Here is a 42,214-nt window from a genome sequence, read left to right on the forward strand (position 1 = left end):
AAGGCAAAATCACTTGATTCATGGTATAATGTTTAAACATAAGAGCACCTCCGGTGAGTAATGGTTTGGTCACTTTTATCTTACCAGAAGGTGCTCTTTTTGTTTACTAATTATTAGCAAAATAATCAATTATTTTAAATCTAAAGCAAAAAAGGAATCCAGTATACTGAATTCCTTTTTTGCTTTTTAGCTGAGTTTTGTCCCAGCCCCTTTTTAAGTATATTTTCACTATTACTGAAGTAATTGTAGAACGCCTTGTGGCATTTGGTTTGCTTGAGCTAACATGGCTTGTGATGCTTGCGTAAGAATATTATTCTTCGTAAAGTTCATCATTTCTTTAGCCATATCCACGTCTCTTATGCGTGATTCTGCAGCTGTAAGGTTTTCAGAAGATGCACCTAAATTGTTGATAGTATGCTCTAATCGGTTTTGGTTTGCACCTAGTTTTGCACGTTCTGCAGATACGTCATCAATTGCGGATTGAATTGCTGTAATTGCCTCATCAGCACCTTCTTGAGTTTCGATATCCAATTCATTAACACCTAACTCTTCAGTACCCATATTACCAAATTCAACAGTAATATTTTGTGTTGCATTCGCCCCAATATGAAAGGTAAATGACCCTTCTTCTCCACCTGTACCATCAAGCAACTTTTGAGTATTAAATTCAGTATCAGTAGAAATGCGATCGATTTCTGTTACTAATTCATCCAATTCCTTTTGAAGTTCACCACGGTCAGCGTCAGTATTTGTATCACTCGATGCTTGAACAGCTAATTCACGCATTCTTTGAAGAATATCATGTGTTTCATTCAAAGCACCTTCTGCAGTCTGAATCATAGAAATACCATCTTGTGCGTTCTTCGCTGCCATATCAAGTCCACGAATCTGTCCACGCATTTTTTCAGAGATTGCAAGACCTGCTGCGTCATCTCCTGCACGGTTGATTTGTAGACCTGAAGAAAGTTTCTCTAAAGATCCTTGTACTGCGTTGTTGTTTGCACCTAATTGACGATGTGTGTTAAGTGCTGAAATATTGTGATTAATAATCATAATTAATCAACCTCCATGTTTTTTTATTCGGGTCACGTCCTTGTGGCCCTATTTTTGAACGTCTTGTAACGTTCTATTATCTATATCGGTAGATTGTAGAAATAGTTTAATGTTTTTTATAATCTTTTTTATTTAATTGTTGATTGAAAATCACTCTTATTAATAAGCTAAAAAATCATAAAGCGCCAATTCTAAACAAGAATTGACGCTTTAGTAAATTAGTGATTCCGATTGGGCTCGAACCAACGACCTCTACCCTGTCAAGGTAGCGCTCTCCCAGCTGAGCTACGGAATCGTTTATGAAATTAACGACACTATATATAATATATAATTTCTATCAGTCTGTCAACACATTTTGCTATTTTTATTTTCCTTACCCTTCAAAGACCTTTAATACAGCATTATTTCCCTCATTCACGAATTACTTCAATCCCCGAAATAAATTCATGGTAATTAATTAACAAACCCTTTATAATAGAATGAAAATTGTTTTTATTAAGGAGCAAAAGCACGGGGCGCCCGTTTAGCAACGTACGGACTGGACTGAGCCGTAGGAGATAAAGGAAACACGGTGAACGTAGTGAGCCGATGTTGACTTATCGTACGGAGGTGAAGGAAGTCTCACTAGTTGCTGGGCCCCACGCGCTGGATGTGGCCAATCTCAGTATTTCCAAACAATTAATAAAGATTTACTCTCAACCAACGAAATGCTTTCTAACACTATTTTCAAACCATCACTTAAAAACATTGGGGGATTCAAATTTGAAAGAAGTTTTTTCTTTTTTAAAACCATATAAACTACCGATCATCATCGCTTATCTCTTAACCTTTATCGAACTCGGGGTAGAGCTCGCCCTTCCCTTCTTCCTAGGTAAGATGATTAACGTTGGGGTCGTTAATCAAGATATCAACAATATCATCATGTGGGGAAGCATTATGATTGGACTTGCATTTCTATCTTTTATTGCTGGTATCATTAATTCATTTTACGCCTCACATGTGACGTATGCGTTTGGATACGATTTGCGGGAAAAGTTATTTGATAAGATTCAGGAATTTACTTTTAAGAACTTAAATAAATTCCCGGTTTCCGGACTTGTGACTCGCTTTACGAATGACGTCAGACAGGTTCAAAACACTATCTTTATGGCGCTTCGTATTATGGCGAAAGCACCGTTACTTGTTTTAGGTGGCGTTATCATGGCATTTGTAGTCAATGCAAAGCTTGCGTTGATTTTCTTAGTCACCGTGCCGCTCCTGATTGGCTTTATTTTATGGGTGCTTAAAATTTCAACGATTCAATTCGATAGATTGCAACGCCGAGTGGATCACGTCAACCGGGTCATGCAGGAAAACCTCGCTGGGATGCGTTTGATTAAAGCATTCGTCCGCCGCAATTATGAGAAAGAACGTTTCACAGAGGCAAATACAGATTTAGCTGTCACGACCAGAAAAGCTTTCCGTTTTGTGGAAGCATCGATGCCGATTCTTTTATTCGTTATGAATTTAAGTATCATCTTTATTATTTGGTTCGGGAATGCTCAATCCATCGCTGGGGAAACGTCTGTCGGTGATGTGGTTGCTGTGGTGAATTATGCGATGCGTGTAGCCATGGCTATTTCGATGTTTACTTTCATCATACTGGCCTTTTCCCGAGCAAGAGCGTCCGCTATTCGTATTAAAAATGTTTTAGTTGTTAAAGAAGACCCTTATGAACGATATGAAGATGACCAGAACACGGTGACGGAAGGTTCTATCCAATTTAAAGATGTTTCCTTCGCGTACCCGGCTAAAAATGAAAAAGTTCTCGATGATATCTCATTCGAACTCAAGGGACAAGAAAAACTGGCGATTATTGGTGCGACTGGCGCCGGTAAAACATCATTATTCCAGCTACTCCCTGAATTGTATCGACCAACTGAAGGAACCATTTATCTTGATGAAAAACCTATGAGTGATTATCCGTTAAAAACGATTCGTGACAGCATTGGCTACGTCCCTCAGAGTCCATTGCTCTTTACTGGTACAGTCACTGACAATATCGCCTGGGGAAAACAAGACGCATCGAAAGAGGAGATTATCAAAGCAGCAAAAGATGCACAAATACATGAAACAATTATGGGCCTTTCTGAACAATATGAAACTCGTGTCGGGCAAAAAGGTGTGAATTTATCAGGAGGACAAAAACAACGTATCTCCATCGCACGGGCGCTGCTTCGCAAGCCGAAAATATTAATGCTCGACGATAGTACAAGTGCGCTTGATTTAGCAACTGAATCAAGACTCCTTGACGCTATTCAAGACTATCACTGCACGACATTAATCATCACCCAGAAAATATCTACCGCAATAAGTGCAGATCGTATTTTACTATTAGATGAAGGACGTGTGCTTGCGTTCGGTACACATGATGAATTGCTAGAGCAGTCTGATTTATATGGTCGGATTGTCGAATCACAATTTGGAAAGGGGTATAAACGTGCCAGATAGTCAATTAAAACAACCATTTCAATATAAAAAAATATCCCTTGATTCAGTCAGTGCCGAGGATAGGAAGCGTGCACAAAATATGACCGGAACCGTCAAGCGGATTTGGTCATATCTCGCTCAAGAAAAAGGAAAGCTCTCTCTCGTTATATTAATGGTGCTGATTAGCTCCGCGATGGCACTATTAGGACCGTTTATGGTCGGGATGGCTATCGATGACTTTATCGTTACGAAGCAAGCTTCTGGGCTTGGGCTGCTTTTAATTTGGCTCGTCATTATTTATATCGCACATTCCGTTTCAATCTTTATGCAAAATTACTGGATGATTGGCATCGCGCAAAATACAGTTTTTGATTTGCGCCGTGATTTATTCCATCAATTCCATGAGCTGCCCATTTCTTATTTTGATAAACGACAGCATGGTGAACTGATGAGCCGAATTACTAATGATATTGATAATGTAAATAACACCTTAAACCAATCGGTGATCCAAGTGTTTGCGAGTGTGATTACACTTGTTGGGACGATTGCTGTGATGCTTTATCTCAGTCCCCTGCTGACCGTTGTTACCATGTCCATTATTCCCTTTATGTTTATGGGGATCAGGTGGATTACAAACCGAACCGGACCGTTATATAAACTCCGCCAAAGAGAACTTGGTGATTTAAATGGTTACGTTGAAGAAATCGTTTCCGGTCAACATGTCGTCAAAACTTTTTCTCAGGAAAAACGTGTGATCGATGAATTTGCTGTAAAAAATAAGGATTTACAAAACACAGCCTTTTGGTCCCTAACATTGTCTGGTTTCATTCCTAAAATAATGAACATGTTGAACTTTTTAAGCTTTGGATTGATTGCACTCGTTGGTGGAATACTCGCAATTAATGGTTATATATCCGTTGGTGTAATTGTTATCTTCACCGAATATGCTAGACAATTTACGCGTCCGTTAAATGAATTATCGAACCAGTTTAACGTGTTATTATCTGCCATTGCCGGAGCGGAAAGAGTTTTCAATGTGATTGATGAAGAACCTGAAGAATTAGATGAAGAAAAAGCGGTTGACTTGCCAACGACTCAAGGACATTTCATCTTTGACAACATGTCATTTGGCTATGAAGATGAATTGATTTTAAAAAATATTGATTTAGAAGCGAAACCCGGTGAAACCATTGCTTTTGTCGGTCATACAGGAGCCGGAAAAACGACCATCATCAACTTGATCGCCCGCTTCTATAATTATAATTCAGGTTCGATTACACTCGATGGCATTGAATTAAACACAATCAAGCGGTCAAGTTTAAGACAGCATATGGCGTTTGTTTTGCAGGATTCCTTTTTATTCGAAGGAACGGTTAAAGATAATATCCGATACGGACGATTGGATGCAACGGATCAAGAAGTTGTTCGAGCAGCTAAAGACGCGAATGCACACGACTTTATCGTCAAACTTCCACGAGGTTATAACACTGTTCTTGATCAAGACGGTAGCGGCATTAGCCAAGGACAGAAACAGTTACTGACCATTGCAAGAGCATTACTTGCCGAACCAACCATCCTTGTACTCGATGAAGCAACCAGTAACATCGACACGATCACCGAGCTCAAGATCCAAGAAGCACTCAAACGACTCATGCACGGCCGAACAAGTTTCGTCATCGCGCACCGACTAAACACAATCCAAGAAGCCGACCACATCATCATGCTAGAACACGGCAAAATCATCGAACAAGGCAGCCACGAAGAGCTCCTTAAATTAAAAGGATCTTATTACGAGCTCAATCAGAATCAATTAAAAGAATTGACAGGTTAAAAAACGGATTGATGTGCTAAGTACTGACGGAAAAACAAATCCCCTTCTATATTTCGTATTTAGCAGTCATTATAGCGAAGGAAATACACGGAGACTCCAGCAGGAGAAGTAGCCTAGATGAGACCCCGCAGAGCGTAGCTCGAGGAGGCTCAGCAGCGCCTGCGGAAAGCGAAGTGTATTTCCGTAGCGATGGTGTAGAACCCATATAGTTCCTCAATAGCTGCCTAAGTTATTAGTTTAAGTTCCTTTGCTTTTACTCTTTTCAGCCTATAGAATTTTCCCTCTATTAATGCTAAGATAAAAGAAATGCAGGGGATAAAATTTCATGTATAGCAATATGGAAATACAAATACTAGCGAATGGAATATGCGAGACTCCAGCGGGAGGTAAGGCCTAGATGAGACCCCGAAATGCGAAGCATTCGGAGGCTCATTAGCGACGAAGAATGAACTGCAATTCTTCTTTGCCCACGGAAAGCGAGTATATTCCATGAGCGGTGTTTTTCATTCCCCAAATACGTAAAACAACTAGAGACAGAGGTGTAGTCATTGGGAAGAAAAGGAAAAATGATAGATAAAGAAATAGAAAGTTCCTATTTAAACGAGACAATAGTCTTAAGAATTTACCAGCCAGAATCATTTTCACCATTATATAAATACCATGTATGCATTATGCAAGACGGAAACGATTATTACCAATTAGGCCGCGTTGCCACACAAAGCGACCGACTTCATAGCGCTGAAGAAATTGACAATACCGTTTTCATCGGCATCCAATATCAAGACAGATATGACCGCTGGAAAAAGTACCATCCGGACGGTGACCAAAACGAAGCCTATACTAAATTTTTAGTCCGTGAAGTAGTCCCTTTCTTAGACGAGTTCCTTCCAACTTACAATATGGGACAATCTCGAACGCTAATGGGCGATTCATTAGCAGGTACATTAGCCTTAATGACGGCATTCAAATATCCCAATACATTTGGAAAAGTCATTATGCAGTCACCTTACGTGAATGATACAGTTTTAGAAACAGTTAAAAACGCAGACTCCGTTCAAACAATTGATATTTACCACACCATTGGCACAGACGAGACTGACGTTGGCTTAACAAACGGCAACAATGAAGATTTTGTAAAACCGAACAAAGAACTCAAAGAAATCCTTGATAGCAAAGGTGTCACCTACCATTATCACGAACTAGAAGGCGGCGAACACACCTGGAAATACTGGCAAAAAGATTTACCAAATGCTTTGAAGACGATGTTTATTTAAGCTTTGACTTCAAGCCATATATTAATGCTATCTCTTCACAGATTCATGACAACTAGCGCACTAATTGGACATGGACTGGAGTTTTTTATAGTTTCATGTCTAATTAAACACTCCTATCGGACATGAAGCAAAACTTTTCGCTGTTTCGTGCCCAATAAGATCAAAAACCGGTCCAATAAACATTACTATATCAAATCTTTTGACATTAAGAATATCAATAAATAACCGTCATAAAGACTCTATTTTTTAAAATTTCATTTATAATTGTTATACTAGAAGAAATCACTTTTTCAAAAATAACCAATTACAACAACAAGAATCAACCTACTGCTTAACATAGCATTTTGATGCATGAAAATTTATTAGGAGGTTTTTTTATGTTGAGGTATGGTATCGCTATGTTTCCATCGAAGGAAATCCAGGATGAAGCAAACTCGTTTAGGAAACGATATGATCCACATTATTCTCTGATTCCACCGCATTTGACGCTGAAAGAAGCTTTTGAAGCAGATGATGATTATATCGAGAAACTGATTGAGGAACTTAGAAAAATTGCTAAAAAAACAAAACCCGTTGATATTGCGATTAAAAAGGTGAGCTCATTTTCTCCAGTCACCAACACTATCTATTTAAAAGTTGAACCAAATGAGGAATTAAATCAGCTCGTCGATCAAATGTATTCCGGTGAATTTCCAGAAGAAATGGAACATCCTTTTGTACCACATATAACCATTGCACAAGATCTTGTGCAAGATGAATTTTCAGATGTGTTAGGCAGCCTTAGAATGAAGACATTTGATTTTAAAGACACCATCGACCGTTTCCACCTCTTTTATCAACTAGAGAACGGTGCTTGGTCAGTCCATGAAAGCTTTGTGTTAGGAGAAGATGACGTGTGAATGTTAAAATTGCAAAAGAAAATAACGAGCAAGGAGATGCCTTTCGTATTCGCGAAACAGTCTTTGTACAAGAACAGAAAGTTCCACCAGAAGAAGAATTAGATCAATTCGATAAAACAGCAACCCATTTTGTCGGTTATGAAGATGGAATCCCCATCGCTGCCAGCCGCTTAAGATTCATCGATGACTCTGGAAAACTGGAAAGAATTTGCGTCTTAAAACCTCATCGTCTTAAATCTTACGGCAAGCAAATAATTAAAGCAATGGAGGAAGAAATCTTAAATAATGATTATTCCCAGGCAAAGCTCAATGCCCAAACACATGCCACAACTTTCTATGAGCAATTAGGGTATGAAATAATATCCGAAGAATTCATAGACGCCGGCATCCCGCACGTTACTATGGTGAAGAACTTAAAAGACCGGAACATTAATTTATAGGATAAAGCAAAAGGCGAATAGACGAATAATGATAATGAGTCAAAATTAACTATCATTGTTCGTCTTTTTTCATTTCAATCTTAGCGGAGAAAAGCATGAAGACTACAGAAAGAATAATAGCCTAGGTGAGACCCCGCAGACCGAAATTCGAGGAGGCTGAACAGCGGATGCGGAAAGCGGAATGTTTTCCGTAGCGATGTTGTAGAAGTATACATCGTTCGTCTTTATCTTCCCCATCTTAATACGTATATCCAAACCATTCTTATCTGAATGACAATTCCCTTTCTGGTTATTCTAAGATTGGAAGGGAGATTAAGTCAAAATGGACAGTTATTTTCATATATTTACCGATACCATCTTTGGTTTCTTTGCTTTATTCTTATTAACAAAACTCCTTGGTAAAACACAAATTTCCCAATTAACAGCGTTTGATTTTATATCAGCAGTTATTCTGGGTGAACTCGTTGGAAACGCCCTATTTGATAAAGACACAGGTATTGCAAAAATGGCATTTGTCATCGCATTATGGGGCGTGTTACTCTATTCTGTAGAAATGGTCGTGCAAAAGTTTAAAGGCTCGAGATTTATATTAGAGGGAAAACCTTCACTCGTTATTCATAAAGGGGCCATCATCCGTGAAGAGATGAAGAAAAACAAAATTGATGTAAGTGAATTACAACATCTACTTAGGGCTAAAGATGTGTTTTCCATTCAAGAAGTGGAATACGCCATTTTAGAAACGAATGGACACGTCTCAGTGATGAAAAAACCAGAATATCAAACTCCGAATAAGAAAGATTTAAACGTCTATCCTGAAGAGGCATTCCTTCCGTTCACTTTAATCAGTGACGGAGAAATTATTGAAGATAACGTAAAAGAAGCTGGTTTATCAAAAGACTGGCTGCATAAAGAAATTAAAAAACAAAACTACAATAATGTGGAAGACGTTTTTTACGCAGAATATACTGAAGGAAAAAAGTTATTCCTTTCGCCATTTAGAAATAAACCGGAAAGAGTAAAAGATTGATCAGCATTAACGACTGATCAATCTTTTTTGTTGTTTGACATTAACCTATCCTGCTTGGCGAGGTCGACCGTACGTTGCTAAACGGGCGCTTCAACTTTTGTTCATCCAGCTTCAGCCGCCCAGCAACTACCAAACTTCAGACTCATTCCTACGATAAGTCGACCTTGAATCGCTACGCTCTTTAGATCTCCTTTATCTCGTCAGGAGTCCTCCAGTTTGTACGTTGCTAAACGGGCGCTTCAGCTTTTGTTCTAAATATACTGATTAAATAAGTGTCCCTTACCTGTTAAATCAGCTTTCGTCTTCATAGCTTTTGGGTTTCGAGATAGAATCTCTGTATGTTCTTTAGTTAACATGGTGTGGTTAGAGACTGGATGATCTTTGACCTCTTGGTACTGATCTTCCAAGACAGATTTAAATGGTTTATTTATAAAGTATTGGTTTTTCTTCTCTTCTGTTATACGTTGATGGTAATCGAAATATTGAAAATTTTGTACCGGTAAAATATATCCCATTTCTCCAACCCCTTTCTCACTTAATATACTATTCGAATATTTTTATAAGTTTATGTCTGTTATCTTTATTCCCTAATATGTTCTTTTTAAACCTAATTTTTTAATATTAATTAAAATTAGATGGAATCACCATAAATTTAAAAAATATAAACGCCTGCCCACACCAACATATGCCATATACATACTCTATTAGAGACAGTAGGTCAATACGAAATTGAAAGGAGAATTCATTCATGGGTTGTAAATGTGGAAAAGATTTTGATACGGGCAGCTGTGTATGTGATGTTCTTAGGGAGATAGCTGATGCGCAAAGTGACGTTGTTGAGAATTGCTGTGACACCAGTTGTGAACAATCAATTAATGATTTATTAGGTGAGAAGGATTCCGGAAGCGGATTAGATACAGTTCCTGTTATTTTATATTGTCAAGACGGCTGTAAACCTTTCAAAGGCTTTGGTGCTGGCCATATGCCTGACGGAACTCCAGGTCCAATCGAAGCAAGCTTTATTTTTAGAGTAAAAAGTGTTGATGAAGACTGCTGTGCGGTACTTGAGTTAGTTAGAAATGCTGAAGAGCCTTGCACACACAGCCACTTGAAAGATCCGGCAGACCAAGGTACTGACAATTTATATGCAACTGGTATCTGCATTACAGTAGATCTTAAGTGCTTCTGCCATGTAACGTGCTTGCCTGCAGTATCACTTTTTCAGTAATTACCGATAATTATTGATTAAAATGAATAAGACGTCTTAGTTATAAAAGTAACACCCTAGAATAGCTATCTAGGGTGTTATTTATATTCATCAACCTATTAAAAACCAAGCATCCTAATACGCTGAATCTCTTCAAATGGTACTTTTCTCAAGTGTACTCGATTTCCTACGCGCATAAATACAGTCTCCCCGTCAAAATCCATAATTTTTCCTCGGTAAGACTTATCCGCTGTTTTAATTTCACATTTAATCCTAGGTATATGATTTGGTTCGTCAGCGAAATATTTTACTTTTTCAAGCAGGGTCATGTCTTTAAATTTTTTAGTATCAGATTGATTGTTTTGGTTTTCTTCCTTTGAATCAATGCTTTCATCAAATTCACTTGTTGTTATTTCAGCTCTTGTTTCGTCTCGTAGTGGCTTTCCACCATGCCTGCGTTGTGGTCTTGCTTTAGCTATCTTTTCTGCCTCACGTTTGCTTGACGACGAAAGCTGATCATTACTTTTAGTTGATTGATAATTAGATTGCATAGAAGCTCTAGGAGTTCCTACATTAGGTTGATGGATATAGAGCAACGGATTCTTGGCATAACGTTTATTTTTCTTCATGGTTCTATCATCCCTCCATATACGATATCATCATATTATATGAAGGTTAATTCATGTTTGTGCGATTGTCTGATTTATAGTAAATAACTTAAAAATGCTGTTGCAATTCCAAAATAAATGGAAATGGAAATCAAGTCATTAATCGTTGTAATAAATGGTCCTGATGCGACAGCTGGATCAATTTTAAATTTATCCATAATGAGTGGAATAATAGCACCTGATAACGTTGCAATGGTTAACGTGGCTAGAAGGGAAATACCTACTAGAAACCCTAAAAATAATTCACCTTTCCATAGATAAATAACAACCATAATCGTAATGCCGCATACAGAACCGATAATGAGTCCAGTCGACGTTTCTTTGACCATCAATTTCAACTTACCGCGATTTGCAAATTCTCCTGTTGCAAGCCCTCTAACGGCTACGGCTAATGACTGTGTTCCTGTATTTCCTGCCATACCTGCTATAAGGGGCATGAAGATGGCTAATATAGCCACCTGTTCGAGCGTATCTTCAAATTGGCCAATCAAGCTTGCTGTAAATAAACCTAAAAATAATAAAGTAATTAACCATGGCAATCTTTTTTTCGCTGCAGCAAATGGACTATCCTCAATACGGTGCACGTCAGAAACGGCAGCTAACTTAGAATAATCTTCACTCGCTTCCTCATCAACAACATCTAAAATATCATCAACAGTAATAATTCCGAGTAGATGATTTTGAAAATCAATAACGGGAACAGCCAAGAAATCATAATCCATAATCATTTGAGCAACATCTTCCTGATCCATTCCAACTGAGACTGAAACGACATTCTCATTCATTCGTTCACCGACAATTGCATCTTCATCTGAGATAATTAAGTCCCGTAAAGATATGACCCCCGCTAAATGCTTTTCCTCATCAATAACATATAAATAGTAAATGGTCTCTGCATCAGGAGCCTCGACCTTTAATTGTTTCATCGTTTCCCTAACGGTTAGTGACTTATTAATGGCCACAAATTCCGTGGTCATAATACTACCGGCTGTTTTTTCTTCATAATGGAGGAGCGCTTTTATTTCATCAGCTTCCTCTTCATCCATTATCGTTAAAAAACTGGCGACTTTTTCTTTTTCCATTTCATTTAAAATATCGACGGCATCATCTGTTGGAAGTTCTCCAAGTACCATCGAAGCAAATCTTGGATCCATTTCAGTAATAAACGGTTCGACATTTTCCAATTCAATATGTTCCATCAAATCGGCTACTTCTTCAGGTGATAAAAAAGAATATATAGTCATACGCTCATCATGATTTTGATTCACGAAAAATGTCGCTTGATCGTAAGGATGAATATCGTTAAATTTAAGACGAAATGTTTCTATATCATCGTTTTTCAAGGCTTTGTGCAGTTCTTTTAAATTAAGTTGCATCACATCTTCTTCCACTTTTACTCATCCTCTCTAGCTAGATTCCTTATATAGCATTCCCAAAAATACATATGTACACAAATACTTGTGTTCACTTCTTTTTTTAAAATTGATGCTTATAAAATTGATAATCGTGTAAAATAACCTATGAGGTGATTCATATGATGATGTATGATGTCATAGGAGATATTCATGGCTGTTTTGATGAATTACAACAGCTTATTTCAGAACTTGGCTACAGTCAAATAAATAATAAATTAGTTCATCCGGATCATCGCACTCTAGTTTTTTTAGGTGATTTGACCGATCGAGGACCAGCATCCATCGACGTTATTAATTTTGTTTACGATCTGGTTGTCAATCAGGAATCAGCTAAGTATGTCCCAGGTAACCACTGTAATAAGCTATATCGATTTTTCCTCGGTAACAATGTTCAGTTAAAGCACGGAATTGAAACAACCGCTGAGGAATATGCCCAATTATCTAAAACTAAACAATCACAAGTTCGAAATCAATTTATATCGTTGTACGAGCAGGCCCTCTTTATTTAGAATTAACTGATGTCCAAGCTATTATAGCTCACGCTGGCATAAAGGAATCTTTTATTGGGCGTCACGATAAAGAAGTGAAAACCTTTGTTTTATACGGCGATATTACCGGTGGGACCGATGAAGCTGGAAAGCCTGTCCGAAAAGACTGGGCGAAACATTATACAGGTTCGAAGTGGATTGTTTATGGTCATACACCCGTCCTTGAACCACGTCAAATCAATAACACGATTAATATAGATACAGGTTGCGTTTTCGGTAACAAGTTATCTGCTTTTAGACTTCCTGAGAAGACAACAGTATCCATTCCATCTAACCAACCCTTTGTTTCGGAAAAATTTACTACATTTTAAGTCTTACTTTACTCAAGTAATTTTTTCATATCGTCAGGAAGCGAAGAATAAAATTCCATCGTTTTATTTGTAATAGGGTGTGAAAATTTTAAGTGACAGCAATGTAAAGCTTGCCGCCTTATCGCTCCCTTCTTTCCACCATATAATTCATCCCCTACAAGCGGGTGGCCTAGCGCTGAAAAATGAACACGGATCTGATGGGTGCGTCCTGTTTTCAACTCAATATTCACTAATGTATTCGAGAGTGAGTGTTTCACTGTTTCATATAGAGTGATAGCTGGCCTCCCGTCCTCCCTAACAGTCCTCTCAATAATTGATCCATCTTTTCTACCAATATTCTTATTTATTATTCCCTTTTTTTCAGATATTAAGCCTGTCACCACAGCCTGATAATGTCGCTCAATCCCCTCTTTTTGTTGTAAAGCACCTAAAAGAGAATGACTGTAACGATTTTTGGCAATTAGAATGAGTCCGGATGTACCTCGGTCCAACCTTGTCACGATATGAACAGTGTAGGGTATATTATTTTTCTTATAATAAAATAAAATAGCGTTTGCTAATGTACCTGACGGATGATGGATAGATGGAATCGTCGCCATATGAGCTGGCTTATCCACGACGAGAATAAAATCATCTTCAAAAACAATCTCTAGATTGATATTCTCTGGTTTCATCCACGGCCCTTTTTCTTCTTCAGGAAGTTCCACTGTTAAAACATCACCTAAAGATAGAACCTCATTCATTCTCACCGGCTCATTATTCAAAAACATGGCACCATCATTTATCACCGACTTTAAAATCCGCCTTGAAAAAGATTGATCTTTTTTTAAAAAGTCACGAATAGACTGCCTGTGATATTTTTCACTTATTTGCCATATCATTGGTTGCATTTACTTATACCTTCATATCTTCTTCTGAGACAAATGAATCTCTCACTCTATTCCAGAAAGGGAATGGACGATAACGAGCAAATCTTATCTTTTCTTCAGCGACACGGCATTGAATCGATTTTACATTCGTATAATTTTGCGTAAAGTGATCAATCGCAATTAAAAAGCTGCCATTCACTTTTGGATTTAATAAACATGTATGGTGTTTTGGTAAAATAAGGGGTGAGCCAATCGTTCTAAATACACGATTGTTGATCGAAGCCATTTCTGTTAATTGGATAGCTTCTAGTGATGGATGAATAATACCGCCGCCAAGTGCTTTATTATATGCCGTACTTCCTGAAGGCGTTGATACACACAAGCCATCTCCTCGAAATGTCTCAAAATGTTCTCCTTTGATTTCAACATCAAAAACAACCGACCCTTCAGCCGTTTTAATGGCAGTTTCATTTAAAGCGAGAAATCGGTCTTCCCCTGTTCCAGATTCTGGTCGGATAATTACTTCGAGTAATGGATATTCGACAACCTGAAATGGCGTTTTCGCAATATCGATAACGAGTTTCTCAACTTCATCAGGCACCCAGTCGGCGTAAAATCCTAAATGTCCTGTATGTACTCCAATAAAAGCCGTGCAGTCGAGTCGATGCACGTATCGGTGAAACGCTTCTAGAAATGTCCCATCACCACCTACAGATATTACTAAATCTGGTTCTTCTTTATCATACTCCAAATCGAAATCTGTTAAATATTGCTTAATTCTAGACTTAATCTCGTTTGACTGTTTATCCCCTTTAGAAACGATTTTAAACTTCACAACTGCCCCTCCTTTAATATGCTCTTTGTTGTTGAGATTAGATGGCTGTATAATCCGCGCAGAATAATATCGTACTTATTTACGATGAAAGATTCTTTGCGCTTCCTGTACCTCATGTTTTATTTTAGACATTTCCTCATCCAGTTTAAAAGCTGCTTCAGCAGCGCCTTGTAAACGTGCTTTAATTTGTTGAGGTATTTGCCCTTCATATTTATAATTGAGGGAATGCTCGTTTGTTGCCCAGAAATTCATAGCCATCGTACGTATTTGTATTTCAGCTATAACCATTTTTACTCCATGAATCGTTTCAACCGGATATTCAATAATCATATGAAAAGATCGATAACCACTTTTCTTTTTATGATGGATATAATCCTTCTCCTCAATAATTTTCAGATCTTCTCGTGAACGAAGCATGTCAACCACTGTATAGATATCATCAACAAACTGACACACAACTCTTATCCCAGCAATATCTTGAATTTTTCCTTCAATTTGATCAAGCGTAATCTTCTTTTTCTTAACTTTTTCTTCAATACTTGCAATGGGTTTAACACGGCCTGTAATAAATTCAATTGGTGATTGTCTTGATTCAAATTCGAATTGTGCACGCATGCCTTTAAGTTTCACTTTTAATTCTTCGACAACTTGGGAATAAGGTGCTAGGAAAACATCCCAATTCATTTTAACACCACCTCAGACGACTTTCGAGTATAGTTTTTTTCAATATTTAGATCGGATTTATAAATGACCCTATCCTATAAGCGATGATTTGTTAATCAAAACCTTAATCTCTTTGAACATTCTTCACCTTTATAAAATAGGTCGTCCTTATTTTACCATAAATAATTATAATGGATAATCTTTGCATAATAAGACCAGATTAGTCATAATCAAGAATAATAAAAGTAAAAAAGGACAAGGGAGTTCTTCAGATTGAGCCAAGAAATAGAAATTGAATTTAAAAATTTACTTACAAAAGAAGAATTTAATCAAATCCGTACTTATCTCTCATTTCCTGACAAAGGTATAGTTCAAACCAATTATTATTTTGAAACAAAAGACTTTTCACTTAAAAATAACCATGCCGCGCTACGTATAAGAGAAAAAAGCGGCGAATATACATTAACATTAAAACAACCAGAAGGACAAGGTCTTTTAGAGACTCACGATTGCTTGACTAGAGTGGAAACTGATGAGTGGCTAAGCGGTCATCCGGTATCAAAACCACACACTGCTAAACAATTAGCGGACATGGATATTGATCCTAGTAACTTGATTTACTACGGAAGTTTAACAACGACAAGATTAGAATACAATCACAAGGGCTTTATCTATGTTTTAGATGATAGTCATTACAATAATCATTCGGATTACGAATTAGAAATAGAAGCACCCTCTTATGACGTGGGGCTAACGACTTTCAATCAATTATTAACTACACTTTCAATTCCAAGAAGGAAGACGCCGAATAAGATTGAAAGATTTTTCTCTAGTCTGTCATAATCCATTTTCCAATCAGATAATTTGCTCATTTACGGCCTCATTGCTACAATATAGCCACTATAATTAAGGAGAAATACCATGAACCGACCTGGAACAATTTATGAAGCAATCGGTGGATATGATGCAGTCGATACACTTGTCACCCACTTTTACAAACGTGTTGGAAAGCATCCAGACTTAATTCCAATTTTCCCTGAGGATTTAACAGAAACAGCGCGAAAGCAACGTAAATTTCTCACACAGTTTTTTGGCGGCCCTAGTCTTTATAACGAAGAATTTGGCTCTCCTATGATGCGCAGGCGCCACTTACCTTTTGAAATTACACCAACAAGAAAAGATGCCTGGCTTGAATGTATGCATCAAGCTTTAGCTGAAGCCAATATTGAGGAACCTTTTCGTACAGCTATATTTGAAAAACTAACATTGACCGCTCACCATATGATGAATACACCTGAATAATAGAAAGGAGAATCGATGTGAGTTGGAATCATGATGAGCTCCCTGGAAGGGATTCGACTCGAACTAACACATCGTCAAAATATAGCTACTTTAATCTCATAAAAAAACCCGTAGAAATATATGTATTTATAGATCCCTTATGTCCTGAATGTTGGGCACTAGAACCATATTTAAAAAAGTTAGAAGTTGAATTTGGGCGCTTTTTCACACTACGCCCGATAATTAGCAGCAACTTATACCCTTTAGATAAAGGGGCTTTCGATAGACCAAAAAAGCTTCATGAAATATGGGAAAAAACTGCCAAACGCACAGGCATGAGTTGTGATGGTGACTTGTGGTTAGAAAACCCAATTCAATCTTCTTGGGTCATCTCTTTAGCGATTAAAGCAGCTGAACTACAGGGGAAGCGTGCAGGTAGAAGATTCTTACGTAAGATTCAGGAATATTTATTTTTGAAAAAGAAAGATATATCTGAGGAAAGTGTATTAATCGAATGTGCGGAAGAGATTAACCTCGATTTGGATGAATTTAAGAATGATTTATTTTCATCAACCGCCAAGAAAGCATTACAATGCGATTTAAAACTACTTGAAGAAATGGACGTTGATTATGTTCCCACGATTGTTTTTTTCAATCAACTGACCAATGAGGATGGCATTAAAATATCCGGACTTTATCCATATGATATATATATCCAAGTACTATATGATTTATTAAGACAAGAAGTAGAACCAGCAAACAAACCGCCTTTAGAAGACTTTTTAGCATTTCATAAGGTGGTCGCATGTAAAGAAGTGGCTGTGGTCTATGATTGGCCACTTTCAAAAGCAAAAAAAGAAATGAAAAAGTTACAATTAAAACAAATCGCCAGAGAGATTAGTGTTAAATACGGCTCTTTCTGGAAGTTCATTGGGGAGACATAACAAGAGCCGAAGCGCCCGATCGACACGATTGAGCTAAACGATCAAAAATAAAAACATTTTAAATAAAAAGAGATTATACGGGGCAGCGTATAATCTCTTTTTTCTTTGTATAAAACAAAGGGGGATGGGAGAAAGTTTCATGTTCAAACAAAGGGGTTTTGTTTGTGATTCATCTCACAGTTATTATATTATCAGGTCCATTTATTTTTTACAATATATATGTGTATGTTTTCACAAAAACGTCACTTCTAATTCACCTTTTTGCAACATATAATTTTTATACAGATACATATCATGCACTAAATAAGCTTCCTGCAAAAACTAAATCGATGTAAACTATGTGAATATATTATTATATAGGAGGTAAAAAATGAGAGAGTTAATGCCATTTCTATTTTTACTCTTGTCTATTGTTGCTTTTGTTCTGAATATTTTTGGGCTCATGCGACTCATCCCCCTTTACTTCACGCTTCCCTTATTATTTTTATCGGTCTATTTCACTATTTACACTTTTACACATAAACGCATGTACCGTGGTATGAGATAAAGGGCATCTCTTTACAGAGGTTCTGTCCATTAAACATGTACTAAAATAACTGTAGTCTTAGCAAGGTATTCGCTTCATTAGTGAATTCTTGCTAAGACTTTTTACTATCTAAAAATCTAATTTTGGGTATTTATCATACTGTTAAAGATGAAATTATAGCATACACAGTTAATTTATTGATTATTTGCAATAAATTAACTATAACATGTTCACATTTCTAGTGAATTAGTGTATGATTACTTTAATAAAATTTTGAATAGTTCAATATTTATAGGGAGGTTATTATTTATGCTGCAACATGACTATTTAAATCATTTTGTCAATGAGTTAGCAAATAAATACACTGTATTTTTTGATATATACCGTGACGAATGGCTAGATGACATTCCACTTTCATTTATCGCACAATACAGGCGAAGAGATGAGAGGTACATGTTTACGAAGAAGATGAAAATATATGGTGTGGAAAACCAGCAATTGGTTTTTACAACCACTTCTTCAAATAAAGTAACTCTTGATGCTCTCGACAACTTCCATAAAAGTATCGAGAGTAATCTGCATGAATATACCATTAAACACCAAGAGCATATGTCAACAGTCGTGATTGGTTTAATTGTGACAGATGCTCCGATTAACTATTCAGTTGCTAAGGAGGTGGAGCGCTATCGGAAACTTAAATTTTTAAAGTTTGGATTACACGGATGGGCTGAATTATACTTAGCAATCGTTCAACCAAACGAAAAAGACATCATTGTTCATCCGAAGGGAAAGCCGTTTGTTCTAAGCATTGAAAAATTACTTTTGGAGGAGATGGCGTAATATGAACTTAGTGACATTGCTTTTAATTACAGGAATCATTTTCATCGTTGCCTATTACACGTATGGTAAATTTTTAGAGAAAAAATTAGATGTAGATCCCAATCGAAAAACGCCCGCAATCGAAATGTCTGATGGTGTAGATTACGTTGCTGCCAGGACACCCATCCTTCTAGGTCATCATTTTGCAACCATTGCCGGAGGCGGCCCGATTGTCGGTCCAGTCTCAGCAGCTGTTTTCGGGTGGATTCCAGCAGTGATATGGATTGTACTAGGGAGTATATTTGTAGGCGGTGTACACGATTATACCTCTCTACAAGCTTCGATAAGACATAAAGCCCAATCAATCGGTACTATCATTAAAGAGTATATCGGTGAACGTGGACAAACTTTATTTCTATCTTTTTCTATTGCAACACTTATTTTAATCGTAGGTGTTTTTGTTATTTTAGTAAGAGATACTTTTATTAGTGTTCCACAAGCTGCCACCTCTTCAATGCTTTTTATTGTGGTAGCCATCTTATTTGGTATTTTGGTCAATCAAATCCGTATGAATTTTATTCTAGCAAGTGTATTTGGTGTTGTTGCTATGTTTGTATGTGTCTGGCTTGGGAACGTGTTTCCACTTGAGTTAAGCGGATTTACATGGGTTGTGATTCTTCTTTTATATTCTTATATTGCATCTGTTTTACCTGTCTGGGTACTTTTACAACCAAGAGATTATTTAAATTCTTTTCTATTATATGGGATGATGATTGGTGCAACTTTAGGAGTTTTATTTGCCAATCCTGTCATTAAAATGGCTGGATATACAGGATTCCATAGTGAAACATTGGGCTACTTGTTCCCAATTCTATTTATTACGATCGCTTGTGGAGCTGTTTCTGGTTTCCATTCCTTAGTTTCATCAGGCACAACGGCAAAACAATTAGATAATGAAAAGAATGGGAAATTCATTACTTATGGCGGCATGTTAATTGAGGGCTTTTTAGCTGTTATTGCTATCGGTTCTGTTGCCTACTTATCGCAGGCAGATTTTTCCGCACGTTTGGCAGAATTAGGAGGGCCGATTCCGACATTTTCAGCTGGAATTGGGTTTTTAATGAGTCATTTCGGTCTTTCCGAAGTTGTAGGAACAACGTTTGTCGCTCTTGTAGCATCAGCCTTTTTGATGACAACTTTAGATTCTGCAACACGTCTAGGAAAGTATGCTGTTCAAGAATTTGCAGAAGGAAAATCAAAGTTCTTTACCGGGCAACATGTCTCCACAATTATTATCGTTATTGGAGCGGGAGCTCTTGCCATGTCAGGAACTTGGAATAAAGTGTGGCCACTCTTCGGCTCTGCCAATCAAATGCTCGGAGCGCTAGCTTTGCTTGCTGTCAGTGTCTGGTTGATGCGTAAAGGCGTTAAGGCGTGGTTTACAATTATTCCGATGATTTTTATGTTTATCGTTACACTCTCTGCGTTAGCAGTCCTTATCTACGAGAACATATTTACAGGTGCTGAACCGAATTATTTCCTTGCAGGATCAGCCTTTGTTCTACTAGTTCTTTGTGTTTTCTTAATTATTGAAGCTTGGAATTCCTTTATGGGTAAAAAAAATAAAGACGAGCCAATTAAAGCTTCTTAAATTATAGATAAGGTTACGTACAAAAGCGCGGGGCGCCCGATTAGGCTCAGGCAGGCTAGGTGCTGAAGCTGGACATGGCCAGTATCAGTATAAAGTTATCCACAGTTTCAAGACGGGTATAGTTACCTAAAAAAAGAGGTAGTCGATACGTTCGACTGCCTCTTTTTACGTTTATTTCAAAAGTATATTTTCCATTTCAGTTAGCTTTTCTTCAAAGACATCAAGTGCATCAAGGATTGGCTGTTTAGAGGTCATGTCAACACCAGCTTTTTTAAGTACCTCGATAGGATAATCACTGCTTCCCGCTTTCAAGAAGCCAATATATCGATCGACTGCCCCCTCTTCTCCACTTAAAATCTTATTGGCTAATGCTGTTGCTGCTGAATACCCTGTTGCATATTGATAAACATAATAATTCATATAAAAGTGCGGTATTCTCGCCCACTCAAGACCGATTTCCTCATCTGAAACAACGTCATCACCGAAATACTTTTTATTAAGATCATAATAAATTTCATTTAGTCGTTTAGAAGTCAGTGCTTCCCCATTTTGCAGGCGCTGATGGATATCATGTTCAAATTCAGCAAACATTGTCTGGCGGAAAAGGGTTCCACGGAAACCTTCTAAAAAATGATTTAATAAATATAACTTTTGCTTTTCATCTGTTAAGTGATTTAACATATAATCGTTTAACAGTGCCTCATTACAGGTTGAAGCCACTTCTGCTACAAATATTGAATAATTTCCATAACGGAAGGGCTGTGATTTACGTGTATGATAACTGTGCACAGAATGGCCTAGTTCATGAATTAATGTAAATAAGTCATTCACGTTATCTTGCCAATTCAATAAAATATACGGATTAGTGCCGTATGCCCCTGATGAATAGGCACCGCTTCGTTTACCTTTGTTTTCTTCCACATCAATCCAGCGATTCTTGAACCCTTCTTTAACGATGTCGATGTATTCAGATCCCATAGGTTTAAGACTGTCCAAGACGTATTCTTGAGCTTGTTCGTATGAAATTTTCATATCTACATCTTGAACAAGTGGCGTATACATATCGTACATATGCAACTCATCGAGCTCTAATACTTTCTTTCTTAAAGCAGCGTAACGATGTAATAGAGGCAACTTTTCGTTAACAGCTTCGACTAAATTGTCATAAACTTGTTCTGGAATTTTATTACCGTCCAGCGCTGCTCGTCTTGCCGAATCGTAGTTTCTAACTTTCGCATAAAAATTATTTTTCTTCACGTTTCCTATTAATGTCGATGCAAATGTATGCTGAAAATCTCCATAAGTGTTATACATCGCTTTAAAAGCTTCTTCCCTAACATTTCTATCTTTAGATTCCAAAAAGCCAATATATCTACCATGCGTCAAATCAACTTCTTCGCCTTTTTCATTTTTAATCGTTGGGAAGGTCAAATCAGCATTATTTAACATACTGAATGTCTCAGAAGCACTTGAAATCGGTTCAGACGCTTCAGCCAATAATTCTTCTTCTTTTTGACTTAACACATGAGCACGTTGCCTAGTGATTTCGTTAAGTGTATGGCGGTAAGGTTCAAGCTCTTTTTTTTCATTGAAATATTTTTCAAGAGTATCTTTATCAATCGTTAAAATTTCCGGCACGAGAAAACTCATGGAACTTGAAGCTAACGTCAATACATTTTCAGCTTTTGCATTAAGTGCCTGATAAAATGAATTCGTCGTATCTTCGTCATAGCGCATATGCGCATATGTATAAAGTTTACCTAAACGTTCTGACAAATTATCTTGTAGCTTTAAAACATCGTAAAGTGTATCTGCTGATTCAGCTACTTTTCCTTTGAAAGACAAAATCTCAGGAATGTCTTTCCTAAGGCTTTCTAGTTCTTCTTCCCATAAGTCATCTGTTGCAAAGATATCTTCTAATTTCCAAGTTCGTTCCTCTGGTACTTCGTTTCTAGTTTGTAGTTCTTTTGTAGATTTTGCCACTAAAAATTCCTCCCTTTAATACTTTGTATAAAAATTCATTTTATCCAAAAGAGCCGCTCTTACTAGTATAACGGATAATTGGTAAGATATGCTTATATTTTGTTTGATTTTTTTGAAGATATTTTATCAAACAATAATTTATCTCCCTCAATTGCTTCTTCTATATGTTTGTAGTGTGTTAGACTTTTAAGCTTTTTATAGTGATGTAATGTGGTTTCTTTTATAATCCGAAGATGTACTAGCCAATTTAAATATTCCTGGATAGGACAAACTGTGGATTGAATAAGGGGATACTCTCGAATAGCGTGACGATGATTTTGCAGTAGATAAATGCATTGCTGTAAAGTAAAAGATTGACCTATGTGAAGCGATTCAATAATATCTAAACAAAGACGGCTTTGCCAATCCCATAAAGAGGACTTCATAAGGTATTGAGTCGAAACCGGGAGATAAATCTCTGAAGGCAGCCACTCAATATATGACCGTTTTAAGTAAAGCCACTGAACCCAAGTCAACTCTTTTCCACGGGATACCGAACGAACTCTTAAACGAAAAAAGGTTTTCTCTCTTTTCCACAATGACATTAATTCTTTTCTTCTAAATCGCTGTCCTAAAAATAAATCATAAAAACTCATCTTATCAAGCTTGCTTATTCGCAGCTTGTGAGCAGCTCTTTTTTGACTTGTTAAATACAGATCACTCAAAATAAGAAATTGCTTGGCGTTAGGACAAAAATAATATAGAAAGTTGGCAGACTGAGGGTTAAACTGATGGATAAATTGGAGTGTGAAAGCATCGACTCTCAAGTAGTTATAACTTAATCTTTTAAATTGAGTAGCTCCCAATATCCAAATAGGATTGATGTCAAACGATTGGTAACTTCGATTTCTTTTTTGGATATCTTTAATGGAAATTCGTGAGCACTGAAATTCAATCACAATCCTTTTCCCATTAACGGTAAGATATAAATCTGGACGTTGATTAATCTCAGGAAGAAACTTCTCGAGGGTTACATTGATGTTTTGGTCCTTCAACCACTTATACAGTAACAGCTTTCCCTTCTCATGATAAGGACCTTCCCCACCTTTAATAGAGGAACATTTCGATTTGCTATAATGGGCAAAATGAGGAATCATATGCGGACCTGCTCGTACAATCACTTTTTCCTCACACGTGGGACAGTAAAAATTCGTTCGATATCGTATGTGCTTAATTTTATCTTGAGAAAGCATAGCCAGGGTTAATAACTTTCCATTTTCAGTTTTTGCTTGCAACATAACACATGATCACCACCTTATAGATATATTACGACACAAACTTTATTTCTCCTGCTTAATACATTAGAATATATTTAACTTTCTTTGTTTAAATTAAAACCGCCTTCAACTCGTTCTAATCGAGTAGAGGGAAAAGTTAAATAAACTTTTCGCCCCTCTCACACCACCGTACGTACGGTTCCGTATACGGCGGTTCAATTTATATCCCAGTGTGTACTTTTAAATAGTAATCTAAGGCAAATGGGATTCCCCTTTGCTTTAGACGCTTATTGGATAACGCTCTTTGAACTACTTTTGATAGCCCAATAAAACGATAACCTTTTCGGCAGAAGGTCAGACCCTTGGCTTCCTCTAAAGGTATACCAAGCTGTACAAGAGATTTAATTCTTCTCTTACTTTTCTTCCATTGTTTCCAAATAATCACACGCAATCTGGAGCGTAATTTCGCGTCAATTGCTTCAAGTGCTTTCTTCATATTGGCTATCTTGAAGTAAGTGACCCAACCAAAAATGACCTGTCTCAATTTAATGATTCTTACGTCTAGAGAAATACTCCAGTTCCGTTTCGTTAATTGGCGCAGCTTTCTTTGGAATTTCTGAATGGACTTCGGATGTGGTCTTAGCTGGAATTTCTTCTGATTTGAATCAAAGTAAAAACCAAACCCTAAAAACTTTGTTTTAGTGGGGCGAGAAATTCTACTCTTTTCCACATTTACTTTCAGTCCAAGCTTCTTCTCGATAAACTTTGTGATGGAAGTTAGTACTCTATTCGCTGCCTTCTCACTTCTGACGAAAATAAGGCTATCATCTGCGTATCTGACGAAACGCAATCCTCTTAACTCTAATTCCTTGTCCAACTGATTCAACATAATGTTACTTAAGAGCGGGCTCAGATTACCTCCTTGAGGAGTTCCGAGTGGTGTATCTTCATATTTACCATTGACCATCACACCGCTGACAAGATATTTTCTTATAAGAGATATGACATCTCCATCTTTAATCGTCTGAGAGATGATTCTCATCAATTTGTCATGATGAACGGTGTCAAAGAAACGCTCTAAATCAATATCTACCAACCATCCATGTCCGTCATTAATATATTCCAGTGCTTTCGTTACTGCCATTTCACAGCTTCGTCCTGGTCTAAAACCATAACTATGTTCGCTGAATTGTTGTTCGAATATGGGACTTAATTTCTGATTGATAGCTTGTTGAACCACTCTATCGACAACTGTGGGAATACCTAACTTACGCTTTTTTCCATTTTCTTTTGGAATCTCTACTCGTAATGCAGGTGCTGGTTGATATTTTCTTTTCCGAATTTGAGCACGAAGTTCATCTTTATGCTCTCTAAGGTGTACTTTCAATTCTTCTACACTCACCCCGTCGATTCCACTGGCACCTTTATTGCGGTATACACGTTTGTAGGCTTCATTCATATTTTGGTTACTTAAGATTTCTTCTAAAAGTTCCACACTCGTTTCTTCCTTTCCTTTCATGTGACGAAAAGACATTTCGATTTTGAGTATCCTTTGAGATACGCTCATACTTTCCTCATTAACACATTCTGAAATATATCTTTCGTGCAATCATGGCGTAGAAACACTATAAATTGTTCAGTCCTTCATAACTACTGTCACTACTACGACTTCGGCTGACTTCTCACGGTGAACCTTTTTCGACCGACTTTCTTAATAGGGGACTCCTCAGCCGTCCGTGAGATCTCCCAGGGTAAGACAACTATCTTTCCTCTTTTACTCGCCTAATCTACTCGGCTAGGGTTACGCACATCTTTTGGACTTTGACTTGTTTGGGAGCCTTATCCACCTATCGAGCCTTAGTATTAGATTTCTGTTCGTCGAGCCAAGATTTTGGTACACGCTTCCTTCAGCCCTTACCTCACAATAAGTACCTTGCGTCTCCCTAGTGGTTAGTCGATGTGTACCTCCACAGTGGACTTTCACCCCCTAGATAGATGCCATGCCTGGCACACCAAAAAAAAGATACCTTTCAGAGTTTCCTCTGTATAGGTATCAGTGTTAAACAGGAAAGTAAGTTCGGACTTGTGCGAATGTGTCATTTGCAAAGACGACTTTTCCATATTCCTCCAGTACATGAAGTGTCACATCAGAGTCATCGGCGAATTCAAGAACCTGACTAATAATATTCTCTTGAACGTAGTCATCATCCATATCCTCGAAAAATTCTACATATAAATAATATTTATCTTTGTGATGATATAAAGAGCTTCTAACTGAAGTTTGACTATCGTCAATGTAGTGACTTAATTGAATGACATATTCAAAATCATCGAAGCTTACGATGATCCATAAATTATCTTCACGACTATTTTCTTCATCTGTCTTATTTTTATCATTTGAACCAAATTTTTCTTCTAAAATACTTTCCATTTTGTCATCAATGGATACATCTATTGATCCCTCATCTGTTGGTAGCTCTAATTTCTCGCCACTTTTGGAAATTTGAGCTTTTGTTACCATGATTTCAAGGCCTTTTTCCATTGCCTGGACTTGTATCCATAACGGTCCTTCTACATTAAAGTCTTCTTTATAATTTACTTCATCCATCATTTGCCAGAATAACTGCTCACTACGTTCCCGATTGTACCAAATTTCTTCCCGCTCAAAACCTCGATCTTCAATATCACCGTACGAGATATAAAACTTTATCGTGTTCTCATTGATTCTCTCTATTTCCAATTGTGCCTCTCTCCCTTCATTAAGATTAGTAGGTGGAAGGGGTCCTTCACCTGTGACTATCTATACATTAAAGTTTGCCTTTATTATTCAATACCCTTATATATATTTATATATGCTTAAAAGTCTGTGCCTCATCGGTTACTAATATTAGTATATGAAAGTTAAGCATATTTGGAAATTTAAATGCCTATAAAGCATAGCTTTATTTTAAGTTAATAAGCATGATGTAAATAACCATTTTACAATACTTTAAGACTTTTGTCACCCACTTTTGTTTCTAAAAACAAGAAAAGCGTCGATCAATTTATTAGATCTACGCTTTTTAGCCAATTTTTGTTTTCTATTGGATTTAGTTAACCATACGCTGTGCTTCACGTAATTGGAAGGTTCTAACTGCTCTCGGTAGGAAACGGCGAATCTCATCCTCATTATATCCGACCTGTAGACGTTTATCATCCAAGATAATCGGGCGTCTTAATAATCCAGGGTTCTTTTGTATCAAAGTAAATAAATCTTTTAACGGCAATTGTTCTATATTTACATCCAATTGCTGATAAACTTTCGATCTTGTAGAAATGATTTCATCTGTTCCATCTTCTGTCATCCGTAGAATTTCCTTTATCTCTTCCAAGGTAAGCGGTTCAGAAAAAATATTACGCTCTTTAAAGGCAATGTCGTTTTCTTCTAACCACGCTTTTGCCTTTCTGCAAGAAGTACAGCTTGGTGAGGTATAAAGTGTTACCATATTACTTCACTCCTCATTTCTATGTCTAGTTATTTTGTAAACATTTATTAAATAATAATAAATTTAATTAACCTATTAAGTATAGTATACTACAATTGTCAAGCAAAAGGTAGGGGTGGATGTAAGTATTTTAAGTTTTTAATAAAGGTTTACATGTATTGTGTGTAGTAGTAAGATTCCCTATTTATCTGTAAATAAACCTTGAAAGAAAATTTAGCGAAAAATCTTCTGTTTTAAAATTAGAAATATAGTCCTCATAAACAACAGTAAATGAGAATGCAAGATACCAAGTTGATAAAGTGAAATTTTTTTAGTACAAATCGACTAACAGACAAAAACGAACAGTGAATGAAAATTAGCTGTAAAAAGCTTTCATTCACTGTTCGGATATTTATTTTGTCCTTAGCTAATATTCATTTATTCTTTATAATTTTTTAGCTCACTTAACGGATTCCAACAGATTCTCTGCCGTGTGTTCTTCATTATAAGTCAAGACTTCATTTACGGGCTGATACGATTTGCCATATAACTCCTTATCCTTATAAGTATGAATGGATTCATACATTTTCTTCATTTGATCATAAATGAAATCCTCTGTTTCTTCGCTAGGTGTCCAGTATAAGATTTCAAGAGTTGTTTCTTCATTCGTAGCTAGTGATTTACGATTATAATCAATCGACTGAGCGTGAGCGAACTCTTCCCGTTTATAAAAACGTAGGCGCTTAGCTGTGTCTGTATCGTCATAATTAATCGGTTCAACTTCTAAAATAATCGGTTTATTTCTGTTTTTAAGCTTTTCGATAAGCTGATGACCTAGGCCTTGACCACGTGACTTGGCAGAAACCCATAGATAGTCTATGAAAATAAAGTTCTTAAATTCTGCATACATCATGACATGATAAGGTCCTTCATCTTTATAATAAACATCGCCTTTTTCATCTAAGAGTATATCCATATGTCTTTTGGATTTCATTTCTTCCACTGGAAAATACTCATTTAACTTTTCATACCAATTCATTGAGTTAATCTACTCCTTTTTTTCTACTATGCTTTATTATAACGAACTGAGTTATCATCGCAACGACGTTATTTTGCTTTCAATAGCCCTCAGACCTTCTGTGTATACTTCTAAATAAAAAAAGAGCAGTATTCTTAAAAATACTGCTCTTTACCCTCGTTTATTCTACTTTATAATTAACACCTTTTGTATAAGAATTACCGGCATTCCAGAGTAAGTACTCATTAATACCATTTTCTTTAAGTGCTTTAATTTGCGCTTCAACCTCCGCGACACCATATTTAGTTGGAGCTCCACTATAGAGCCAAGGTGCTTCAAAGTCCTGAAGCCAAGGTCTCGAAACAGGTGGATTATCAAGTTCACCGAGCACTTTATTTTCTACTTTTGAGTATTCATTAACAAGTTTATAAGGTTCCTTATCTGGCATATCAATACCAAAATAAGAAGTCCAGTGACTTGGATAAATCATCGATGAAATAATATCCACATTATCTGCTATTTTAGAGAAGTTTTGACCAATTCCAGGTGTTTCTGGAATAGTGGCTGCATAACCAAATATATCAACAGAAACATCCACATCATAGTTTGAAAGTTCTTCTCTAGCGTAGGCAACAAAATCAGTAACAGCCTCAACTCGACGTTTGACGTTATCCAAATCGGAATCCTTATAATCACCTAATGTATATTCTAAGTCATCGTCACGCTTCTCAAAGCCTTCTGGAAAACGTACATAGTCAAATTGAATTTCTTGGAACCCCATTTCAGCTGCCATTTTTGCAACACCGACGTTATAGTCCCATACTTCTTTTTCAAATGGATTAACAAATGCTTCCCCTTTACCGTTTTTCCAAACTTTACCATTTTCTTTGAATGATAGTTCAGGCTTGTTTTCAGCTAACACGGAATCCTTGAATACAACTACTCTTGCTATAGGATAAATTTGTTTTTCTTCTAAAACTTTCATCATTTTTTCTGGATCGTCTATAAAATCAGTCGCTATATCATCAAATGGGGAACCCTCTTCAGGTGTAAAAGTAATATTCCCATTGTCTTCTTTTACATCAATCACCATCGTGTTTAAATCAGTACTATCAATTAAATCAACTAAGGAATTAAAGCGTTCACCACCAGCGGAATTCCCAGTGACATAGATCCCTCTGACCGTATCAGGATATTCGAAATTATAACCAGAATTGAACTTAAATCGTGCTATGTTTTGATTGACATCTATTGAACCAAGCGATGTTTTTCTTTCTTTATGTAATGAGGCTTGTAATTCATGCTCTCCACTACTAGTAGTTGCAATCAGCAGAGGAATGGAAATACCTACTAGGAGAATACCTATTAGCAGATAAAGCTTTGTTTTTTTATTTTGCATTCTTCAGTCTCCTATTCTTTGTTTAATACTGGGATTTATCCTAATACGACATTCTTTGACATAAGTATGCTTGTTTAGTAATGATTCCCTAATTTCCTTATATAATAACATGAATTTTTCAATTGAGTAAACATAATTAGAGTGAAAAGATAATTCGTTAATTGGAGGCGTTCTTATTAGAACACAGTCTAGCGATTTTTACGACAAATTACGACATTTTTAATTATATTTACTTAAATAGTCGGCTTCTGTAATTTTCAGTGTATAGTATCCATTTACCAACTTAAAATAAGAAATGGTATTGCAAATAACGAAATAAAGGAGATTAAATTGATGAATGAAGAACATATCGTTAAAGAACTAAATGAGTATTTAAAAGGAGAGTACATGGGAAGGTATAAACAAAGTAGAAAAAATCGTCAGAGGCGAATTAGATTCAACAAGCCTTCAACTCGTTCAAGATAATTTATCTGACGACAGAAATCATATTAACGAGTTAAACCAATTTTTTCAATAGGAGTGGTTTTCCATGAAGGGTTTATTGATTTTTTCAAGTGTGGTACTTCCTTTGTTGATGTTTTTAATGGCCAAAAAGTGGACTACCCTGTCATTCATCTTTAACTTAGTTGCCCTTCTGTCATTATTAATATTTGGGAACATTGCTTCCATTTCGATTTACAAAATCATTAGGGATAGTACAGTGTTCATGACAAATATTCATGCTATTTTTTTGAATCCTTTTTTCTTAGTCACTGCCTCATATTTAGGATTATATGTCATTTACCTATTATTGAACCTAATTTTAAAGAATGATTAAACGCATAAGATCGCCTTGAAAGCGAAAGATAAAAGTAATTAATTTCTAGGAGGTGAGCTTAATATGGATACCTTGAAACGCATTGCCTTAACGTTGCTTATTATTGGAGGAGTCAATTGGGGGTTAATTGGTTTATTCCAATTTGACTTAGTAGCTGCAATGTTCGGAGGCCAAAATGCTGCTTTTTCCCGAGTGATTTACACACTTGTCGGGATTAGCGCTTTAGTTAGTATAGCAATATTATTTGATCCTTTGTCAGATGCCACAAACGAAGACGATTATCAGCCGATCCAGACAAATAAAGCAAATTACGGAATGGAAATGGGAGATGAAAATGATCCTGATTACTTCCATAATGATGATCAGAAATAAGTAAGTATACTTAAAAAGCGGGTAGAATGCCCGCTTTTTAAGTATTATTTAGATACAACGTATTTTTGCAATCGAACCATTTCTTCAGAGAGTGCTCGAATTCTTATCTTCACATTGTCATCAATAATTTCGTTCACATCACTAAAACAATCGCTATGAACAAACACATTTGTAGATGGGACCAAACCTTTAAGGTAAGATAGGATGGGTTTTAATTGATAATCAGCTACAAGAAAGTGCTTCTCAACAGCTCCTGTTGTGATGATTCCCGTTACTTTTCTTTTAAATGCATCCACTGGAAAATGATCTAACAAATTTTTCAGAGCACCCGAGATAGATGCCTGATATATTGGTGTTCCAAACACAAGGATATCTGCTGATAAAATTGTATTAACAACATTCCAAGTATCATCGCTATAATAAGATAGCGGTTCCCCGCGAGCAAATTCAATATTGTATTCTTTCATTTCAATCAGTTCTGTTTCTATATTTGAATCAAAGTCTTTTGCTGCTTCTAATACATTATGTAAGACGACAGTCGCTTTCCAGCCAGTCAGTTCACCAGCGACCCCTACTATTTTCATTTCACTGCCCCCTAAATTAATTTCCGTATATTTGATTATATCATTGTTCATTTAGAATACCTTAATATTTAGTTTTCGATTGATTATTTGAATGTTCTTATAATGTATAATTAACGTTAGATATATAAATAAAGGAAGTGAGTCATGGCTTACGTACGAAATCAGAGGAATTGTTAATTATGGATTTTTAAATTGAATGATTTTCTTTAATGATCTTTTACCCCGATTTATCCCGACGTTTGAACATCAATATAATAAAATTATAATCAATAATGAACGTCTCTTGATTTTATAAGTATAAATCGTTTATAATAATATCAACTTAATAATATAAGCAATGAAAAAGGCGTAGTACAATTACCCGCTGATGATTAGAGAACTTGTGGCTGGTGAAAACAAGTATCAAGGTAAATTGGAATTGGACTTTGGAGCTTTGTTCGTGATCAAGTGATCTTGCTAATATGGCAGGATAATTAGGGTGGCACCGCGGTTCATTCGTCCCTTCGTTTATCGATGGGATGGATGAATTTTTTTATGGCTCTTCATCCCATCCAATCATCATAAAATTGGAGTGAGTGAGATGAAAGTTATTTTTTCAGGTATTCAGCCAAGTGGTACGTTAACTCTTGGTAATTATTTAGGAGCGCTACAACAGTTCACAGAATTACAAAATGATCATGATTGTTATTTTTGTATCGTCGATGAACACGCGATTACTGTCCCACAGGATCGATTAAAATTAAGAGATAATATTCGCTCTCTTGCTGCTTTATATTTAGCGTCAGGAATTGATCCAAAGAAAGCAACGTTGTTTATCCAATCTGAAGTGTCAGCGCACGCTCAATTAGGATGGATGATGCAATCTATCAGCTATATAGGCGAGCTCGAACGAATGACTCAATTTAAGGATAAAGCTGAAGGTAAATCCGCTGTATCTTCTGCTCTTTTTACCTATCCTGCTTTAATGGCAGCTGATATCTTGCTGTATGGAACAGATATTGTACCTGTTGGCGATGATCAAAAACAACATTTAGAATTAACGCGGAATTTAGCGGAACGGTTTAATAATCGTTACAACGATATTTTCACCATGCCTGAAGTGCGGATTCCAAAAGTTGGCGCGCGTATCATGTCCCTGCAAGAGCCGACTAAGAAAATGAGTAAATCAGATGAAAACGAAAAAGGTTTTGTGTCAATGCTTGATACTCCTAAGAAAATTGAAAAGAAAATTAAAAGCGCAGTGACTGACTCTGAAGGTATTGTGAAATATGATAAAGAGAATAAACCAGGTATTTCAAACTTACTTACCATTTATTCTAGCTGTACTGGAGAATCCATTGAAGACTTAGAGAAAAAATATGAAGGTAAAGGGTATGGCGATTTTAAGCAAGATGTTGCTGATGCAGTTGTCAATCTCTTACAACCTTTGCAAGAAAGATATAATGAGCTAATCAACTCACCTAAGTTAGATGATATTTTAGATGATGGTGCAGACAAGGCATCATTTAAAGCAAATAAAATGCTGAAAAAGGCAAATAAAGCAATGGGACTTGGCAGAGTGAGAAAGTGACATTGCATTCTTGTTCAATAGGGCTAATTCATAGTTTTTCAAGTGTCTTATGAATTAGCCCTGTGATTTATCAGTATTTACTCTAACGGTAATCCTTCAAAATAAACAATTTCATCTAATCGAATATGCAACGCACGATCCTTCCCTATATTAAGTTGAATATGATCTATTGCCACACCAGCTAGTTTGCCTTTAACTTCCTTGGCCGATGTTTGAACTGTAATATCCAGTCCTTGGTGTCGACTTAAATGATCAAGGAAAACAGGATTAACATTGGTTACATAACGATTTGACTGAGGTATCTTTTTCACGGGATGAATGTCTGTGTAAGCTGCTGGACTTTGATTAACATAATCTGGTTGAGCAATCGCGTGCATTTTTGGTTTTGGGCTCTCCTGTCGTACATCCATATCCTGCACCTGGGGATAAGGCATCACTGTGTTGGGATACGAGTAACTTGGATAATATCCATAGTTATGATACATATTAATGACACTCCTTCATTATTAATTATTCCTACCTATAATATGTAAATAAAATATAGGACGTTCATCTATGTGATTAATCATTTTAATTCATAAGACTCTGAGGGCTGGGCGCTGAGACATGGCAATTTCAGTATAAATTATCCACAGTAATTTTAATATTATAGTTTCCTTAATTACTAAAAAAATCAGTGAGGAGCATTCCTCACTGATTTCTTGATTTTTGCTTAAACATTGGTGTGCCTTGCTCATTTTCAATTTCCCACATTCTCTCCAGAAATGGCTGACCTTTAATTAACTTGGCACATAAGTCTTCATGCGCATCAGTCCATCCTTTTTTAACCCCATTGAATAGTTCTTGCCAAACTTCTTCTTCATCCAAAAAACGAATAAATTCATATCCCTTTGGATCCCACTCTGTTAACCAATAACGTAATTCTTCTAAATTATTCGAGGTTCTTAACTGATCGAGACCCATCATAAGCAATTGTTTCATTTGACGTTCACGGCGTGTTAATCCATGAATATATTCTGGAGCCAATGATAATATATGATACTCTTTTTGATAAACTGCTTTATCAAATGGGATATTCTTAGGTTTAGTGTTTTTTATCATGTCATATACCATTTGTTCTTGACGGGGAATTAACCTACTTTTTCGAATGGGAATTGAGTAACCAATCGTGTCAAATACAACAATGTCGTTGCCGTCAGTCACAATACATGCGTATTCTAACCCGGTGCGCTCTTGCCCTTTCCTAACATAGGCTCTTTTATATATCATATCAAGTAAACTTTTTGGTAAATCTTGCATATCATTTTCAATATGGTTATATAATTCTTCCGTTATGTACACCAAAGGTACCTGATCCAAAAGTTCAATCTTATCTTCTTTCCTCCACTCATGGAAATAGCAAATATTATAAGCATTTTCTTCACCTTCAAACCAATTTACCCAGACATCATGCATGTATAACATTTATCAACCCTCGCTTTTTTGATTCATTTAACATTCATTATGACCAAAAGGGTATAAAATTATTCGGGCTCATTCCTATGATTTGTTTGGAAAATGGTAAATGACAATACTTATAATTAATAATCCTACTGGAAAAAAATAAGCTTCCACACGACCTTGTATAAAAATAAAATACTCAATCCATGTCACTCCAGCGAGTAAAAAGTTCATATATGCAATAAGAATGGCTCCACCTGAAACAGCTAGTCCAAAACCTATTAAAAATAAAAAAACATACCCCATTTTATAATCCCACCCATACTTGTCCACATCCTCTATCTTAGTTTATGCGATGTTGGTGAAATTAATGACGGTGGTGTATTGTATTTTTCGGCTTATCGATGGATGCTCTATCTGTTTTTTCAAATTTAATAGCTTAGAACACGAGAGATATCTGTCACGATACAATTCCGCCTAAAATAAAAATATATATCATGAAACCACCTCTCACGATACGAATTTATCCAAAACAAAAAAGCTGACTCTTAAATGATTTACTTTGTTTTTTAAAAGCATGTAAATCACTAAAAGTTCAGCTCTTTATATTTTACTTATATTCTTTAAATATTAAAGATGCATTATGGCCTCCAAAGCCTAATGAGTTACTTAGAACCGCATTAACTTGTTGTTTACGTGATTCATTCGGTACATAGTCTAGATCACAATTCGGATCTGGTGTTTCATAGTTTATCGTTGGTGGGATGATATTATCGTTAATAACTTTTACCGAAATAACAGCCTCTACCCCACCTGCTGCACCTAACAAATGACCAGTCATGGATTTTGTTGATGAGACTGGCAGCCTTTTGGCATATTCTCCAAACACATCCTTAATGGCTGATGATTCATAAGGATCGTTCAAGTCTGTACTTGTGCCATGGGCATTAATATAATTAATATCCTCTGGCTTTAACTTTGCATCTTCAAGCGCCTGCTTCATAGCCCGCTTAGCACCTTCGCCATCTTCAGCTGGAGCAGTGATATGGTAAGCATCACCTGTTGAGCCATACCCGACAATCTCAGCATAAATTGTCGCACCACGCTCTAATGCACTGTCTAATGTTTCAAGAACTAAAATTCCAGCTCCTTCTCCCATCACAAATCCGTCACGATTTTTATCGAATGGGCGACTTGCTTTCGCTGGATCTTCGTTAAATGACAATGCCTTCATGGATGAGAATCCAGCGAAAGCCATATTGGTTATCGGGGCTTCTGTTCCACCGGTAATTATATAATCAACATCTCCCCGCTTCACTGCTTTATACGCGTCCCCAATGGAATTCGCTCCTGAAGCACACGCCGTCACTGTACATGAATTGATTCCTTTTGCTCCAAGTTGAATGGATACTTGTCCAGCAGCCATATCGGGAATCATCATTGGTACGAAAAAAGGACTTACGCGGCGATAACCTTTATTCAAAAACCGCTCATGTTGTTCCTCATACGTTCCCATTCCACCGATTCCTGAACCAATCCATACACCAACTCGATCAGCTATTTTTTCATCAATCACTAAGTTAGCGTCTTCTACAGCCATTTTAGAAGCAGCCACAGCATATTGGGTAAATAAATCCATTTTACGGGCATCTTTTTTAGATATATAAGGTGTATAATCAAAGCCTTTCACTTCTGCTGCTATTTTTGCAGGGAAGTCATCTTTGTTTACCTTGGTGACATAATCAATACCTGATACTCCTTTTAATAAATTATCCCACATGGAATCGACATTATTACCGACAGGAGTAACAGCACCAAGCCCTGTTACGACCACTCTTCTTTCCATTGAACATCCTCCTATAATCCTTGATCTCTATGTCCTATTTTATCTGCCCCAACGTAGTGCAATCGCACCCCAAGTAAGACCTGCTCCAAAACCGACCATGACAATTAAGTCGCCATCTTCAATCTTACCATTCTTAACAGCCTCAGATAAAGCCATTGGTATAGATGCAGAAGAGTTATTACCATATTTTTTAATTGAAGTCGCCATTTTATCCTCAGAAATGCCTAGACGTTGTCGGGCGGCCTCCATGATACGGATATTGGCCTGGTGTGGGATAAGGTAGTCAATATCCTCTTTTTTATAACCTGACTCCTCAATCACTTTCACCGCAGAATCTGGCATTTGTCTAACAGCAAATTTAAAGACCTCGCGTCCATTCATTATAAGATGATTTTTATCATTTTGATATAAATGCTCACCACCTGAACCGTTTGCTCCAAGTTCGAATGATAAAATCCCTTTTCCTTCAGAAACTTCTCCCATAACAGCCGCACCTGCACCGTCACCAAAGAGTACACATGTATTTCGGTCTGACCAGTCCGTGATTTTTGATAACTTCTCAACACCAATCACGAGCACATGTTTATATACCCCTGTCTGGATGAATTGCTGTCCTGTCACCACACCATACATAAATCCAGCACAAGCAGCACTCACATCCATAGCAGCTGCTTTTGTTGCCCCCAAGCGTTCTTGGAGCATACATGAAACTGATGGAAAAGGCGTATCAGGTGTAACTGTCGAAACTAGTATTAAATCAATATCTTCAGCTGACACATTAGCTTCTTCTAAAGCATCCTTAGCGGCATAATATGCCATATCTGACGTATCTATATCATCGGTTGCAATCCTACGTTCTTCTATACCTGTCCGTGACGTAATCCATTCGTCACTCGTATCTACCATTTTTTCCAAATCAGCGTTTGTTAGTACATTTTCGGGTGCATAATGACCCGTACCCAGTAAACCAACATCCATATAGACATCCCCTTACAGTAATGTTTATCATCAAATCTTATGACTTGGTACTAATTTTAATGCATAATTCACTTCGATGCAAGTTCATTTTTTCAAAAGAATAAAGGAGTATTATATTTTATTGAAGTTGTACCTTAGGACACTACTTAGCTTGCGATCATATTTCTATCTTTGATATGGAAGAAGTCCTGTTTTTTTATACTTCTCAATCTCGTCATTCAGCATATTTTGGTACTCTTCTGGCACGGTTGGACTAAATTCTCCTAAAGAAACAATGTCATCTTCAAAACCAAATGTTAAAATTCCTTCTTCTAGGTCGCCGCGATTAAACTTTTTAGCAATTTGTTCGTATGTTCTTTCAACATCGCGGACAGTACTTGTCAAGACTTTGGTAGAGTCAACCCTATCTGGTCTTTCCAAGAAACCTATCGCATTGATATTATTTTCACTCGCACTATTAATAATGTCTTCACTAAAAAAGTTACCTGCAGGATAAATAACGTCTATTTGTTTTTCAGACATTTTTTCATAACGTTGCATAGCTACATTTTTATCATCCCAGTCATTAATATAATCAATATGTATATCTGCTAATTGATTTTCATATTTAGCTCCTTCAAAAAAGCCCTCAATCTCAGGTTGCCATTCATACGCAGATATAGCTGCGATATGGTTTGTTTTTGTCATTTTTCCGGCGACCATACCTGCAAAGAAACCCAAGGCATGGGAGTTAAACTGAACACTTGTCACGTTTTCAGCATAATGGTTGCCGTTAAAGTAAATAAAATGAACGTCAGGATACTGACTTGCGATTTCTACAAATGTTTTACCAAAATAACTGCCATGACCATAAATGAGATTAACACCCTCTTCTACAAAATCATCCACTGCATGAATTATTTTTTGTTTCTCATTTATATTTTCTTCATATATCGTATCTGTTTCAAATTCATCTTTAAGATGTTGTAAACTTTGTAAACCTTTTTTATTCCATGTACTATCGTCAAGGGAGCCTTCTACGAGCATTCCCACTTTGTTTATTTTATTATTATCAAGAAACTGAATGCATCCGGTCATCATTACAATTACAATGAGTAGGCTGATCAAAAAATAAATTTTCTTCAATGTATGCACTCCATTCAAGTCCACAGTCTGATTCAATAAAAAGTTTGGAACTTCTGATAGTGCTCCAGCACTTTATTAAAATCATTTTGTATAGACCTATTGTCACGAAGATAAACAAAGTTTTCAAGTAGCGCATTAGATATATTTTTTTCTCGCCTGGAAAGCACACGGATTGTGGATGGCAGATAGGTATTAATATTGACCCATTGGTATATAGCAGATACAAAATCCTCTATGCTAGCGGCTCCTTGAAGTAGTTTCTCTTTCTGCTTTTCATTCATTTTGATTTTTTCAGCAGGCATCCACTCACCTATTAAATAAGGAGCATAGACAATATGCTCTATATTTTCATGAATCGATTCCGGCTTTATAATCTTTAAAATGGACTCATGGTTAGTATCAGTATTACATACTTCAATAATTAAATGTTTTTTTTCTTTCTTATTGATTGGGTTAAGTGAAAAAGAGTCATTTCGAGCTACAAACATGGACAAAAATTCTTTTTTAGGTGTATCAACATTGTCTTTGCCGATCACAGTATAGCCTTCTTCAAGCAAACGGTTAATAAGATGAAAACCTATCCAATGAAAACAATTTTCAACTCTAATATACATAATTTTACCTCCATTTTATTCTTTCTTATAAAACGCTTTTATTTTAGGGCTTATTTTGATAAACTGTAAACATACATTGTGTTTATTTAAGTAATTTTAATCAACATTGTGAATGAGGTGTTAGTGGTGCGATACATAATGGTAGCAATTTGGTCCATTCTTATTGGAGCGGTTGTTTCTTACGTTCTTACAAGTATGGCTAATGAACCGTTCAATTTAACTTCAACCTTTGTATTAGCTGCAATTTTTGCGATATTTGTCATCCTCATGGGGGATGTCGTCTTAAAAGAACGGAACGAACACTAAAATATCCAATGAAGAACCCTTGCCATTAGTCTATGATGGCAAGGGTTTTTTCTTGTGTTCTTTAACCACTTTATAAAAAAAGAACATTAATACCTTAATACCAAGGTAATATACTGATTGCCGTTAAAGCTGCTAACGGCAATATTAATCTTTTAAACCTATTCCCTGGCCCGTAACCCCCTCCATATCCGCCATAACCTCCATAGCCTGGATAACCGTAACCGGGAGGTCCATAACCATATTGCCGATCAAAATGACGCTGATCAGACTCCATGTTCCCCTGTATTTCATGTGGTTCTATCGGCACTGCCATATACACATATTCATCGTCCAACCCAGTCACAATTCCATCTAATTTTGAACCATCATGTGTCTCAGCTAGGACATATGAGTGCATATGCTGCTTACATAAATCATACATATGTTTATTATCATGTCTCATATTCTTATTACCTCCTCACATCTAGACTATTCAAAAGCCTATAACTCGTGACGCTAGTTTGATGTTTTATTTATGATTTTATTTAGGAGGCTGCCTATGCTAATATCCGCAAAACTATGGCTATTGTTAAAGTATTTTATTTTAGGAACAGTACAAGGATTAACCGAACCGCTACCTGTATCGTCAAGCGGCCATATGGTTATGTTACGTCATTTATTTGCAATTGAAAGCAACGGATTATCTTTTGAAATTCTTGTCAATGCTGCGTCCCTTTTGGCAATATTACTTATTTATCGAAAAGATATTTTTCGTTTACTTAAAAATGGGACACGCTACTTAATATATCAAAACGCAAGTGAGAAAAGTGATGGATTTTATGTCGTTTTACTCGTGATAGCGACAGTTCCTACCGCTATCACTGGTCTTTTGTTTGAAGATTTCATTAGTGAGTCGTTGGGTTCTATAAAAACTGTAGGTGTCACACTTATAGTCACAGCATATGCTCTATGGCTCATTCGTAATCTAAAAGGGTCAAAAGATGATCAGCAAATAACAATCAAAGATGCACTTATTGTAGGGCTTGCGCAATCTGTCGCTCTTGTACCGGGGATCAGTCGATCGGGGGCAACAATTGTTGCTGCAATGTTACTTGGTATGAAGAAAGAGTCGGCCTTACGTTTTTCATTCTTGCTCTATATTCCTGTCAGTTTGGGCATCACAATACTATCGATTGGTGATATAGTGAAAGACTCTCAGTTTAATTTACTAGCCATCCCTTATACCATTGCTTTCATTTCGTCTCTAATAGCTTCTTTTTTGGCGCTAAAATGGTTTATTAATATAATGAAGAAAGGGAAACTTATTTACTTTTCCCTTTATTGTTTAGCTATCGGTGTTTTGATCATTATTTTCACCTAGAATTCCGCTTAAAAAACTGAATAGAATACAAAAGCAAATCAACCTCTTGTAATTTAGAGGTTGATTTGCTTAACTTTTTTATATTTTACCAATTATAACTCGCCATTTGTCTGGTCCGGTTTGTAGGTATTCCCATTTAAATGCACCTTCGCGTTCTATCATAAATTGATAATGTAATGGTTTTGGATCATGATCATTTGATAGTTCAAAGCTTTCGCCAGGTTTTAACTTATCAAAGGTTTCGATAATTTTTGGATGTCGGATTTTAGGTTCTAAGTCGGGAGCATATATTTTTGCAACACATTTTAACTGGGGCATTTTTCACACTCTCCTATACTTATATTTATTTTACATTTCTATTGTAACTTTCCTTTAGAATGATGTCTGTGACGTCACGCATCATCCAACGTGATATTCATCACATGTTATTCTTTTGTTTTATAAACAATGTACTCTCATGCTATTATTAATTGAAGGTTCTTTTTATGTTGTGAAGGAGGCTGTTATTGTGAATGAATCGACTATTCAAAATTTGTTACAACAATTTCCGATTTTTAAGGATTTAACTAATCTAGAAATGAAGCCAATATTAGAAATTGCGAATCATAGAATGTACAGGCAGGGCACTCACATATTCATGCAAGGTGATCCTCTAACCAACGTCTATTTCATCCAACAAGGGAAAGTAAAAATATATCGAACTGATTTTCATGGGAAAGAGCAAATTGTTAATATGCTGCAAGCTGGGGATATGTTTCCACATCAGGGGTTTTTTAGACAAGACGATTACCCTGCTCATGCAGAAGTGGCGGAAGATGCCGTATTAATTTATATACCTATTAGTTCATTTGAAACCATTCTCACATCCTATCCTGAAATAAGTATCAAATTACTACGAGTTCTCGGCGATATTATCGTGGATCTTCAAACTCGTCTGGAAGAAAAAATTTTACGCAATACATATGAGCAAATTATATTATTACTTTTACGCCTAGGTAAGAGCCATGGCAAAGTAATCGATGACCATATCATTCAAATTAATACGCAATTTACAAATAAAGAATTAGCGAACATGATTGGTTCTAGTCGTGAAACAGTCAGTAGAACATTATCCCAGTTGAAAAAGGATAAAATTGTATGCGAGAAAGAGAGCTTTTTGCTATTTGATAAAGAAGCATTGGAAAATGAATTATTTTAGGGATTATTCTTGATTAAAAAAACTGTTAACAAGAATAAACTGGACCCTAGATAATAGACACTGATAAAAAACAGTCAGTCGCCCTCTATTATCTAGGGTTTTTTTATCGTACAATAAAATAAAATGATGAGGTGTGAATGATGGGTGTCAATTA

General features: G+C 36.5%; 43 protein-coding genes, 1 tRNA gene, 1 pseudogene and 1 other annotated feature. Of the genes and pseudogenes, 20 read left to right on the forward strand and 25 right to left on the reverse strand.

The genetic code is table 11. The features are described from left to right. Positions 1-231: 231 nt before the first annotated feature. Positions 232-1,053, reverse strand: a complete 822-nt coding sequence (locus tag KQI49_RS16870) for a flagellin N-terminal helical domain-containing protein (protein ID WP_216490765.1) — start codon at positions 1,051-1,053, stop codon at positions 232-234. 222 nt (positions 1,054-1,275) lie between these two features. Beyond that, a tRNA-Val gene (locus tag KQI49_RS16875) sits at positions 1,276-1,348 on the reverse strand. 467 nt (positions 1,349-1,815) lie between these two features. Here KQI49_RS16875 and KQI49_RS16880 point away from each other — a divergent pair. The 6 genes from KQI49_RS16880 (at position 1,816) to KQI49_RS16905 (ending at position 8,993) form a co-directional block, all read left to right on the forward strand. Next, entirely contained in the window at positions 1,816-3,543 is a 1,728-nt protein-coding gene (locus KQI49_RS16880; RefSeq protein ID WP_216490766.1) for an ABC transporter ATP-binding protein, read from the forward strand. Further along, the gene (locus KQI49_RS16885; RefSeq protein ID WP_371817596.1) at positions 3,533-5,353 is read left to right on the forward strand and encodes an ABC transporter ATP-binding protein; all 1,821 of its coding nucleotides are present in this window, start codon (positions 3,533-3,535) and stop codon (positions 5,351-5,353) included. The genes KQI49_RS16880 and KQI49_RS16885 overlap by 11 nt, the downstream gene beginning before the upstream one ends. A gap of 548 nt (positions 5,354-5,901) precedes the next feature. Continuing rightward, the gene (locus KQI49_RS16890) at positions 5,902-6,627 is read left to right on the forward strand and encodes an alpha/beta hydrolase (protein ID WP_216490768.1); all 726 of its coding nucleotides are present in this window, start codon (positions 5,902-5,904) and stop codon (positions 6,625-6,627) included. A gap of 380 nt (positions 6,628-7,007) precedes the next feature. After that, entirely contained in the window at positions 7,008-7,526 is a 519-nt protein-coding gene (locus KQI49_RS16895) for a YjcG family protein (RefSeq protein WP_216490802.1), read from the forward strand. Then, positions 7,523-7,966: a GNAT family N-acetyltransferase gene (locus KQI49_RS16900; RefSeq protein ID WP_216490769.1), complete on the forward strand. Its 444-nt coding sequence runs from the start codon at positions 7,523-7,525 to the stop codon at positions 7,964-7,966. Before KQI49_RS16895 ends, KQI49_RS16900 begins: the two co-directional genes overlap by 4 nt. 322 nt (positions 7,967-8,288) lie before the next feature. After that, positions 8,289-8,993: a DUF421 domain-containing protein gene (locus KQI49_RS16905; protein WP_216490770.1), complete on the forward strand. Its 705-nt coding sequence runs from the start codon at positions 8,289-8,291 to the stop codon at positions 8,991-8,993. Between the two features lie 251 nt (positions 8,994-9,244). Here the strand turns inward: KQI49_RS16905 and KQI49_RS16910 are convergent, their stop codons facing one another. Beyond that, the gene (locus KQI49_RS16910) at positions 9,245-9,508 is read right to left on the reverse strand and encodes a hypothetical protein (protein WP_216490771.1); all 264 of its coding nucleotides are present in this window, start codon (positions 9,506-9,508) and stop codon (positions 9,245-9,247) included. Positions 9,509-9,741: 233 nt separating this feature from the next. Here KQI49_RS16910 and KQI49_RS16915 point away from each other — a divergent pair, with 233 nt between their 5' ends. Further along, entirely contained in the window at positions 9,742-10,221 is a 480-nt protein-coding gene (locus tag KQI49_RS16915) for a CotY/CotZ family spore coat protein (RefSeq protein ID WP_216490772.1), read from the forward strand. A 98-nt stretch (positions 10,222-10,319) separates the two neighbouring features. Here KQI49_RS16915 and KQI49_RS16920 read toward each other — a convergent pair whose 3' ends face one another. Next, a complete protein-coding gene (locus KQI49_RS16920; protein WP_216490773.1) occupies positions 10,320-10,829 on the reverse strand; it encodes a CotO family spore coat protein in 510 nt (169 codons plus the stop codon). Between the two features lie 74 nt (positions 10,830-10,903). Beyond that, on the reverse strand, positions 10,904-12,244 hold the full coding sequence (gene mgtE / locus KQI49_RS16925; RefSeq protein WP_216490803.1) for a magnesium transporter: 1,341 nt from the start codon (positions 12,242-12,244) through the stop codon (positions 10,904-10,906). Between the two features lie 161 nt (positions 12,245-12,405). Between mgtE and prpE the strand changes: the two are divergent. After that, positions 12,406-13,142, forward strand: a pseudogene (gene prpE / locus KQI49_RS16930) (bis(5'-nucleosyl)-tetraphosphatase PrpE). Positions 13,143-13,150: 8 nt separating this feature from the next. On the opposite strand, the gene KQI49_RS16935 reads toward prpE, so the two are convergent. The 3 genes from KQI49_RS16935 to yjbM all read right to left on the reverse strand — a co-directional run bounded on the left by KQI49_RS16935 (position 13,151) and on the right by yjbM (position 15,530). Then, positions 13,151-14,032, reverse strand: coding sequence for an RluA family pseudouridine synthase (locus tag KQI49_RS16935; RefSeq protein ID WP_253286906.1), 882 nt, complete (start codon positions 14,030-14,032; stop codon positions 13,151-13,153). 4 nt (positions 14,033-14,036) lie between these two features. Next, entirely contained in the window at positions 14,037-14,846 is an 810-nt protein-coding gene (locus KQI49_RS16940; RefSeq protein WP_216490774.1) for an NAD kinase, read from the reverse strand. Positions 14,847-14,921: 75 nt separating this feature from the next. Continuing rightward, positions 14,922-15,530, reverse strand: coding sequence for a GTP diphosphokinase (yjbM, locus tag KQI49_RS16945; protein WP_216490775.1), 609 nt, complete (start codon positions 15,528-15,530; stop codon positions 14,922-14,924). 252 nt (positions 15,531-15,782) lie between these two features. Between yjbM and KQI49_RS16950 the strand changes: the two genes are divergently transcribed. From KQI49_RS16950 to KQI49_RS16975, 6 genes are all read left to right on the forward strand, one after another. Beyond that, a complete protein-coding gene (locus tag KQI49_RS16950; protein WP_216490776.1) occupies positions 15,783-16,352 on the forward strand; it encodes a CYTH domain-containing protein in 570 nt (189 codons plus the stop codon). A gap of 78 nt (positions 16,353-16,430) precedes the next feature. Further along, on the forward strand, positions 16,431-16,811 hold the full coding sequence (locus KQI49_RS16955) for a globin domain-containing protein (protein ID WP_216490777.1): 381 nt from the start codon (positions 16,431-16,433) through the stop codon (positions 16,809-16,811). A gap of 17 nt (positions 16,812-16,828) precedes the next feature. Continuing rightward, the gene (locus KQI49_RS16960) at positions 16,829-17,734 is read left to right on the forward strand and encodes a ClpXP adapter SpxH family protein (RefSeq protein ID WP_216490778.1); all 906 of its coding nucleotides are present in this window, start codon (positions 16,829-16,831) and stop codon (positions 17,732-17,734) included. A gap of 370 nt (positions 17,735-18,104) precedes the next feature. Beyond that, positions 18,105-18,281 carry a hypothetical protein gene (locus tag KQI49_RS16965; protein WP_216490779.1) on the forward strand — a complete coding sequence of 59 codons (177 nt, stop codon included), beginning with the start codon at positions 18,105-18,107 and terminating at the stop codon, positions 18,279-18,281. A gap of 288 nt (positions 18,282-18,569) precedes the next feature. Then, positions 18,570-19,100 carry a DUF8052 family protein gene (locus KQI49_RS16970; protein WP_216490780.1) on the forward strand — a complete coding sequence of 177 codons (531 nt, stop codon included), beginning with the start codon at positions 18,570-18,572 and terminating at the stop codon, positions 19,098-19,100. 1 nt (position 19,101) lies between these two features. Beyond that, entirely contained in the window at positions 19,102-20,730 is a 1,629-nt protein-coding gene (locus KQI49_RS16975; protein ID WP_216490781.1) for a carbon starvation CstA family protein, read from the forward strand. A 171-nt stretch (positions 20,731-20,901) separates the two neighbouring features. Here the strand turns inward: KQI49_RS16975 and pepF are convergent, their stop codons facing one another. The 7 genes from pepF to KQI49_RS17010 form a co-directional block, all read right to left on the reverse strand. Beyond that, positions 20,902-22,713 carry an oligoendopeptidase F gene (gene pepF, locus KQI49_RS16980; protein ID WP_216490782.1) on the reverse strand — a complete coding sequence of 604 codons (1,812 nt, stop codon included), beginning with the start codon at positions 22,711-22,713 and terminating at the stop codon, positions 20,902-20,904. Between the two features lie 92 nt (positions 22,714-22,805). Next, entirely contained in the window at positions 22,806-23,990 is a 1,185-nt protein-coding gene (locus KQI49_RS16985) for a competence protein CoiA (protein WP_216490783.1), read from the reverse strand. Between the two features lie 199 nt (positions 23,991-24,189). Next, positions 24,190-25,464: a group II intron reverse transcriptase/maturase gene (gene ltrA, locus KQI49_RS16990; protein WP_216490805.1), complete on the reverse strand. Its 1,275-nt coding sequence runs from the start codon at positions 25,462-25,464 to the stop codon at positions 24,190-24,192. A gap of 564 nt (positions 25,465-26,028) precedes the next feature. Further along, positions 26,029-26,709, reverse strand: coding sequence for an adaptor protein MecA (gene mecA / locus KQI49_RS16995; protein ID WP_216490784.1), 681 nt, complete (start codon positions 26,707-26,709; stop codon positions 26,029-26,031). A 349-nt stretch (positions 26,710-27,058) separates the two neighbouring features. Then, on the reverse strand, positions 27,059-27,454 hold the full coding sequence (spxA, locus tag KQI49_RS17000) for a transcriptional regulator SpxA (protein ID WP_216490785.1): 396 nt from the start codon (positions 27,452-27,454) through the stop codon (positions 27,059-27,061). Positions 27,455-27,893: 439 nt separating this feature from the next. Then, positions 27,894-28,472: a GNAT family N-acetyltransferase gene (locus KQI49_RS17005; RefSeq protein WP_216490786.1), complete on the reverse strand. Its 579-nt coding sequence runs from the start codon at positions 28,470-28,472 to the stop codon at positions 27,894-27,896. 160 nt (positions 28,473-28,632) lie between these two features. Next, a complete protein-coding gene (locus tag KQI49_RS17010) occupies positions 28,633-29,850 on the reverse strand; it encodes a putative glycoside hydrolase (RefSeq protein WP_216490787.1) in 1,218 nt (405 codons plus the stop codon). Positions 29,851-30,183: 333 nt separating this feature from the next. Here KQI49_RS17010 and KQI49_RS18795 point away from each other — a divergent pair, with 333 nt between their 5' ends. Next, positions 30,184-30,315 carry a hypothetical protein gene (locus KQI49_RS18795; RefSeq protein ID WP_256439024.1) on the forward strand — a complete coding sequence of 44 codons (132 nt, stop codon included), beginning with the start codon at positions 30,184-30,186 and terminating at the stop codon, positions 30,313-30,315. A 415-nt stretch (positions 30,316-30,730) separates the two neighbouring features. After that, positions 30,731-31,039 (forward strand): DUF378 domain-containing protein, encoded by a 309-nt coding sequence (locus tag KQI49_RS17015; protein ID WP_216490788.1) that lies wholly within the window; start codon positions 30,731-30,733, stop codon positions 31,037-31,039. Positions 31,040-31,083: 44 nt separating this feature from the next. Here the strand turns inward: KQI49_RS17015 and KQI49_RS17020 are convergent, their stop codons facing one another. Then, positions 31,084-31,623 (reverse strand): NADPH-dependent FMN reductase, encoded by a 540-nt coding sequence (locus KQI49_RS17020; RefSeq protein ID WP_216490789.1) that lies wholly within the window; start codon positions 31,621-31,623, stop codon positions 31,084-31,086. Between the two features lie 328 nt (positions 31,624-31,951). After that, positions 31,952-32,129 (forward strand) — a binding site (T-box leader). Positions 32,130-32,203: 74 nt separating this feature from the next. On the opposite strand from KQI49_RS17020, the gene trpS reads away from it, so the two are divergent. After that, positions 32,204-33,193 (forward strand): tryptophan--tRNA ligase, encoded by a 990-nt coding sequence (trpS, locus tag KQI49_RS17025; protein ID WP_216490790.1) that lies wholly within the window; start codon positions 32,204-32,206, stop codon positions 33,191-33,193. 77 nt (positions 33,194-33,270) lie between these two features. Here the strand turns inward: trpS and KQI49_RS17030 are convergent, their stop codons facing one another. The 7 genes from KQI49_RS17030 to KQI49_RS17060 form a co-directional block, all read right to left on the reverse strand. Further along, entirely contained in the window at positions 33,271-33,678 is a 408-nt protein-coding gene (locus KQI49_RS17030) for a DUF2642 domain-containing protein (protein WP_253286907.1), read from the reverse strand. Between the two features lie 205 nt (positions 33,679-33,883). Continuing rightward, positions 33,884-34,657 carry a YjbA family protein gene (locus tag KQI49_RS17035; RefSeq protein WP_216490791.1) on the reverse strand — a complete coding sequence of 258 codons (774 nt, stop codon included), beginning with the start codon at positions 34,655-34,657 and terminating at the stop codon, positions 33,884-33,886. Between the two features lie 75 nt (positions 34,658-34,732). After that, positions 34,733-34,939 carry a YuzI family membrane protein gene (locus KQI49_RS17040; protein ID WP_216490792.1) on the reverse strand — a complete coding sequence of 69 codons (207 nt, stop codon included), beginning with the start codon at positions 34,937-34,939 and terminating at the stop codon, positions 34,733-34,735. A 304-nt stretch (positions 34,940-35,243) separates the two neighbouring features. After that, positions 35,244-36,479, reverse strand: coding sequence for a beta-ketoacyl-ACP synthase II (gene fabF / locus KQI49_RS17045; RefSeq protein ID WP_216490793.1), 1,236 nt, complete (start codon positions 36,477-36,479; stop codon positions 35,244-35,246). A 39-nt stretch (positions 36,480-36,518) separates the two neighbouring features. Continuing rightward, complete coding sequence (locus tag KQI49_RS17050; RefSeq protein ID WP_216490794.1) at positions 36,519-37,457, reverse strand: beta-ketoacyl-ACP synthase III; 939 nt, start codon at positions 37,455-37,457, stop codon at positions 36,519-36,521. Positions 37,458-37,622: 165 nt separating this feature from the next. After that, complete coding sequence (locus KQI49_RS17055) at positions 37,623-38,582, reverse strand: BMP family ABC transporter substrate-binding protein (protein WP_216490795.1); 960 nt, start codon at positions 38,580-38,582, stop codon at positions 37,623-37,625. 32 nt (positions 38,583-38,614) lie between these two features. Further along, positions 38,615-39,196 carry a hypothetical protein gene (locus KQI49_RS17060; RefSeq protein WP_216490796.1) on the reverse strand — a complete coding sequence of 194 codons (582 nt, stop codon included), beginning with the start codon at positions 39,194-39,196 and terminating at the stop codon, positions 38,615-38,617. A 138-nt stretch (positions 39,197-39,334) separates the two neighbouring features. Here KQI49_RS17060 and KQI49_RS17065 point away from each other — a divergent pair, with 138 nt between their 5' ends. Beyond that, a complete protein-coding gene (locus KQI49_RS17065; protein WP_253286908.1) occupies positions 39,335-39,502 on the forward strand; it encodes a DUF2929 family protein in 168 nt (55 codons plus the stop codon). A gap of 94 nt (positions 39,503-39,596) precedes the next feature. Here KQI49_RS17065 and KQI49_RS17070 read toward each other — a convergent pair whose 3' ends face one another. Beyond that, positions 39,597-39,944, reverse strand: a complete 348-nt coding sequence (locus KQI49_RS17070) for a hypothetical protein (RefSeq protein ID WP_216490798.1) — start codon at positions 39,942-39,944, stop codon at positions 39,597-39,599. 96 nt (positions 39,945-40,040) lie between these two features. On the opposite strand from KQI49_RS17070, the gene KQI49_RS17075 reads away from it, so the two are divergent. Then, positions 40,041-40,862, forward strand: coding sequence for an undecaprenyl-diphosphate phosphatase (locus tag KQI49_RS17075; protein WP_216490799.1), 822 nt, complete (start codon positions 40,041-40,043; stop codon positions 40,860-40,862). A 78-nt stretch (positions 40,863-40,940) separates the two neighbouring features. On the opposite strand, the gene KQI49_RS17080 is transcribed toward KQI49_RS17075, so the two are convergent. Next, complete coding sequence (locus KQI49_RS17080; RefSeq protein WP_216490800.1) at positions 40,941-41,180, reverse strand: DUF2249 domain-containing protein; 240 nt, start codon at positions 41,178-41,180, stop codon at positions 40,941-40,943. 190 nt (positions 41,181-41,370) lie between these two features. Between KQI49_RS17080 and KQI49_RS17085 the strand changes: the two genes are divergently transcribed. Continuing rightward, positions 41,371-42,060, forward strand: coding sequence for a Crp/Fnr family transcriptional regulator (locus KQI49_RS17085; protein ID WP_216490801.1), 690 nt, complete (start codon positions 41,371-41,373; stop codon positions 42,058-42,060). Positions 42,061-42,214: the final 154 nt, after the last annotated feature.

It is taken from the genome of Virgibacillus sp. MSJ-26 (assembly GCF_018918075.1).
Lineage (GTDB): Bacteria > Bacillota > Bacilli > Bacillales > Amphibacillaceae > MSJ-26.

Excerpts from the sequence above, each read along its gene's own strand:
- KQI49_RS17080 (WP_216490800.1), bottom strand. The coding sequence starts at position 41,180 with ATGCCCCAGTTAAAATGTGTTGCAAAAATATATGCTCCCGACTTAGAA.
- KQI49_RS17005 (WP_216490786.1), bottom strand. The coding sequence starts at position 28,472 with ATGAATTGGTATGAAAAGTTAAATGAGTATTTTCCAGTGGAAGAAATG.
- trpS (WP_216490790.1), top strand. The coding sequence starts at position 32,204 with ATGAAAGTTATTTTTTCAGGTATTCAGCCAAGTGGTACGTTAACTCTT.
- KQI49_RS16910 (WP_216490771.1), bottom strand. The coding sequence starts at position 9,508 with ATGGGATATATTTTACCGGTACAAAATTTTCAATATTTCGATTACCAT.
- KQI49_RS16975 (WP_216490781.1), top strand. The coding sequence starts at position 19,102 with ATGAACTTAGTGACATTGCTTTTAATTACAGGAATCATTTTCATCGTT.
- KQI49_RS16965 (WP_216490779.1), top strand. The coding sequence starts at position 18,105 with ATGAGAGAGTTAATGCCATTTCTATTTTTACTCTTGTCTATTGTTGCT.
- KQI49_RS17075 (WP_216490799.1), top strand. The coding sequence starts at position 40,041 with ATGCTAATATCCGCAAAACTATGGCTATTGTTAAAGTATTTTATTTTA.
- KQI49_RS16970 (WP_216490780.1), top strand. The coding sequence starts at position 18,570 with ATGCTGCAACATGACTATTTAAATCATTTTGTCAATGAGTTAGCAAAT.
- spxA (WP_216490785.1), bottom strand. The coding sequence starts at position 27,454 with ATGGTAACACTTTATACCTCACCAAGCTGTACTTCTTGCAGAAAGGCA.
- KQI49_RS16920 (WP_216490773.1), bottom strand. The coding sequence starts at position 10,829 with ATGAAGAAAAATAAACGTTATGCCAAGAATCCGTTGCTCTATATCCAT.
- KQI49_RS16985 (WP_216490783.1), bottom strand. The coding sequence starts at position 23,990 with ATGTTGCAAGCAAAAACTGAAAATGGAAAGTTATTAACCCTGGCTATG.
- KQI49_RS17015 (WP_216490788.1), top strand. The coding sequence starts at position 30,731 with ATGGATACCTTGAAACGCATTGCCTTAACGTTGCTTATTATTGGAGGA.
- KQI49_RS16905 (WP_216490770.1), top strand. The coding sequence starts at position 8,289 with ATGGACAGTTATTTTCATATATTTACCGATACCATCTTTGGTTTCTTT.
- mgtE (WP_216490803.1), bottom strand. The coding sequence starts at position 12,244 with ATGCAACTTAATTTAAAAGAACTGCACAAAGCCTTGAAAAACGATGAT.
- KQI49_RS17050 (WP_216490794.1), bottom strand. The coding sequence starts at position 37,457 with ATGGATGTTGGTTTACTGGGTACGGGTCATTATGCACCCGAAAATGTA.
- KQI49_RS17060 (WP_216490796.1), bottom strand. The coding sequence starts at position 39,196 with ATGTATATTAGAGTTGAAAATTGTTTTCATTGGATAGGTTTTCATCTT.
- KQI49_RS17030 (WP_253286907.1), bottom strand. The coding sequence starts at position 33,678 with ATGTATCATAACTATGGATATTATCCAAGTTACTCGTATCCCAACACA.
- KQI49_RS17020 (WP_216490789.1), bottom strand. The coding sequence starts at position 31,623 with ATGAAAATAGTAGGGGTCGCTGGTGAACTGACTGGCTGGAAAGCGACT.
- KQI49_RS16955 (WP_216490777.1), top strand. The coding sequence starts at position 16,431 with ATGAACCGACCTGGAACAATTTATGAAGCAATCGGTGGATATGATGCA.
- yjbM (WP_216490775.1), bottom strand. The coding sequence starts at position 15,530 with ATGAATTGGGATGTTTTCCTAGCACCTTATTCCCAAGTTGTCGAAGAA.
- KQI49_RS16870 (WP_216490765.1), bottom strand. The coding sequence starts at position 1,053 with ATGATTATTAATCACAATATTTCAGCACTTAACACACATCGTCAATTA.
- KQI49_RS17065 (WP_253286908.1), top strand. The coding sequence starts at position 39,335 with ATGGTAGCAATTTGGTCCATTCTTATTGGAGCGGTTGTTTCTTACGTT.
- KQI49_RS17040 (WP_216490792.1), bottom strand. The coding sequence starts at position 34,939 with ATGGGGTATGTTTTTTTATTTTTAATAGGTTTTGGACTAGCTGTTTCA.
- KQI49_RS16935 (WP_253286906.1), bottom strand. The coding sequence starts at position 14,032 with ATGCAACCAATGATATGGCAAATAAGTGAAAAATATCACAGGCAGTCT.
- fabF (WP_216490793.1), bottom strand. The coding sequence starts at position 36,479 with ATGGAAAGAAGAGTGGTCGTAACAGGGCTTGGTGCTGTTACTCCTGTC.
- KQI49_RS17035 (WP_216490791.1), bottom strand. The coding sequence starts at position 34,657 with ATGTTATACATGCATGATGTCTGGGTAAATTGGTTTGAAGGTGAAGAA.
- KQI49_RS16915 (WP_216490772.1), top strand. The coding sequence starts at position 9,742 with ATGGGTTGTAAATGTGGAAAAGATTTTGATACGGGCAGCTGTGTATGT.
- KQI49_RS18795 (WP_256439024.1), top strand. The coding sequence starts at position 30,184 with ATGAATGAAGAACATATCGTTAAAGAACTAAATGAGTATTTAAAAGGA.
- KQI49_RS17010 (WP_216490787.1), bottom strand. The coding sequence starts at position 29,850 with ATGCAAAATAAAAAAACAAAGCTTTATCTGCTAATAGGTATTCTCCTA.
- KQI49_RS17070 (WP_216490798.1), bottom strand. The coding sequence starts at position 39,944 with ATGAGACATGATAATAAACATATGTATGATTTATGTAAGCAGCATATG.